Here is a 57,671-nt window from a genome sequence, read left to right as displayed (position 1 = left end):
GGCCGGGGTCGGACGAGGCCCGGGCGGCGTTCAGGGTGCTCCTGATTTCGTCGACGTACAGGGGCGCGCTGTGCGAGCAGGGCACGGGGTCGTCGGCGTGGCACGTGGCCTCGTAGTCGTGGAACATGACGGTCGTGACGTTGTCGCCACGCGTGGCGTTCCCGTCCAAGCCCGGGACGATGTCACCGGAGTTTTCGTAGGCGAGGACGGGCACGTCGCTCGGCGCGATTGTCGCGGTGGGTGAGCCGGCTGTCACCACGGAGACGACGTTGTAGCGGGCGCGCACGTCCGGGTCTGCAGCCATTTGGGCCGCCATGATTCCTCCCTGAGAATGCCCGGCAAATTCGACGGCCTCGCCCGGCGCGATGCCTGCCGCATCCATGGCCTCTTTGATGGCGTCGAGCTGGTCCGAGTTCATACCGGCGACGCCTTGCAGGTTGGTGGTCATGTCCTGGGGACCTGACTGCCCAATGGCGAAGGACTGGGTGCCTCGGATGTCGACGGTCCACGAGCGCGTCGTCGCCCCGTCCTCCCCCACCGTTACGTGTTCCTCGATGGCGATTTCTCCGTTGTCGGCGTCACCCCCGTGCATGTCGGTGATGTGCTCGATGGCATCCGCGCTGGTGGTGACGCCTTCGTAGTGGGTGTCGGGTGCGGCCTCGGGCATGGCCGCGAGCGCGGATCGGGTGCGCGCGTCGAGGGCGTTTGAAGGAATGCGGGATCCGAGGCCGTTGGTGCGCACGCGGGTGTCCCCGTCCGCGCCTCGGACGACGATCCCGCAGCTGAGGCCGTGGCCGAGACGGAGGTCGACGAATCCCAGGTATGCGAACAGGGGCGCGGCCAGCGCGGCGACGCCGGACGCGGATTGGGTGGACGTCGAGTTCAGGTCCTGGCTCACTCCCAGTCCGGCCAGTGACTGCGCGACGCCTCGGAACGCAGGAAGGGAGTTGACGTCCAGGGTGAACCTGCCGAGGTCGCGTTGGAAGCGCACGCCCGACGCCTCGTCCGCGTGGTACTTGAAGAGCAGCCCGTCGATCACGGTGTCACACAGGTCTTTTTCCGCGACTAACGATGAGAGACCGGGCATGAGGAGGGTGGAGAGCCAGGGAGCGCCGGCGCGCGCGGAGGCGTCTTGCGTGCCGTGAACGAGCGCCGAGGCTCCGGTGAGCGCGAGACCGGCGGGCCCCATGACCATCGTGCCAAGGCCCCGCGGGTCCAGCTGCGGTCCCATCGGGCTGCCGGGCACGAGCTCCCACAGCGAGGAGCCGTTCTCGGCGTTGGCGTATGTGAGGGCGGTGTCCTGCAGCTTCCACCGCAGGGAGTCGATCTCGGTCTCGAGCGAGTTCAGGGCGGCCAGGGCGCCCGTGATCGCGGACGCGAGGGGCGCGGAGGCCTCGGGGATGAGCCCGGATACCGCGTCTGCTTCGCCGAGGGCGGCGTCGAGCGCGAGCCTGGCGGGCACGATCGAGAGCGCCTCCTCGCCGCTGATGAGGGTGTGTGCGGCGCATAGTTCGTCGACGTCGACGCGAAATGCTCCCGAGTTGACGGTGACGTCGCGGCGCGGGTCGAATGCCATGGTCACCACGCTCCCAGCATGACGAGTTCGGGCTGGTAGGTTGAGGCGTCGGCGAGCGCGCTGGCGAGGGCTCGGTTGCGTTCCTCGTCGAAGGAGGGGACGAGGTCGAGGGCGGCCTGGATCTGGTCGAGGACTCCCTGAACACTCGCGATTACCTCGCTGTGCCGATTGCGATAGGAGTCGCCCGCGACGCCGACCCACTGTGGGCACGTGGCACCCGCGAGCGCCCCACGCAGGCTATCGACGAGGCCGTGGGCTGCGTGCAGGGACAGGCCGGGGCTGAGGGGATCGGGGATCATGGTCGGCTCCCATCGTTGGAAGAATCGTTGCTTGTCCTTGCACGCTACGCCTGCGAGTTCCCCCACCACCACTCGCACGGCGACCCCTGTGGATAACTTCCCGGCGCTGCCAACCCCTGTGGATGACACGCCCAGCCCCGGCCTCGTCGTTACCCATGCCACGAACCGCCGCGCGGACTGGGCGTCCCGATATCCCCTCGTTCTGGGAAGATAGGGGTATGAGCGACACGATGACACTGTTCTCCACTGCCCACGGCTATTCGGACCTGGCGGGCGGGGGTGAGCCGCTCAGTCCGCTGGATGGCCGCTACCGCGCGGTCGCCGCGCCCCTGGCGAACTACCTGTCCGAGGCGGGCCTGAACCGGGCGCGCGTCCACGTTGAGATCGAGTGGCTGATTTTCCTGCTCGACAATTCGGTCCTGCCGGGCGCCCCGACGCTGACGGACGCCGAGCGCGATTACCTGCGCGCGCTCCCCCGCGATTTCGGCGCCGAGCACATTAAGCGCCTGGGCGAGTTCGAGGCCGTCACCCGCCACGACGTCAAGGCCGTCGAGTACCTGATCGGCGAATACCTTCAGGCCGCGGCCGACACGCTGGGCGAGGGCACGACGCTGCCGTCCCTGCGCGAGGTCGTCCACATTTTCTGCACTTCCGAGGACATCAACAACCTGGCGTACGCGCTGACGATCAAGGCGGCGACCGAGCAGGTGTGGCTGCCCGCGATCCGCGCGCTCCTGGATCGTCTGCGCGGCCTCGCCGAGGCCGGGGCGGCCGTCCCGATGTTGGCGCACACGCACGGACAGCCGGCGACGCCGGTGACGATCGGCAAGGAGATGGCGGTGTTCGCGCACCGCCTGTCCCGCCAGATCAAGCGCGTCGAGGCCACGGAGTACCTGGGTAAGATCAACGGCGCGACGGGCACGTGGGCTGCGCACGTCGTGTCGGTGCCGGGCGCGGATTGGCCGACGCTGGCTCGCTCTTTCGTGGAGGGCCTGGGCCTGACGTGGAACCCGCTGACCACGCAGATCGAGTCGCACGACTGGCAGGCTGAGCTGTACTCGGACGTGGCGCGCGCGGGCCGCATCGCCCACAACTTGGCGACGGACGCGTGGACGTACATTTCGATGGATTACTTCCACCAGAATCTGGCGGCGCAGGGTTCGACGGGCTCGTCGACGATGCCGCACAAGGTCAACCCGATTCGCTTCGAGAACGCGGAGGCGAACCTGGAGGTGTCGAACGCGCTGCTGGATTCGCTGGCGTCGACGCTGGTGACCAGCCGCATGCAGCGTGACCTGACGGATTCGACGACGCAGCGCAACGTGGGCGTCGCGTTTGGTCACGCGGTGTTGGCTTACGACAACCTGGTGCGTGGCCTGGATGGCATCGAGATCAACGCGGCTCGTATGGCCCGCGATTTGGACGCGAATTGGGCGGTGCTGGGCGAGGCCGTCCAGCAGGCGATGCGCGCCGCCGCGATCGCGGGCGCGACCGGCATGGCGAACCCGTACGAGCGCCTCAAGGAGCTGACGCGCGGCCACGAGGTGGGCGCGGAAGACATGCGTGAGTTCATCGCGGGCCTGGGTCTGCCGGCCGAGGTGGAGGAGCGCCTCCTTGCGCTGACCCCCGCGACCTACATCGGCTTGTCCGAGCGCCTGGCGCGCTGGGAGGCCTGAGCCCTATCGGCTGGGGCGGCGGGTGCGCGGGTTTCGCGCCTCGCCGCCCTTTGTCGTTTCTCGGCTGCATCGACGAGGCCGGGGGCTCACAGCTCGGTCACGGCCTCCACGTGGGGTCGCACTCGGGCGCGCCGTAGCGGTCGTAGAGCTCGTCGGGGCGCGCGATCTCGTCGGCGAAGCCGAGGGCGCTCATGTCGACGACCGTGTCGGTCTGCGCACCGGGGGCCTCGAGGTCGTCGGCCTCCTCGTGGGCGAGAAGGACGCGTGCGCGCACGCTGACGGGCGCCATTTCGTCGTTGTTCCAGGTCACGCGGGTGATCGCGTCGAGGGCGCGCGTGGCGGCCTCGCGCTCCGACAGAACATCGGCAGCAGACACGACGACGTCGATGGACACGAGGGAGGGGCGCCCAAAGCCCTCGCCGACCTCGACGTGGACGACCCGACGCGGCGCGCGGGCCCCGCCCTCGCCGGCCACGCCCTCAGCACCCGACCCCCCACCAGCCCCGGCCTCGTTCGTGCGCAGCGGGAAACCCGACTCAAGAGCGGCGGTCGCGAGGTCGACGAAGCGCTGGGTGCGCCCGGTGCCGCGCGTGGAGGACAGGGCGCGCCACGCGATGCCCGCACCCAGGGCGCCCACGCCGAGCGCGCCGATCATGAGCGGCCCGGCGATCTGCGGGAGCCGACCGCGCAGGCCCGCGGAGGCCGCCTTGTTGACGGGGGTCGAGACGCGCATCCATCGGCGCACCTCGCGCAGGGGGGCGTTGGGGTCGGTCATGACCTGTCCTTTCTGAGGGAGGGGAGGGCGGAGGAGAGGCGCGCGGAAATACTCGCGCGGCGCCTGGCTCGGGCGATGCGCGGCAGGCGGGGGGCCGTGGCCGCGTAGTCGATGTGGTAGGTGGCGGGTTCGTAGGAGCTGGCTCGTTCGAGCGCGGCGACCGTGTCCCACGTGCCTTCGGCGGTGGGGGTGAGGATGTCCTGCCAGATTTCGTAGTGCATGACGCGCGTGGCTTCGCCCGGGGTGGGCATGAAGTCCTGTAGGGCAGCCATCGCCGAGGCGAGCCGACCCCACGGGGTGACGCGGACCTTGCGCTCGAGGAGGCGCACGGTCTCCGTGTACGTCGAGGAGGAGTGCGCGTAGTAGAGGGGTCGGGTACGAGGCCGCACGAGGCTGCGCCCGACGGTGACGCGCCGGTCGGGGGCGCGGTCGGGCGAGCCGTCGAGGCTCGGCATGACGTCCTGGTCGTGCGTGACGGCGACGGTCACCACGTCGGGGCGCACGCGGATGCGCCGGTTCGGGCCGCCCGTGGAGAGGATTCCGGCGACGTTGACTCCGGCCTCGTCGGCGGGCACGGAGGCGAGGGCGGCGGCGACGATCCCGCCCTGGGAGTGGCCGCAGATGAGGACGGGCTCGCGCGTCCACCGCTCGGCGGGCACGCCGTCGCGTTCCATGGCGGCGTGGAGCGCGCTCACGACGCCGACGCTCATCGCGCTTTCGAGGCCGAGCATGAGGCGGATGTTTGTTTCGACGTCGGCGGGGTTGTTTGTGGAGCGCCAGGTCATAGATTCGGTGCCGACCAGGGAGAGGAGCCAGCGGCGCGCCTCGTCTTCGCCGACGCGGGTGATTTTGACGGCGGGGCCGATGGTGCGCGACCAGTAGAGTTCGTCGATGTCGGCGCACATGTCGGAGAGCTGTTCGGGCGCGTCGACGCGGCGGATTTGGGCTTCGGGGTGGCCGGGGAGCGGGTCCTGGAACGCGGGGTCGGCCGCGGAGTCACGCAGGAGTGCGACGTGGACCGCGCCGCCGCGCAGGGCACCCACGGCGGTGCCGATGGTGAGCATGCCGGTCATGAGGGCGTCGTATCCGCGCCTGGGGATGAGGGGCAGCATGCGGGCCATGCGCCCGTCCTTGTCCGCGCCGACGGCGACAACCGTTCGCGCCCAGGCGCGCCCCACGGTCGCGGTGCGCCGGGCGACGTGGGAGAGGGAGCGGATGAGGAGGGTGTCGAGGCCGGGGGTATCGAAGAAGATTCGCTGCGACTTTTCGCTGATCGCGGTACCCATGTCGTCGGAGAGGGAACGCGCGCGGGCGCGCACGTCCTGCGGCAGCGCGGAGATGTCGGCGAGGGCGCCGACCGCGACCGTGGCCGCGAGGGCGGGGACGATGGGGGCGACTTTGAGGCGCAGGTAGAGGCCGGGGTAGGCCTGGGGGACGCGGCGGATTGCGCGGTAGCGTCGACGCGGGCGTCGCTTCATGTCCCCTCCTTGCGTTCAGTGTTGGCTCCACCCTACGAGGGTTTTTGCGTGTGGCGCGAGGGGAGGTGATCCGATGAACGAGGTGCACCCCTTGACACCCATACCCCCTAGGGGTACTATCACTTCCATGAGCAACGAGCACGGCTACCACGGCAACACCGAGAATCATCTCGCACGCCTGCGCCGCATCGAAGGCCAGGTCCGCGGCCTGCAGCGCATGATCTCGCAGGGCGAGTACTGCATCGACATCCTCACGCAGGTTTCGGCCGTCCAGTCCGCGCTCGATTCCGTCGCGGTCAACCTGCTCAAAGACCACATGAACCACTGCGTCGTCACGGCGGCGCGCGAATCCGACGAGGCCGCACAGGCCAAAGTCGACGAGGCGGCCGCGGCTATCGCACGCCTCATCAAGTCCTAATAACAAGGAGAAATCATGACTACCGAGATCGATCGCACCATTGAGCTGTCCGTCGACGGCATGACCTGCGGCCACTGCGTGATGAGCGTCAGCGAAGAGCTGAGCGAGATCCCCGGCGTGAAGAACGTCGACGTGATCCTCAACTCGGGCGCCACCTCCAAGGTGACGGTCCTGACCGACACCCCCCTGGACGATGCGGCGCTGAGCGACGCAGTGTCCGAGGCCGGCTTCACGCTGGTCGGCATCTCGCGCGACTTCTGAGGTTTTCCACGCCTCACCGACGAGGCCGGGGCACGTTCCCGGCCTCGTTTCCTTTCACCCGATACATACCCCCGGAGGGTACCCATGTCCACCGACTCCGTGACGACCACTCCCGCAGCCGCCCCTTCTTCCCCTGAAGCCACCCCGGCCTCGGCCCCCACCCCCCAGGTCGGCGAGGGCACCCGCGCCCACGCCGCCGACCTGCGCCGACGCCTCATCGTCTCCGCGCCACTCGGCATCCTCGCGATGCTCCTGTCGATGGTGCCCGCGTGGCAGTTCACGGGGTGGCAGTGGGTCGTCGCTGCGGCCTCGATCCCGGTCGTCACGTGGGGCGCGTGGCCCTTCCACCGGGCGGCCTTCGCGGCGGGCCGCCACGGGTCGACGACGATGGACACCCTGGTCTCGCTCGGCGTCATCTCGTCCACGCTGTGGAGCTGGTGGGCCCTGCTGTGGGGCGGCGCCGGCATGCTCGGCATGCGCATGCACATGAGCCTGATCCCGCGCGCGGCGCACGGCGGCCACGCCGAGATTTACTTCGAGGGCGCGTGCATGATCGTCGTGTTCCTGCTGACGGGCCGCTACTTGGAGGCGCGCGCACGCTACCGCGCGGGCGACGCGCTACGCTCGCTGCTGCGCATGGGCGCCAAGGAGGCGACGCTCGTGCGCATCGACCCCGCCACGGGCGAGCGCAGCGAACAGGTCGTGCCCGCCTCGTCCCTGCAGGTCGGCGACCTCTTTGCGGTGCGCCCGGGCGAGAAGGTCGCGACCGACGGCATCATCGTCGAGGGCTCCTCCGCCCTGGACACCTCGCTCCTGACGGGCGAGTCCGTGCCCGTGGACGCCGCCCCCGGTGACACGGTGACGGGCGCGACCGTCAACACGTGGGGGTCCCTGCTGGTGCGCGCCACCCGAGTCGGCTCGGACACGACGCTCGCGCAGATTGGGCGCATGGTCGCCGAGGCCCAGGCCGGCAAGGCCCCCGTCCAGCGCCTCGCGGACCAGATCTCGGGCGTGTTCGTGCCCATCGTCATCCTTGTTTCCCTGCTGACCCTCGTCGGCTGGCTGCTCGCGGGCGGCAGTGTGCAGGCCGCGTTCACGGCGGCCGTCGCCGTCCTGGTCGTGGCGTGCCCGTGCGCGCTCGGCCTGGCCACCCCCACCGCGATCCTCGTCGGATCGGGACGCGCCTCGCAGCTGGGCATCCTCATCAAGAACGCGGAAATCCTCGAGCAGACGCGCTCGATCGACACGATGCTCCTCGACAAGACGGGCACGGTCACCACGGGCGTCATGTCTCTTGAGTCTGTTGCAGCTGCCTCCGCGGGCGACTCCCCTGAGGTGGACGAGGCCTCGGCCCTGTCCCTCGCCGCCTCCGTCGAGTCCCTCTCCGAGCACCCGGTCGCCCGCGCGATCACGTCGGGTGCCGCGGATCGCGGCCTGTCGCTGGAGCCCGTGACGGCATTCGCGAACCAGCCCGGACTCGGCGTCGTCGGCCTCACCGCCCGCGGCGGCGTGCTCGTCGGCCGCCCGTCGTGGCTCGCCTCCCTGGGCGTCGACGTGCCCGCTTCTCTCCTCGACGCCGTGCGCGAGGCCGAGGCATCGGGCGCCTCCGCCGTCGTCGCTGCCCTCGCGCCGAACCTGGGTTCCGCAGCATCCTCCACCCCGAAGGCAGCCGCCACGCCCGAGGCACCCGCGTCCGTCGCGCTTCCGGGCCCGGACGCCGAGCTGCCCCTCGCGACGCTCACGATGAGCGTGGGGGGCATGACCTGCGCGTCCTGCGTGCGCCGCGTCGAGCGCAAGCTCGGCAAACTCGACGGCGTGAAGGCCGAGGTCAACCTGGCGACGGAATCCGCGCGCATCACGCTCACCGCCCCTCACAGCGACGAGGAGCTTGAGGCCGTCGTGAACGCGGCCGGCTACTCCGGCACCGTCACCTCCCGTTCAGAGGCCGCGACCGCCGATGGCGCACCCGCGGCTGGCGGCAGCGCGACTGGGGATACCGGTACCCCCACCCAGGCGGGCACCACCCCGGCTGTGGGCGAGGGCGAGGGGGCCCAGGCCTCGGCGCTCGTGATCCCCGAGCGCGTCGAGGGCCACGCGATCGCCGCGCTGGTCGTGCGCGACACGGTCAAGGAGTCGTCGGCTGATGCGATCGCTCAGTTGCGCGAGCTCGGCATCGAGCCGATCCTGCTGACGGGCGATAACGAGGCGGCGGCACGCCACGTCGCCGATCAGGTCGGGATCGACCGCGTCATCGCGGGCGTCCTGCCCGACGGCAAGCGCGACACCGTCGCCGACCTGCAGGCCGAGGGGCGCACGGTCGCGATGGTGGGCGACGGTGTGAACGACGCGGCCGCCCTCGCGCAGGCGAGCGCGAAGGGCCTGGGCATCGCGATGGGCTCGGGCACGGACGTGGCGATCGAGGTCGCGGACATGACGCTCATGAACTCGTCGCTGACCTCGGCGGCAACCGCGATCCGCGTGTCGCGCCGGACGCTGCGCATCATCAAGGAGAACCTGTTCTGGGCGTTCTTCTACAACGTGTTGATGGTGCCGCTGGCGATCGCGGGCCTGCTCTCCCCCATGCTGGCGAGCGCCGCCATGGCGTGCTCGTCCGTGTTCGTGGTCCTCAACTCGCTGCGCCTGCGCACGGCGAAGTAGCAGTTCACACGGCGTCAGTGCCGCATCAACTCACGCGCGCCGCGCCCCGCCCTCCCCACGAACGAGAAGGGAGAACGGGGCGCGGGGTGCGCGGTGGTTCGCGCGAGTGTCATGGTCACTTCCGGTGGTAGCGGGGGCTGGTTCCCAGGTGGACGGCGATGGTTCTGTCTTGGTCGAAGAGAATTCCTTCATCTGCTCCGCGATAAACGTAGGACGCGGGGAAGGATTGCGCATCCGTGGAGTTCGCAACCCCGTCAGCGTAGTCACGAATATCTTGGGGAGAAAGAGACGTTCCTGTCCCTTGTTTCTCGATGATGGGATTCTCGTCGGGGTACTGCGAGGGATCTTGATTCACGAGAGATCCCAGGGCAGCCGCGCCGTAGCCTGTGTACTTGTTCCAGTCGTGGTTGGGGTTCAGGCCGGTGTGGACCAGGAGTTGGAGGATCTGGTTGGTGGTGGCGTCGGGCCACTTCTGGCGCGCCAAAGCCAACATGCCAGCCACGAGCGGAGTTGCATACGAGGTGCCACTAACCGTTGTGGGTGCATTGGTTGTGGGGTCCACTGAGTTGATTGGGCCACCAAACGCGGCAGTGACGACGCCGTCGCCCCAGGAGGAATAGGAGGCGAAGGTACCGTCACCGTTGATAGCGGACACGCCGACGACACCAGGCCAAAAGCTCAAATGTGTGTCGTTTTGATCCCGTGCCTCGTTACCGACAGATGCGGTGACGATGACGCCGTGCGTAATGGCATTGGCAATGGCCCACTTGATCTCGTCCGAGCGGTCAGGCAGACCACCTTGTGAGATCGAAATGATCTGTGCGCCGTCCTCGATGGCTTGGTTGATCAGTTTGCCGAAACTGTCGAGAGACTCACCAGAGGAAGCGCATGTGCCTCCCGAAATCGACTGGCTAGTTGCAGCTTGGTAACTATACAAGGTAGCGTCGGGTGCCACACCCGAGATGGGGGAGACCAGGATGCTTGCAACTTCGGTGGCATGGCGCTTTTCGTCAGCTGATGCCTCAATAGTGCAGCGACTCTTATCGGTGATGTTCGCGCCTTTCAGCGCAGGGTCACTGGTATCAATCGGACCATCAATCATGGCGATAGTCACCCCTTTGCCCGTGTACCCCTTTTGGCGTGCTGCGTCGAGGTGGTAGTAGGAGAAGTACTCCTGTGAGGGCACCGCGCCATCCGCGCGGGCCGGGGCCGGCACCAGGGTAAGGACGCCAACGGCTAGGGCCAGGGCGGAGGCGACGGTGGTCAGGGCGCGCGCGGCGCGCCCCGCCCTCCCCACGAAAGAGAAGGGAGAACGGGGCGCGGCGTGAGAAGACAGGCTCACCATTGGCGCGGATCCCATCCGTCGTCCGCGCTCTTGGCCGGGGTGATGGTCGTGTCAGACCCGTAGGTCTGGGACATGGGGTTGACGTAGCCGACGGGCAGATCGTCCTCGTCGTCCTCGAACTTGAAGGCGACGTACTGACGCTTGCGACCCTTCTTATCCTGCTTACCCGCGCCCGCACCCGCACCAGCGCCCGCACCCATAAAGCCCGAACCCGAGCCACCCTTGCCCGCGGTGCCGGCAGCGCCAGCCGCGCCACCGTTCGCCCCGGTGGAACCGGCAACACCCGTCGCGCCCGACGCGCCCGCCCCGGAACCGGCCAGGCCGTTCGCACCCGCGGGGGGATTGTACGAGCCAAAACCCGACCCCGAGTAGGAGCCGACCTTCAAAGCGGAGGCACCCGCGCCACCCAGGCCACCGGTCATACCACGCATGCCCGCGCCAAGACCGCCGGAACCCATACGGGCCGCGCCACGCATACCGAGGGCACCCGCACCGAGCACACCAGCACCACCGAGCCGCCCCGCGGTGCTCGCGTCGGACGCCGCGCCGCCGTTCAAGCGCCACAAGGGGTGATCCATATCCGCGGGCGGTGCCGGGGTATGCCCGCCGACGACGCCATTGCGGTAGGCCGTGCCGTTCACGCGCGTATGCAGCAGATCCCTGCCCATGAGGTCCTGGGGATCGGTGATGGGGTTCGTACGCGATCCGGCCTCGCCGTAGGCGGGCTCCTGCGTGGGAACCGCACCCGAAGAAATGATGCGGTTGCGGGCCGCGGCAGCGTCGGCCTCACTCCACCACGGCTGGTCGAAACCACCGGGGTAGTTGGGAGAAGAAGGGCTACGATCCGCTGCGCGACCAAAGTCATCACCCTTACCGTATCCCCAGTCGCCGCCGCCAGCACCACCACCGCTGGTGCCGCCACCGCTGGTGCCACCACCGCTGGTGCCACCACCACCGCGACTGTTGTCAGTCTTTCCTTTTTCAGGATCCACTAAACCTTTGTCCGGGTCTGGCGGTGTGCCCGTGATGCGGATACCGGTACTGACAGCCTCGGTAGTATGATTCATCATCTCGATGATGCGCTTCGCCGCGGCCTCGCGCTGCTCGTTCGCCTGCTCTTCGACGGCGGCGACGTAGGCGGCACCAGTCGTGTAGAGCTTGCCCATGAAGCGGATGCCCGTACCGGGCTCGCTGGAGGGAACCGACACGAGCAGGTCATCGCGCATGGCCGCCGTGTTCGCATCGAGGAGGTCCGGCGAGAGCTTCTCCGCTTCGCTCAGTGCCGTGGCCATAAGTTGACGACCGGTCTCGTATCCCTTGTAACTGTATGCGTACTTTTCTCTGTACCACTCGATTCGACGAATCGAAGCGTCAACCCACTGGTTCATTGCGTCACCAGTCGCACCCGTAAAACCGTGGTTGTTCCGATACACGCGCAGATGATCAATCGCATCGCTAATACCCTTCAAAGCCTTGTCGTGATCCTTGTCCCATGCATCAAGATCCTTATTGGCCCGTGCCGCTTCCATAAAGACCTTAAGGCGTTCATAGTGAGGTGATGCAACCATAATGAAAATCCTTTCGCTTAGCTACACATTTGCTCAGACTTCGGGCTGCGCACCTTGGGTGGCGGGCGCAGTGTTTGACGTGGCTCCTGTATTGCTGCTGTCTAGCGCAGACGGCCCAATCAGTGGCTCGGATGAGCCGTCCGCACGAGAAGTCATATCTTCAATCGGTGAGAGAATCGAATGAAGCAAAGCGCTGAACTGCGTTTGGTGCTCGGCCCGTATTGCCTGTACCTGCTCATCAGCCTTCACAGACTTGAACTTGAGTTGGTTTTCGTATTCCGTACCCGTGAAGCGAGTCATCGCCTCATGCATCTTCGCCTCAAAATCCTTCAAAGACTGCGATTCGAGTTCAAGGAGCTGTGAGACTTTGTCGAACATTGCCGTAGACTCTCGTTGCACGGCAGACGGCCCCCGCTCACGCCCCCAGAAGACGTTCTGCTGTGCAGCCCCGAGTGCAGATGTTCTCTTTCGGGAACCGGTCATGGCGTCCCAGGTTTCGGTCACTTTCGGGGCGACTGCTTGCTGCTGGTCGTCGTCGTAACTGACGTCTGCATTTCCGGCCATTGTTGACTCCTAAATGGTTGATGAGAAAAGAAGAGAGTATGTCGATGCGCAGGGCCGCTTACTTACCGACCTTGAAGCGGCGGACCAGCGGCTCCTTAGGCTGATCGTCACCATCGACCTTCAGGGTCCACACGTACGTCAGGTCAGCGCCCGAGCCCTCCACGTCTACCGTCCACGACGAGTAGTACTCGCAGTCCTGCTCCACGCACAGGTCGTAGGTGTCCTGGCCCAGACGCCAGTAATCGGTGGCCGACATCATCAGGTAGATCTTGTCGTCCTTGTTCACCACGGTCTTACCCTTGGGATCCAACTTGAAGGTCTGGTCGATGATCGACGGGGGATCCACCGCGACCAGCTCCGTTCCCACCATCTTGCTCAGGGCCGTCGCCTTCGCGGCGATCTCCTGCTTCTCCGAGCCAGACGCAGACTGCATCTGGCTGACCAGCTGCTGCTTTTGCCCCTCGGGAATGTTGGGCAACTTCGAAATATCGCTGGAATTTCGCGCACCACCCAAGATGCTGCAACCGGACAGGGCGACGGAAGCAAGCAGCAGGGAAGCGGTGGCTGCGCGAGCGCGATGGGACACGAGAGAGGACATGTTTTTCTCCTGCTTTCAGACTGGTCAATCATATGCGACAAACGGGCCACCGTGGTGCCATACGCACACCATCCTCACTCAGCGCGAATTTCACCATGGCTCATTGCCGGATCCAGCCGAATTGAGTGAACCGCGCCCTCCGGCGAAAACATTTCATCACACTGCTTGCGAGCAACTCGCTACGACTCCACGTTGCAACAATAAGCAGACCACACGGTGTGCATACCACGCGGTCAGCATCGCTGCCACATGACGCTTGTCGTCTTACGAGGTTCGTCGCGCGACGCGGAAGCCCTGCTTGGCGTAGATGGTCTCGTAGGAGTGACCCGGGTGGGCTGCGCTCCCCCATGACTCAGCGTCAACCTGCTGATCGCCCCATGCGTAGGAGCGCGCGTCGATGACGACATACTCCGGAGGGGTATCCATCTTCCCCGTCGTGCCCACCCAGTAGACCTCGCGCCCAGGCACGAGGCGCGCGAGCAAAGTCGTGTCCGTCTCGACACTCACCCCCTCGGGCACCGCGTCGAGCGCTCCTTGGGCGGCCGCCATGCGCGGGTCCTCCGTGAGAGTGGGCAGCTGCCATAGGGGCAGCGACGAGGCCGTGAGCGCCAGCGACACAGCGGGCACGCACGCGACCACCCACGCGACAACGCGCCACCCCCGCCTCGGCGAAGCAGAAGCCCCCTGGCCGGCGCGGAGGTCACGCAGCGCGTCCTCTCCCACCGCCTCCGCGAGCGCCGACGCAGCCGCCGACCGCGAGGTGCGCTCCGGCGCGAGCCACCGGGAGATGACGTCGAGCAGGGAGCAGGCCGCGATGGGGACGAGCACGGCGTTGTAGTGCCAGGAGTCCCACACGTAGTAGGTCTCGACGGAGCCCGCGAAGCGCCACGCGAGCGTCGGGAGCACGAGCGCGAACCAGGGCGAGGCGCTGCCCACGAAGCCGGCCCCCGCGAGAAGAACGAGGAGCGTCGCAAGCTTGACAGAGGGGGTCGTCAGGATGTCCCACAGGGACGGAATTGCACGCGCGGTAGTGGTCCCAGCGGTAGGTGTCCCCGCCCCGGTTGCAGCCCCGTCGAGAGAATAGGCCCACGTACCCGCGGGATTCATAGCGGGCAGCAACACCTTCACCGTCACCACAAACGCAACGATACCGAACAGCGCGTAAGCCAGGCCCCGGAGGACCGCGGACCGTCCCTCGCCTCGGCGACGCCACGCGATCACCAGGCCAGCCATAAAGACCGTCAGCCCCAGGTCTTCCTTGACAAGGACGAGGGGCGCCAGCCACGCCATGCACGCGCCCCACCGCCGCTCCACGAAGGCGACGCCTCCGAACGCCAGCAGCGGGACGGCCAGGCAGACCTCGTGAAACTGAGCGGCGACCGCGCCCTGCAACCCCCACCCGAGCCCGTAGGCGAGCCCCACGAGGAGCGCGCCCCCTCGCCCGAGGAGACGCTGCGCGAGGCGCGCAATCGGCAGCACCGACACGGCGATCAACACGTCCTGGACGACCAGGAGCGTCAGCGCGGAAGGAAAAAGACGAAAGATCGGCCCCAGCAGCGCCAGCAGCGGGTGAAAATGGTCGCCCAGCAGGTTATAGCCCGGACCCTTAATGGGAACGATCGGTGCCTCGAAGCGCGAGTACGCCTGAGCGGCCTCGGTGAAGATGCCCAGATCCCACGAGGGGGCGACGAGCGCGCGCCACTGCGCCACCGAGTAGCAGACGTAGAGCGCGCCGACCGCGCAGGCGATGACGGAGGGCAGCCACCAGGTCGCGACCAGGCACGTGGCAGTTAATCGATCCGGGCGCTTCACCCGACCATCTCCGCAGGCCGCGCTCCGGGAGAGTCGGCTGCTTCCGCCTCATCGCGAGCCGAGGCCGGCGCCGGGTAGGGCACGCCGATCCCCTGCTCGTGGTCGGCGCGGCGCTTCGATCGAGCGTCGGAGTGGAAGACCTGGCTGACGGTGGCTCGCACCGCGTCGAACATGCGCGCCGGGCGGTTGAGCGAGCCCAGCGATCGGTCCGCGCCCGAGTGCGTGAAGTTGCAGGGGACCTCCATGACGGACAGCCCCGCGCGCAGGACGCTGATCGTCATAGCGGCCTCGAGCGCGTAGCGGCCCGCGAAGGGCATGGCGGCGTCGATGGCCTCGCGCGTCAGGCAGCGCTGATAGCTGAGGGGGTAGTGGCAGTACCAGCCGGTCTTGCGGCGGATGAGGCGGCGCACCATGCCCGGCCCATAGCCGGAGTATTCGCGCCCGGTCGCGGGGACGGCGATTGCCATGTCGGCCTGGCGGGCGAACACGGCCTCGACGAGGGCGGTGGCCTCGACCGCGGACTCCCCCAGATCGGGGGAAAGAAGCAGGATGTGGCGGGGCGGGCCGTCGGGGCGGTCACGCATGGCGGCGACCTTCACGCCGGTTTCAATCGCCGAGGCGCGCCCGCGCTCGACGGAGTGGCGCACGACGACGGCGCCCGCGGCTCGGGCGGCGCGCCCGGTGTCGTCCGTGGACCCATCATCGACGACAATGAGGAGGTCAACGCTGGGTATGGCGCGGCACGCGCGCACGGTGGCCGCGACGGCGCGGCCGACGTTGTGGGCTGCGATGACCGCGGCGACGCGCTGCGGGTGGGAACCTCTTGATCCTGCGGGATAGTTCACGACTAATAGTCTACGAGCGGCGGGGCGCACGCGCGCTCCGCCGCTCGTAATGTGAGCGACAAATCTATCTAAACGATAGGTAAACTCAGGCTCAGCGGATCGTCACAGCACGCGAGACGAGGCCCTGACGCGCGCGGCGCTCCTTGTCGTCCAGGCGCTCGGTGACCGTCAGGGCCTCGGCGAGGGCCTTGGCGAGTGCCTGCGTGCCGGGCGCAACGTCGGAGGCGCTGGCCCCCTCGGGCAGCTCGAAGACGGGGACGATCAGGCCGCACGCGCGGAAGGAACCCACGTAGCGCGAGCCCTCACCGACGTTGGCCTCGCCGCGCGCAGCCAGGCGGGCGAGCGCGTCGAAGAGCTTGGCCTCGTCGTTATCCGTCAGGAAACGCACGAAGTTACGGTTCATCTCGCACCAGTACGCGCCGGGGACGCCGGGCACGGGCTCGGTCGGGATGATCTCGTCGCGGTTCTGCTCGAGCGCGCGGCGCGTCTGATCGTCGATCTCCTCGGCCGGGTCGAACCAGAAGGAGAAGTCCTCCTCGAGCTTCATGTCCGTGAAGCTGTCGAGGTCGAGGATGTCCTGGAGGCGCTCGGACGGCTCGCGCACGTCGATGGAGATGACGCCCTCGTCGCCCGCTTCCTTCGCGGCGATGGCCGCGAGCAGCGCGGCGCCCGCGTCGTGGCTGAGGTCCGCGGAGTTCGAGCGGGTCTGCAGCGCAACGAGGATGCGGCTGTCGGGGCGCACCATCGCGGGGTGGCCCTCGGGCAGGAGGGTGACGAAGTCGAATTCGACGGCGCCATGGTCGGCGTCGGTGCGTGCGGTCAGCGTGGCCGCCGGGATGAGCTCGCGCATGGCGACCAGCTCGATCTCCTTCGGCAAACCCTCGTAGGGGCGCGCGACGAAGGGGATCGGCGGGCGATACGCCTTGAGCTTGGCGGGATCGGTGACCTTCTTACGGCGGCTAGCTTTACCCATAGGAGTAATCGTAGCGGGTTTCCCACAAACGACGAGGTGCGGGCTGGGCGAGCCGGTCCGCTCACCCCGGTCCATCCGCCCCAGACCCCAGCCCCAGCACCGCCCCCGGTCCCCACATTCCGTCCCGCCCTCTCCTGACCCCAGCCCATTCTCCCCCAATGTCGCATGCAATTTGGCTCCCCTACCTTTTATTAGGTATCGTGAATTGCCCGGAATTTCAACGATCTGATTTCAATGTTTGAAATAGGTCGCGGGGAATTGCATGCGACATTTTTGGGTAAACATGTGGTGAGGCAGAGGCTGGGCAGCGCGGGCAAGGGAACTCGGGCGCGGGCAAGGGAACTCGGGCGCGTGCAGCGCTGAGGACGGGAGCGCGGGGCGCCTCGTCAGCGCGCTGGGCGAGCCGGCCCACCCGAGCCCCGAGCCGCGTCAGCGGCCCCGGGCGATGACCTCGACGCCGGGCAGGGACGCGCGGTAGGCCTCGAGGAAACGCTCGTACCCGGCCACGCCCTCGGCGGTGGGCTCGAGGGTGGAGACAGACGCGCCCGCGAAGACCCGTTCGGAGAGGAAGTCCGGCAGGGCGAGGCCAGCCTCGCCACCCGCGACGATGGCGCGGTAGCGCGCGAGCACCGCGATACCCCACGCGCCGCCCTCGCCCGCGGTGTCACCCACGGACACGGGAATGTTCAGCGAATCGGCGAGGATCTGCTGTGCGACGCCGGGCGTCTTGAAAAGGCCGCCGTGCGCGAACAGCGAGTCGAGGCGCACGCCCTCCTCGCGGAGGATGTCGACGCCGATACGCACGGCCGCGAAGATGCTCATGAGCTGGGCGCGCACCGCGTTCGCCAGGGTCACGCGCGCGTCGGCCGTGTGCGTGAACACCGGCTGCGCGGCCTCCTGGCCGACGAGCGGTTCGGCCGACAGCGTGTTGTAGGCGATGACTCCGCCCGCGTCCGCCTCGCCCGTGAGCGCGTGGACATAGAGCGCGTCGTAGATCGCCGGGACACTCACGTCGGCGCCGACGAGGCGCGCGAAGTCCGCGAACCAACCGACCCACGCGTCAATCTCGGATGCGCCGTTGTTCGAATGCACCATCGCGACGGGCGAGCCGTCGGGCGTCGTCACCATGTCGATCTCGGTGTGCAGCTCGGCGAGGGAGCGCTCGAGCACCGCCATGAGGAAGACCGAGGTGCCGCACGAGATGTTGCCGGTGCGCTGCGCGATCGCGTTCGTGGCGATCATGCCGGTGCCCGCGTCGCCCTCGGGCGGGCACAGCGCGATCCCGGGCTGGAGGGCACCGGTCGGGTCAATGAGCGCGGCACCCTCGGGGGTCAGCGTCCCCGCGTCCTGGCCGGCGCTCAGCACGGTCGGGAGCACGTCGCGCAGGCGCCACGGGACCCGGGTCGCCACCAGGGCCTCGTACTGATCGAGGTAGGCCTCCACGTACGTGCCCGTCGTCGAGTCAATCGGGAACATGCCCGAGGCATCGCCGACACCCAGGACGTGAAGGCCCGTCAGCCGCTCGTGAACCCATCCCGCCAGCGTCGTCAGGCGGGCGACACGCGGCGCATGCTCCTCGGCATCGAGAACCGCCTGGTGCAGGTGCGCGATCGACCAGCGCAGCGGAATGTTGAAGCCGAAGATGCGGGTGAGCTCGTCGGCCGCGCGGCCAGTGTTCGTGTTGCGCCACGTGCGGAAGGGCGCGAGCAGGTTGTCGTCGGCGTCGAAAGCGAGGTAGCCGTGCATCATCGCGGAGATGCCGAGCGAGCCGTAGGACGTGGGGGTGACGTCGTAACGTTCGCGCACGTCGGCGACCAGGGACGTGTAGGCGCTTTGCAGGCCGGCGACGACCTCGTCGAGGCTGTAGGACCACAGGCCGCCCTCCAGGTGATTCTCCCAGCCGTGGCCGCCGGTGGCGAGCACCTCATGGTCGGGACCGATGAGGACGGCCTTGATGCGGGTCGAACCGAATTCGATGCCGAGCGCAGTGTCGGCGGCGGCGATGGCGGCGCGGGAGTCGGTGCTCATGCGTGCTCCTTGTGTCTTCATTGACGAGGCAGTGGCCTGGAATGCGCTAACGGTAACACTTTCGCGCATGTAGCGACAGGGACGTACGCCCGTTTATCGGACACTCCGTCCGGTATATGCAGATGCACTCTGCCATAACGTGTCATTCCCCCCGACATGCCAAACGCTCGCATCGACGCTCCTGCATCTCCAACGACCTCTTCCACCTACCGGCTGAGGAGAGTAGACTACGCGTAGTCACATTTGAGGAGGACACATGTCAACCGCACGGGTCGCACGCTCCGTCAAGCTCGATCCTGAGATCGACGCCCGCCTCACGGCCCTCGCCCAGCGGACGGGACGAACGAAGTCGTTCTACATGAATCGCGCCATCGAGTCAGCGCTTGAAGAGATCGAGCTGGCCTACTCACTGCAGGCCGAACTCGAGGATATCCGCAGCGGCCGCGCAGCATCGGTGAGCCTCGACGAGGCGGTGAAGACCCTTGGCCTGGAGGGCTGAGCTGTCACCGCGCGCACTGAAACAGCTCAGCAAGCTCGACAAGCCGACCGCGAGACGCATCGTCGACTATCTCCGCGAAACCGCGAGCGGCGAAGATCCCCGCTCACGCGGGAAGGGACTGACCGGCAATCTTTCAGGCTTTTGGCGCTACCGTGTCGGCAACTATCGAATCATTGCGTCCATCGAAGATGATGAGCTATTGATCCTCGCCATCAACATCGATCACCGGTCAGGCATCTACCGCTGACCTACTGAGCGCCGAAACCCTCGATGAAGAGCTCGCGGGCGCGGTCGATGGCGGCGAGTTCCTTGTCCGTCAGGGGCTTCGCGGCGCTGCGCTCGATGAAGGTGAGGACCACCGAGGCGTAGACGTCGGCGGCGAGCGGCAGCACCTCGTCATCCACGCGGCCGCGCGCCCAATCGGTAAATACCGAACAGCACGTGCGATAAAGCTGCTCGTGCAGGTCGCCGTCACCGCCCACTCGAATGGCCAGCAGAGTCTTGAGGGCGCGACCGTTGCGCGCGTACACGTCGGCGAGGTGGCGGGCGACAGCGCGGGCGTCGCGTCCCTCGCCGAACCACAGGCCTTCGAGCGCCGGGGTGATCTCGTCGAGGAGGAAGGACACCACCTCTGCGAGCAGCGCATCCTTGTCGGTGTAGTGGTCGTAGAAGGTCGTGCGCGACACCATCGACGCGGCACAGATATCGGTGACGCTCACGTGCGCGTAGGGCTTGGCCTGGCATGCCTTGACGAGGCCGGAGCGGATCGCCCGGCGCGTCTTTCGGATGCGCAGATCCAGGTTCTTCTCCGCCTCGCGCCCATGCTTATCCTCGCCACGCAGGAACATGTCTCTCCGATCAATTTTCCACTATCAATGGGCCTATCCTACGCATAGCGGTCGCATCGTTCGGTAACCAACACTCCGTTTGTTATTGTGCGGTCCACCCAATCGGAGTAGGCGATACGGTCGTGTCATGTTCACCGAGTACACCGGCAATCGCCAATTCGACCTGCAGCTCAACCGGACCTTCGCGCCGATCCTCGACCGCGCGGGCATGGAGACTATCGCGGCCACCACGCTCCCCCGACTTCGCTCGGCGGCGCAGATCACGGCGTTGGCCCAGCACCTCGCCGATCGCTTCGAGTCGGAAGGGGATGCGGATGCCGCGTGGCGCCTCTACGAGCTCGCGGCCTTCTACCTCGGGGCCAACGACCCCCGCAAGCATCGCTTCATCGACGCCATGTCGGCCTCCTTCGACCAGGCCCACCGAGGCCTCGCCCTCACCCGTCACGCGATCCCCTACCGCGGCAGGGAACTGACCGCGATGCGATGGGAGGCCGACCCAACCGACCGCGCGCAGGCCCCCGCGGGCACACCGACCACGCTCGTCATGATGAACGGCTTCGACGGATACGCGGAGGAGATCATCGACTTCGCATCCCACTTCCCCACCCGCCCCTTCGACGTCATCGCCTTCGATGGGCCGGGCCAGGGGCACACGGTGCTGGCGGGCATGCCGCTCGAGCCGCAGTGGGAGCGTCCGACGAACGCGGTGATGGACTACTTCGGCATCGAGAGCGCGGCGGCGCTCGGTGTGTCTTTCGGCGGATATCTCGTCATGCGCGCGGCCGCCCACTGCCCGCGCATCAGCCACGTCATCGCCTTCGACATGATGTACCGGCTCCTGGACGGCCTGACGCTGCCACTGCCTCGTGCCCTGCGCCCCATCGCGGACGCGATCGTGGGGAACCCGAGGCCCGCATGGCTTATCGATGCCGCGATGCGCATTGCGCCGAGATTCAACGCGGACCTGTCATGGAAACTGCAGCAGGCCTCGCACCTGACGGGACTACACCGGCCCAGCCAGGTATTGCGAGCGTTCGGCGACTACACGATGGAACTCCTCGAGGGGCGCATCACCCAGCCGTGCCTGGTCCTGGCCGGGGACGCGGACCAGTACGTGCCCTTCGAGCGCCTGGGCGACGTGCGCAGAGCGTTGCGGAACGCGGAGTCCCTGGACGTGCGCACGTTCCGTCGCGCGCAGGACCCGGACATGGCGCAGCACTGCCAGATCGGAGACCTTGACCGTGCCTTCGCGATGATGGGTGGCTGGCTCCAAGCACCAATGAAATCACTGCATCAATTCAGTTAGAGCGCGAGCGCTTCATTTTCGATAAATTTTATCGAATTGGGATCGATCATGTAGCATATCCTTATGCATCTCCTACGATTCACGTTTGAGAACCACCGGTCCTTCCGCGATGAGGCAACCCTCGACCTGACACGGCCCACACTCAAGACACTTCGCCCCTCCAAGGGCACTACTTGGGCTGATCACATCCACCACGTTGACGGGATCTACGGGGCGAACGCTTCAGGCAAGACTAACGTTCTCGACGCACTCCATTACATGCTTGGAGCCATCGGATCCTCGGCAACATCATGGCTCGATGAGCCACAGTTCCCTCGAGCTCCGTTTGCACTCAAACCAGAAGAGCTTTCAGCTCACGCCGCATTTGAACTCGAATTTATTGTCGACGGACAACGGTACGACTATCGCTTTGCAACGGACAGTGACGGCATCACCGAAGAGTCACTGCATGTCGTGAGCACTCGATGGAAAGAAGTGTACTCCCGCATTACTGACGGGCGTGTGAAGGGCCTGAAGGGGATCACTCGAGTCGCGAGACGTGAACTCGCACTCTCCCGCGCCGCCCAATTCAACCATGCATCAGTTACGCCAATCTGGGAAGCTCTCATGCGTGGATTCGACCTTTATCACGTCGGAGACGGGGAAGTTAACGCACGCATTGATCGCATCGCTCGACAGCTGAAGGAACAGAGATTAAACCTCAGCACACTCGTTACCCTCGCGCAAATAGCAGACACAGGCATCACGCATGTCGAGGTGGAGGAACGCGCGATTCCCCCGCGGTTTGCCCAGCTAGTTGCCCAGATGCTGGCGCCTGCCTCCGACGACAGTCAGGAACAGGCTAGTGATAGCTCGTCAGACGAAGCAGAAGAGATCAGCAACTACATTGCACGCAACCTCCTATTTCGGCACGGAGAAAGCAGCGGAAGACTCAGAAGCTCCGATGAATCAACCGGCACCATGGCATGGCTCGCACTCGGGACAGCTGTCGTTAATGCCCTACGAAAAGGCTGTGTACTTGTTGTTGACGAACTTGGTTCAAGCCTTCATCCTCAACTTTCCCGCCTCATCATCGACTGGTTCGATGACCCTGAGGTAAACACAACAGGCGCACAGCTCATCTTCACCAGCCACGATATGACCCTGCTCGATGCGGGCCGTGGCAGCAGAGCCAAGCGCGAGCAAGTGTGGTTCGTTGAGAAGGGCAGCAACGGAGCAAGCGAGCTCTTTAACCTTGATGACTTCACACTCCAGAAGGGCAGCAATATCGTCAAGCAATACCTGGAGGGGCAGTTCGGAGGCGTGCCCTACACCGCACCCTCCCTGATTCACAACCTGCTGAACAGAAACACCGAGGAAATACGGTGAGACCTCATGGGACGGCCCAGTACACGCAAAACACGTAATCCTAAGAATGTGAAGATCCGCTACGCAGTATTTACCGAAGGTCTCGTCACCGAACGGCAGTACCTGGAGCTTCTATACCAACAGATTCGCCCTAAGCACGCGACAATCAAAATCCACGCCATCGGCGGAGAACCGTCACGAGTACTCAAGGAATGCAATAAAGCACTGCGAAAAGACGATTTCGACCATGCAATCCTTATCGTCGATGTTGACCAACACCAGCGACTCGATGAAGTATTGACTAGTTGCAGAAATTCGTCTGAAGTTGACACCATCGTCTCCAACCCTTGCTTCGAGCTCTGGCTCCTCTGGCACACACAAAATCAAACGGGGTACATCGAATCACGGGGTTGCGTCAATCTTGCTCACCGCGCCAAAGTGACGGATGAGAAGGCTCTCACTACCCGGTTCCCCCACGCCAACTACGAAGCAGCCATAGAACGGGCACGCAAAGCGTGGCCAGGCCTTACCCCCAACGAAAAAGGACCCAATCCTTCCTCTGCTATGCCATGGCTCATCGATCTGCTGGTATCTCCTCCGAAGGAGAAGTAGCTCAGCGGCCAGCGACCCCGCAGCGGCGCATGATCGCGTGCATGACGGCGGCCGCACCGTCGTTTTCGACGGCGGCCGTCACGTGATTGGCGTGGGCGCGCACCTCGTCGGAGGCACCGCCCATGGCGACGCCGAACGCCGCCCATTCGATCATCGCGATGTCGTTGGTGCCATCCCCGACAGCGACGGTCCCGGCCGCGGGAACGCCCAGGCGCGCCCGCAGCGACTCCAGCCCGGTCGCCTTGGTCACGCCGAGCGGCTCAATGTCCGCCCAGGACGTCCAGCCGACGAACACCTCGTGCGTGCGCGACACCTCCAGGGAGGACAGGATCCGGTCGAACTCCTCGCGGTCCATGTCGGCGGCGCGCACGACGATCTTCGGGGTCGGCGTGGAGGCGAGCTCCTCCATCGACACGATGCGGTGATCGCTGCCCTCGATCTCGTCGTTCGGGAAGGGTGCGGAGAGCAGGATGTTGGGGTGCGGCATCGACGCGAACACAGCGCCGGGCACTGCCGAGGCGATCTCCTCCAGGCACGCCCCCGGAACGAAGGTGCGCTCCTCGACAATCTCGCACTGCCCGCCGCTCACGTGCACGAGCGTCGCACCGTTATTACACAGCGCCCAGCCGTCCGTGAAGTCGAGGGCCCCCAGGACCGGGATCACGCCCTCGAGCGCACGCCCCGACGCGATGAGCACGTGGGCGCCTGCGGCGGCGAGGCCGTGGATCCCCTCGAGCACACGCGGCGTCGCCCCCGCGGGGGTCAGGATCGTGCCGTCGATGTCGAGCGCGACCAAGACCTGGCCCGCCGACGTCGGAAAGTCGGCGGGCAGGGCGGCCGAGGCCTCGTCGAGGAGAACCTCGAAGGGGCGAGCAGCTTCCCCGGTGGAGGGGACCGTCAGGAAGCGCTCTTGGCTCATCGAGCGACGGGGGTCAGGACCTCGAGTCCACCCAGGTAGGGGCGCAGGGCCTCGGGCACGTAGATCGAGCCGTCCGCCTGCTGATGGTTTTCCAGGAAGGCGACGATCCAGCGGGTCGTGGCCAGCGTGCCGTTGAGCGTGGCGACTGCGGCCATGCCGTCCTCGCGGCGCTCACGAATGCCGAGGCGGCGCGCCTGGAACGTCGTACAGTTCGAGGTCGAGGTGACCTCCATGTAGCGCTCCTGGGTGGGCAGCCAGGCCTCGCAGTCGAACTTGCGGGCGGCCGAGGTGCCCAGGTCGCCGGCGGCCGTGTCGATGACGCGGTAGGGCAGCTCGACCTTGGCCAGCATCTCCTCTTCCCACGCGAGGAAGCGCTGGTGCTCCTCGGCGGCGTCCTCGGGGCGGCAGTAGCTGAACATCTCAGCCTTGTTGAACTGGTGGACGCGGATGATGCCGCGCGTGTCCTTGCCCGCGGAGCCGGCCTCGCGGCGGTAGCAGGTGGACCAGCCCATGTAGCGCTTGGGGCCGCCCGACAGGTCGAGGATCTCGTCGGCGTGGTAGCCGGCGAGGGCCACCTCGGACGTGCCCGTCAGGTACAGGTCGTCGGCGGGCAGGTAGTAGATCTCGTCGGAGTGCTCGTTGAGGAAGCCGGTGCCGCCCATGATCTGCGGGGTGACCAGCGTCGGGGTCATCATCGGCACGAAGCCGTTGGCCAGCGCCTGATCCATCGCCATCGTCATGATGGCCAGCTCGAGGCGGGCGCCGATGCCCTTGAGGTAGTAGAAGCGGGCGCCGGAGACCTTCGCGCCGCGCTTGGTGTCGATCGCGTCCAGGCCCTCGCCGAGCGCGAGGTGATCCTGGGGCTCGAAGCCCTCGGCCGCGAAGTCGCGGGGGGCGGGGCCCTCGTGGCGCAGGACCACGAAGTCGTCCTCACCGCCGACGGGCACGCCGTCGAGAACGAGGTTCGGCAGGAGGCGGGCGAGGCGGTCGGCCTCGGCGTCGGCGGCGTTCGCGGCGGCCTCGGCGGTCTTCACCTGCTCGGCGAGCTCCTTCGCCTTCGCCAGGATCGCCGGGCGCTCCTCCTTGGAGGCGCGACCCACGGACTTGGAGACCTCTTTCTGGGTGGCTCGCAGCGTCTCGAAGGCCTGGAGGGCCTCGCGACGGGCGGCGTCGGCCTCGATGATTTCATCGACGAGGCCGGGGTTGGCTCCGCGGGCGCGCTGGGAGGCGCGGGCGGGTTCGGGGTTTTCACGCAGGGCACGCACATCAATCATGCGTCCCATCCTATGCCAGGTGGCATCCCGTGTCCCATATCGGGCCGCGTGTGAATTCAACACAGCAGGTCAGGGTTATGCACAAACTACACTCCGAGAGTTCTCAAAAGACTGAAAGTTATCCACCTTTGGTGCATAACCGTGTGGATAAGATGACGCCGAGCCTACACCAGGCAGACGCTTATGACACGAAGTACAACGAAAAGCCACTGAACACCTCATCCACAGGCCGACCGCAGGCTAGGCTTGTGCACATGGACGGAATATACTGGGCACTCGCGGCCTCCGCCGTAGCCGGAACGATCGGAGTCGCGCGTCTGGCAACCTGCTTCACCCGCCGGCATCGCCGCCGCCGTGCCCTCGAGGTCCCCGCCTCGGTGGACGACCCGACGCGAGGACGGCCGCGCCCCTGGATCATCATGAACCCCTCCAAGCACCAGGACCCCCAGGCCTTCAAGGAGCGCATCAACCGCAAAGCCAAGGAACTGGGCATCGACCACGTGCACTGGCGCGAAACCACCCGCGAGGACCCGGGCACCGGACAGGCCGTGCGCGCCCTTCAGGAGGGTGCATCCGTCGTCATCGCCGCTGGCGGAGACGGAACCGTCCGCGCCGTCGCGGCCGGCATGGCCGGATCCGGCGTACGCATGGGCATCATCCCCGTGGGCACGGGCAACGTCCTAGCCGGCAACCTGTCCATCCCCGAAGACCCCGCACAGGCCCTCGCCGTCGCACTCGACCGCAACCACCGCGCCGTCGACCTGGCCTGGGTGCGCATCGAAGACGCCACGCAACAGTCCGATCAGCCCGCCGAGGGCGGCCTCCGCCTCGCCGCGCACGCCGCGCAGCACCCCGAGGACACCCGTCAGAGCGAGGAGGCCCCGGCCTCGTCGAACGAGCCGCGCGCAGACGAGTACGCGTGCCTCGTCGTCGCGGGAATGGGCTACGACGGCGAGACCATGGCCGACACGGATCCCGAGCTGAAGAAGCGCATCGGGTGGATCGCCTACGTGTGGGCGGGCCTGGGGGCGATGGGCGCCCCGCGCATGAAGGCCCGCCTGACCCTGCGTTCCCCCGCCGCAGCCGCGCCGGACCCCCTCGGGATCGGCGACCAGATCTCCGGTTCCGTCATCCACGAGGCCGGGGACGTCGCGGACGAGGTCACCGAGGTCGAGGCGCGATCCGTCATGTTCGCCAACGCCGGCGAGATGAAGATGCTCATCCTGGCGTCCGACGCGGATCTGTCGGACGGCCTCATCGACGTGATCGCCGTCGACGCGCAGGCTGGTCTGCTCGGATGGGCGGACGTGACATGGAAGATGCTCGGCCAGCTGATCGGGCTTCGCCCCGTGAACCTGCCCGTCGCGACGGGCACGGTCGCCTTCCGCCAAGCGAAGGGCGCATCAGTGACAAGCAAGGAAGCCCAGGTGTGCCAGGTGGACGGGGACGCAATCGGCGTCGCCCGCACCATGCACGTTCGCATGCAGGCGGGTGCCCTCGACATCGCCGTTCCCGCTGAGCGCACGTGGATGGAGCTGCTGCCCGGCTGATCGGCGTCCTCCTGCGGCGCGCGACGTATCGGGCATTGGTGAATGATGAGGCAATCCGAGTCATATCTGCGGTGACCCAAAGGGTTGCCCGCATCTGGGCTTGTTTCTAAGTGGTGTTACACCACTGAGCGGGGTGTTACACCAGCTCGGACGTAGTGCAATGCTCCCTAACTGGTGCAATGCTCCCTAACTGGTGCAGACCTGCCCGATCTAGCTTGCTAGAGCAGCGCATGCCGCGCACAAGCTTGTTGCCAAGTAGCAGTGCACTACTTAGCGGAGCATTGCACTACTTGGCGTGGCATTCCACTAGATAGGAAGCAGTGCATTACCCCCGTAACCAGTGCATTGCTGCTGCATCTAGTGCAGTGCTGCGGGGTCTGCGCCCTTTTGCGCCAACAGGGACGTTGTCGGCACCAAGTTCCGCGACGACGCTTGTGACCGATGAGGTGTTACACCCGATCTGGTTGAATCTTCCCGATCAGGTTGAATCCCGACGATGGGACGCTAGATTTCTCATTGCACCTCGACCAGGTTTCTCATTACGCCTCGATGCGGAGCCTCGAGGCGAAGGCTCGCACATCTCCAACACCAACCCACTGCACATCTCCACGATCTGCCTTGTTTCTAAGTGGCGTTACACCACTGAGCGGGGTATTACACCAGCTCGGAGGTGGTGTAACACCCCCTAACTGGTGTAATGCTCCCTAACTGGTGCAGACCTGCCCGATACAGCTCGGTTGACAGTTCGTTGGAGCAGCGGATGCCGTGACCCGGCTTATCCCTCAGCGCTGCAGACCTGCCGGGGCGACACCTATTGGATCAGCTCGGCGGCGCGCGTCAGGCCAGCGGCCACGACGGCGCGCTGCCAACAGCCTCGCCCGTGCCATCCCCGCCGTGCAGCAGATCCGCGACCCACGCGCGACCCGCGCGGAAGGCCTCGTCCGTGGTGCCCGGAGTAACCGCCGCGCGCACGCCGTCGACGCGCGGGTAGGAGCCCATGAAACGCACCTCCGGCGAATAGCGGTGCAGGCCCACGAGGGCCGCCTGGACGCGCTCCTCGCGAATGTGGCCGACGATGTCGATGCTGAACGTGTAGTTGCCGAGGCCGTCCCCGCTCGGGCGCGACTCAATGCGCGACAGGTCGACGCCGCGCGCCGAGAACTGCTCAAGGAGGGTCAGCAGCGCACCCGACTCGTTGACGGGCAGGGCCACCTGGATGGTCGTCTTATCCGCGCCGGTCGGCGGGGGCACCACGCCGGGGCGGGCCACCAGGACGAAGCGGGTGATCGCGCCCGGATTGTCGGCAACATCGGTGAACAGGGCCTCGAGGCCGTAGGTGTTGACGGAGACCGCGTTGCACAGGGCAGCATCGAAGGAGGCGTCGCCGTCGGAGAGCAGCTCGGCGGCGGCAGCCGTCGACGTCGCGGGCACGTGAATCGCGCCCGGGAAGGTCTCTTCGACCCATCCGCGGCACTGCGCCCACGCGTGCGGGTGAGTGCCGATGCGGCGGATATCCTCGGGGCGCGTGCCCGGCAGGACGGCCAGCTGGAAGACGACGTGCACGTGCATCTCGGCGACGATGACGAGGGGGTCGCCGTGCGAGAGGGAATCCAGCGTCGCGTTGACACCGCCCTCGATGGAGTTTTCGATCGGGACGACGGCCCGGTCGGCCTCGCCGCGGCGCACCGCCGCGAGCGCCTGGGGGGCGCTCGTCATGGGCATGAGGACGGCTCCGGCGGGGGCGACCTGGTGGACGGCCTGTTCGGTAAAGGTGCCGAAGGGGCCGAGGAAGGCGATACGAAGCTTGTCACCGAGGGGCGCGGGGCCGGGAATGTTCGTCGTCATGGTGTCAAGGGTAACGAGAGCATCGCGCGCGGTGCGCCCTCGTTTCAGCGCCGGGGGCGCATTGTGGCCAATCGCGCGGGATTCGAGGGGCGCGCGGACCTCGTGCGAGCACGCCCGGGAATAGGCACGCCCGGGAATAGGCACGCCCCCGGGAGGCAGGTCACGCACACCCCCAGGCAAGCGGTTCGGGCCTCAGCTACCGCCCCCGGGGACGCCGGTCGCGAAGGCGTCGCGTCCGCCGCCGGGGGTGATGTCGCCGCACGCGGTGATCTTCCACAGTTTCGCGGTGCCGCCCGCGTCGACGAGCTCGAACCCGGTGGACGTGTCGACGCCGTAGAGACCCGGGTTACGGGCGGAGCGCATGAAGTTGTAGTAGGCGCCGTCTTCTTCCTCGTAGAAGTGCGTGATGCCGAGCTTGCGCACGACCTCGCACACCTCGGGGTCGGTCGCGATGTCGTGGAAGTGCTGGGTGAGGACCTTCTGCGAGGCGCTGTCCGCGTTGACTGTGCTGAGCTGCGGGAAGACGGCCTTGCGCCCGCCGAGCATCTCGGAGTAGGCGGCACCCGCGATCGGGTCGCCGAGGATGAGAGCGTTGGGCGCGGTCGTGTACTTCATGCGGCGCGCCATGGCGAGTTCGCCGGTGGTGGCCATGCCGGGCTTGCCCAGGTGCGCGGGGTCGTACACGTAGGCGACCGCGGTATTGCGGGCGTCGATCGCTCCGAAGCCGGATAGGACGAGGATGAGGAGGCCGACGCCCACCTGGATCGGCCAGCGCGGTGCTTCGATCTCGTCGTCGACGCCGCGTTCGGCGAGGATGCGCTGCAGGGATCTGGTCCACGCGGCGTGCAGAGCGTGGATGATCGCGGCGGTGCCGACCGCCATGAGGATCGTCAACGCGATGTCTTCGACGCCCATGATGCGTCGGGCGTCCTTGTACCAGGGGGCCAGCAGGTACGTGCGCAGCGCCGAGTTGGGCGCGTACGCGAGGCCGGTCAGGCCCGCGAGGATCAGGTAGGAGACGAGCGGCCAGCACGGCAGGGGCAGCGCCTCTTCCTCGTCGGACGAGGCCGGGGCCCCCTCGTCCTCGTCCGCTTCCTGCGTGAGTCCGGCCTGTTCGGCGGCGCGCTCGAGGGGGTCGGGCCGACGCCAGAGCGCGTGCAGGCGCGCGGTCGCGGCGATGCCCGCAACAAGGAGCAGCAGCTGAATGAGGGTCCAGTAGGTGCTGCTCGGCGTGCTCGTGAAGGGCGGGTAGGGCAGGAATGCGTGGGCGAAGGCCTCGCCCCAGTTGCTGCCGTCGCGCCGGTAGGCACCCATCGCCTGGATCTTCGACGACGACAGCGCGAGGAGGGGTGCCGCGACGATGCCGAGCGCGAGGGCACCCCACGCGAGGGCGGCGAGCTGGCCTCGTCCATCGCGCTCGTAGGCCCGGCGCGCGAAGGATGCGAGAGAGGCCAGGAGGGGCGCGATCAGCAACGCGAGGATCGAGAACGCGGCGCTCGGGTGCGCGCCGACGAGGCCGAGGGTGCCGATCAGCAGGAAGACGGCCTGCGGGATGCGGCGCATGAACGCGCGCACTCCGTCTCCGGCTCGCAGATCCGTGGTCAAGCGCCGGCCGACGACGATCGCGGCGGCGGCGAGCCCCGGGACCAGCGCGGTGCCGGTCGAGTTGGGCCACTGGTTGTACATGGTGAGTGCGTCGGCCGGCATGTTGAGCAGCATGCCGCCGATGACCGGCGCGGCGAGGAGGGCGCTGCGCGACGCGGTGAGCACCGAGACGAGGGCGGCCAGGCCGATCACCCACACGGCCATGAGGGCCAGGGAGGAGACGTTGGCGGTCTGGACGACCGAGTCGTAGCGCGCGAAAAGCGCGACGAACGCGTGCCAGCCCGTGGGGTAGTAGACGCTGCGGCCGCCGTAGAGCTCGTGGAGGCCACCGAAGGGGCTCGCATCCTTTCCGTACAGGATCGCGTGCACGCCGTTCTGGTGAAACGTCGGGTCCCACTGCTGGACGGGGTTAGCCGGGTCTGCGCCCGTGAGGAGAGGCCACGCGGCCACGAGGAAGCCAACGAGGATCGCTCCCCACGTGGACGAGCGGACCGCCGCCTGCGCGCCGCCGATGGGCACGCGCACGCCGATGGCCTCGCGCAGGGGAACTCCCCGCAGCGAGAAACCGCCGTTGCTGCGGTGGAAGAAGCTCAGCGCCCACGCGGTCGCGCCGCCGATGGCGCTCAGGCCGAGGACCGGCAAGGCGGTGGAGGGTTCCCACTCGATGTCGAGGGCCGGGTAGGCCACCGACAGGGCCGTGACGAGGCCAAACGTGAACGCGGGTGCTGCACCGATCGCAACGAGCGACGAGCGCCCCCCGGCCCGCAGCCACATGAAGCCCGGCAGCACCAGGGCGACCATCATGGCCAGCAGGGTCGGAACCAGCATCCACCAGGCCAGCACGGATTACTCCTCCTCGGATGCGGCGCGGCGCTTGCCGATCATCTCGATGATGACGGGCAGGACCGACGCGAGGATGATGACGCCGAGGATGAGCGTCAGGTTGTCGTGCACGAAGGGAACGTTGCCCAGGAGCGCACCCACGAGGATGAAGCCCGCGCCCCAGATGACAGACCCGAGCGTGTTGAAGACCAGGAACTTCGGGTAGGGGTAGCGGGCCATGCCCGCGGCGATCGGGATGAACGTGCGCACGAAGGGAATAAAACGGCCGATGACCAGCGAGCGGCCTCCGTAGTTCGTGAAGTAGTGCTCCGCCTTCTCCAGGTGCTCCGTCTTGAGGATGCGGGCGTCCGGCTTGAAGAAGCGCCGCCCCCACTTGGCACCCAGGAAGTAGCCGATTTGCGCGCCGATGAACGCGGCGACGACGACGAGGAGGATCAGGGTCGGCAGGTGCAGGCCGAGGCGGTCGTGGAGCAGGCCCGCAGTGAACAGGAGGGACTCGCCGGGCAGAACCGGGAACAGGACACCTGACTCGATGAGGACGATGAGCATCGTGCCCCACAGCACCCACGGCCCCATGGCGACGAGCAGGGACTCGGGATTTTTGAACCACTCGATAACGGTGTGCAGCATCGACGGATCTGATGCGGTCACGAGTGTCGACCAGGTCACGATAGGGCCCTTTTCTGCCGGGAATGTATCACCCTAACCCTACCTTTGTTGACCACGAATATAGGATAGGCGGCATGAGGAAGCGCAAGGATTCACACGACGGCTCGCCGGTCGCTGACACAAACCTCCTCTTCGTCCCATCATCATCTGACGATTCCGCTGAGAACGGGGTCGACGCCCTCATGGGAATGATCGACGAGGCAGGGGCACAGCCCGCGCCACCGCCACCCCCCGAGGTGCCCGCATCGGAGGCCCGCACGGAGGTCATGGCGCCCGTCGTCGTGCCCGACGCGACCACCGCCCCGGTCGCCATGCCCCCCAGCATTCCTCCCAGCATTCCTCCCAGCCACGCGGACGCCGACCAGGGTGCCCCGGCCTCGTCGACGGTCGGCCACAGCGGCGTCGCGGTGCCTCCTCCACCAAGCCTTCCCACCGATTCCGATAGCGCCACCAATGCGGATGAGCCCGCCCCGGCCTCGTCCACGCCCGTGGCCACCGACAGCACCGAGGACGCGCACAGCGACGAGGAGGCGGCCCCCGCGAGCGCATCCGAGGAGGCGGAGAAGACCCCCTCCCCCGCCACCGGCGAGATCGCCGCGACCCTGCCCGTGCGTCGCATGCGCCTGCCCCGCCCCGTCTACATCGCCGACCGCATCACGAGCGTGCGACGCCGCCGCGAGGACGCCGTTGACGTCGTCATCTCCCTCATCGCGATTTTCTTCATCTGGACGATCGGCGCGCTCGCCAGCGCCACCACGCGCGGCGTCACCATGGACGTCCTCAGCTTCCAGCTGGTCCGCAAGATCCTCATCCTGCCGGTGAGTATCACCGAGGGCCTCATCATTTTGACTACGCCGATCCTCGTGATCGTCACGCTCGCGCTGCGCAGACGCCTCCAGGCGATCATCCAGGTCCTGGTCACGAGCCTCGTGGCCGCAGTCGGCGGCTGGATCATCATCCTGCTGACGGGCCTGCTGCCCTCCGACCTGACCGCGCCGCTGAGCGTGGACCGGGCGCTCGCCACCCAGGGTTCCCAAACCGGTATCGCGATTGCGATCAACCTGGTCATCGTCACCCTGTGCGCCCTGTTCACCTCCGCGGGTGAGGCCCAGTCGATGAAGGCCATTAAGTGGGGCTGGACCGGCCTGTGGATCATCCTCATCCTGGGCGTGCTGCGCTCCTCCATGACGCTGCCCGTCGCCTTCATCTCCGTCTTCCTGGGCCGCGCGTTCGGCTCGGGCTCGCGGTGGATCATGGGCTATGACGACCAGAGGGCCAAGGGCGCGAAACTCGTCGAGGCGCTCCTCGGCATCGGCATCACACCCTCGCGGATCGTGCGCACTGACCTCGACACCACCGAGGAACCCCTGGCGACCTGGGCCGTCGCTGAAGACTCGCGCGGCCGCCTGACGCAGATGCCCGCCGACCTGGGCGACATGGGCGTCACGGTCACGCGCCACCCGGGCCAGGATCACTACCGCCACTACCAGGCGTGGAGCGACACGGGCCTCGCCTACGAGCTCATCGCCATGGATCCCGGCCAGGAGCTGACCGGCACTCTCCTCGAAATGTGGAATAACCTGCGGCTGCGCGGAATCAGCCGGTGGGTGTCCCCCTCGCTCAAGGCGCAGGCCGAGCGCTCCTCGTTCACGACCCTGCAGGCGCTGCGTGCGGGCGTGTTCACGCAGGAGCCGATCGGGATCGCCTCGGCCTCGGACTCGATCATTCTGGTCATGTCCGCCCTGCCCCCGACGACGCCGCTGACGGAACTCGGCGAGGCCGCGACGGACGAGGTCTTGGACCGCGCGTGGGAGCAGCTGCACTTCGCGCACGCGCGCGGCATTTCGCACCGCGCCCTCACTCCCGAGGCCGTGGTCGTCGACTCGTCCTCGGACGTGTGGCTCCTCGACTGGGATTCCGGCGAGGTCGCAACGACCGAGCTGAATCAGTCGATCGACATCGCGCAGATGCTGGTTCTCACGGCACTGGCCGTGGGACCCGAGCGTGCGCTCGAGGCCGGACGGCGCTGCGTCGGGGAGGAGACGCTGATCGCGTGCGCCCCCGTCATCCAGAAGCCCGTTCTTCCCGCATCCATCAACCAGCGCCTGCGCCGTTCCGACCTGCTCAGCGAGCTGCGCGCGGCCCTCGTGGGCGACTCCGAGGCGGAAACCGCGCCGACGGCTGACCTGCAGCGCTTCCGCCCGCGCACAATCTTCACGATCGCGGTGGCGTTCATCGCCGTGTTCATCGTCGTGGGTTCGCTGAACTTCAGCGACATCGTGACCACGGTCAAGAGCGCGAATCCATGGTGGATGCTCGCTTCTGCCGTGCTCGCCTGCCTCATCTGGGTCGGTTCCGCGGTCCCGCTTGTTGCCCTGTCGCCTGAGAAGCTGAGCCTGCGGGAAACCCTCATTGCCCAGGTCGCGGCCTCGATCATTACGATCGTGGCGCCCGCCGGCGTGGGACCCGCGGCCCTCAACCTGCGCTACCTGCGCAAGCGTCGCGTACCCACGGCGATGGCGGTGACGACCGTGACCCTCATGCAGATCTCGCAGGCGCTCATCACGATCATCCTGCTGCTGCTCGTCATGGTGATCGCCGGATCGTCGCTGTCTGTGTCGGTCCCCTACGGCACCATCCTGGGTGTCGTCGCGGTCGTCATGGTCGCGGTCGGCGTCATCGTCGCGGTGCCGAAGGTGCGCCGCTGGATCTGGTCGAAGATTCAGCCGACCTGGCAGCAGGTCTACCCGCGCCTCCTGTGGATCATCGGCCAGCCGCGTCGCCTCGCAGCGGTCGTGGGCGGCAACCTGCTGATGAACATCGGCTACGTGGGCGCGTTCTGGACGGCGCTGCTCGCCATGGGCGGTTCGCTGAACTTCTCCACGGTGTCGATCACCTACCTGACGGCGAACGCGGCCGGCTCCTTCATCCCCTCGCCGGGCGGTATCGGTACCGTCGAAACGGCGCTGACCTCGGGCCTGACGGTCGCGGGCATCTCCTCGTCGGTCGCCATCGCGACGGCCCTGCTCTACCGCCTCGTCACCTTCTACGGTCGCATCCCGCTGGGCTGGCTGGCGATGAAGTACATGGAAAAGAAGGACATGATCTAGGGCGCGGACTAACGCGCGCGGATCCGTCACACTATCCATTTACTTCAAATTAAGGCTAAATTTGAAGTAAATGGAAGCAATGCCTTCTCGACGAACATATCCACAGTCGCACCCTGACGACTGCCACCGCATCGCGGCAACCCTCGAACCCCTCCCTTCTTGTCAGTCACCGTCCCCTTCAAGGACACAGTCAACCCGACGCTGAAGATCTGACACCGGATACCACTCGAAACTCCGGCCGCGCCGAACACGTCTCAAATAGCCCTCATCCTCGAGTCCACGCAGGTCGGCGTGCGCAGTCTGAGGAGTGACCCTGTATTTGTTGGCATGCGCCGCCGCTGTCACTGTCATCATGGGATCACGCAAGGCTTCTTCGATGACGCCGATCTGACGGTTTGTGAGCGTCGTGGCACGCAGGCGATGCTTCACCTGATCCAGCTCCTTGGATTTCTTTGCCAGATAATCGTGCAGCTCGCGGATTCCACGCAGAATTATCCGCGCATGCCAGATCAGGAAGTAGGTAAGGTCGCCCTCATCCTGCTCAACTTCAAGGAATGAGCGAGCGTACTGTGCGGGCGCTCTATGCAGCAGTCGGGACACCGGAACGAAGTCCATCAGAAAGAAGCCCTCACGCAGCATCACCCACTGCGCAATGACGCGGGCCGTGCGACCGCTACCATCAACGAAGTAGTGGTCGTATCCCATCATGAAGTGAACAATGAGCGCCCTGACGAGGGGCGGCACATATTGCGTCGCATACTCACCTTCGCCATTCACGAAGGAACACAGATGCTCCAGGCGCTCGGGCAGCTCCGATGCGGACGGCGGAACATGGAGCGGTTGCTCCTCATTTTCTGTCCCGTAGATGCGAACCCTGCCCTCCCCCTCCCGCTGGAGGCGGCCAGCATCGCCCGGATCATCGAGCGTCCCCTCAGTCACGATCCGATGAACCTCACAGATAAACTCTGGAGTGAGCTTATCCATGAGACGCCCCCGCACAAATTCGAGGGCGAGAAAATTGTTTCGGATCATCCGCTCCGACCGCGTCTGCGGACGCCTCCCCTCCCGGAGCATCTTTTTCGCATCGCGCCTCGACGTGGAGGCTCCCTCCATCTGGGAGGATGTGATCGCCTCCTCGTACAGGGAGTTGATGAGGTACCTGTCTCGCGCAGCCTCCGTTGCAACCTCCCCGGGGAGCTCAACCTGACCTCGCGCCTGAGCGGTAATATCCTCATTCAGGCTCAAAAGGACATCGGGCAGATTAAAGGTCAAGGGTGTTGCGTCCTTCATCGTGAAGGGCGTCGGTCTAGCAGTGGTCGCTCGAGCACTGCGAACCGCGCACCACCAGGCCTCGCGGGTGAGCCCCTCGGGCACCGGCTCGGCCCGGAAGTAATACTCCCACGGCCGATACTCCGGATCATCAAGTCCACCAGCTAGCGCGCGAATAACAGACGAACGATGATCCTCATCCATATCCCTGAGGCTATTGAGAATACGGTCATAGAGTTCAGCCAGGCGACAGGGCGGAGGGGTCGGCTTCTTCATGACTGCTCCGTTCACGCTTATTTCAAATTACTTCTAATATTATCTTAATTTGAAGTAATTAGAAATACCCTCACCCCAAGTCCTGGATCCCATCTATGCGCAAAAGAGCGCACCCCACCTGCCTCGTACCGGCGCGAGGCAGCCGGATGCTCGCCTACTGGAGGCTGTTGTTGCCGTCTGGGTATGCCGCCTGGACGCCGCTGACCGCGCGGATCGCCTCCAGCGAACCGGCGGGCACACGCAGGGCATAGCCGCGCAGCGCGTTACGGTACTCGCGCTCCACGGTCACGGACGCACCCGGGAAGGACGCGGCCACGGCCTCGTTAATCGAGGCGAGGGTCGCCTCCCCGTCGACGCCTTCCGCGAGCTGGACGATCACGACGACGGTGGCGTCGGCGCTCTCGCTGCCGGATTGCGCGCTCGGGCCGCTTTGCCCGTTCTTCGAGGTCAGCGCGGTGTCGGGGTTGACCGTCGACGAGGCCGTGGCCCCCGGAGCGGACTGGGCGGAGTCCGCGGGAGTGCCGGACTGCGACGCGGGTGTCGGCGACGCCGCGGTGGAACAGCTCGCGACCGCGAGCGCGCACGTGCCCACTCCGGCCAGGAAAACGGCTGGTTTCTTCATGGTTATCTGCTCCTTGCTGCGGGCGTGCGCTGTCGTGCTGACGCCTCCAACATACCGCAGCGACCATCGACGTTGCGGCGTTAGTACATGCATGCGAACACCCGTGGGCGCGCATGCGACGGGGCCCGGGAGCGCTCGCAGTGAGCGTTCCCGGGCCCCGGCCTCGTGAATCGAGAATCAGCGATTCAGCGATTCAGCGATTCAGAGCAGCGCGCACATCAGTGCACCCAGACTCCGTTCGCGTCGAACACGTAGGTGCGTCCGTTGATGACCTGCGTACCGGTGAGCATGGCGCCGGAGGGTGCCAGGTAGTACCAGGAGCCACCCACGTTGACCCAGCCGGTCGCCATCTTTCCGGAGGCGTTCAGGAAGTACCAGGTACCACCGTCGTTCACCCAGCCGATGGCCATCGCACCGTTGCCGGTGAGGTAGTACCAGGAGCCGCCGTCGGCGACCCAACCGGTGGCCATGACCTTCGTGGTGGGGTCGAGGTAGTACCAGGAGCCGCCATCCTTCACCCAGCCGCCCACGAGGGCACCGGATTCGTTCGCGTAGACCCACTGGCCGTCGGCGCGCTTGAGGAAGCCGGTCGCCATGTAACCGGAGGGGCCGAACAGGTAGTCCGAACCGTTGATCGTGAACCAGCCGTCCTTCAGGTAGCTCACGCCATCGGCGCAGGCGTACCACCAGCCGGCGCCATCCTTCACCCAGTGGCCGCCGTCGGTGCTCGTGCAGGCGTCGGTCGTGCCGGTGTTGTCGCTGGGCAGGTTGAGGGTCGCGGCCTCGGAGTGGTTGAGGCCGTAGTCCCATGCCAGCAGGTACGGGTGGGCGATGACGTTGCCGGAGCCGCCCTGGTCGGTCCACGCGGAGTTGATGTCCTTGAAGGGGATCTCAACGTGGTAGGCGCGCGAGCCATCAGCCGCAATGGTTGCCTCATTGTCGGTGAAGATGTGGCGGTAGAACCACAGACCGTCGGCCGGGTCGTGCAGGTCGATCGCAGCCAGCGGCGACGCATCCGTCACGTCGAAGGACAGGACGGTGTCGGCACCCTCACCCTTGTACTCCAGGTTGGAGACGACGGGCGCGACCGTGTCGATGCGGAACTCGTAGGAGATCGACTGCTCGGCCTGCGAGGGGCCATCGTTGTGCGCGGAGAGCGTCAGCTTGTACTCGCCATCGGGCAGGTTCTTGTATGCGTCGGCGCGCGCATCCAGGGACATCGGATCGTGTCCCTGCTCGAGCCACGTCATCTTGCCGGTGGAGGGATCCACGGCGGACTTCCAGTTCATGAATCGCGTGAAGGACGCGACCTTCTCCCCGGCGGCGTTCGTGTACGCGGCGTTGACCGTGTGGACGCTGCGCAGCGTGCCGGTGCGGGGCTGGAGAACCGTGGGAGCGCCCGAGGCGTCCGAGCGGGAGATGATGTTCTGGCTCGGGTTGGGAAGTCCGATACGATCGGCGTCCTTGACCAGGGGGTTGTATCCCAGCTGCTGGCCCGTGGTGCCGTTGTAGACCCAGGAGGCGAGCGTGTGAGCGCCGTCCTGCGAGGCGAGCGCGTCGAAGATGGGCGCCTTACCCCAGTCGCCGTAGAAGCCCAGGTAGGGCACGGTCAAGTCGGGCTGTCCGTCTGTCTTCGAGGTGAAGCGCACGAAACCGTCGAGGAAGGTGCCGTTGGGCGTGTTCTGCGCGACGTAGGAGTCGAACGCGGCGCGAGGCGTGACGTCCACGCCCACGGTCGCCTCGCCGTTCGCGGGAACGGTGATGGTCGCACCCTCGCCGGTGCCGCTCACGGCAGCGCCGGAGTAGGCGATGTCAACACCCTTGCCGCGCCAGTCGGAGGTGTGTCCGGTGAAGAACCCGCCGTCAACGATCTCGGAGAGCGCCTGCGTGTTCAGGGCGTAGGTGGCCTCGGCGCCGGAGAGATTGTGCAGCGTGACGTCGAAGTGCCATCCCTTGGTGCCGTCGCCCAGGTCGGCCTTGGGTCGGGACTGCTCGGGGGCGCCCACCACGGTCGGGTACACGGACGAGGTCGTGGCAGCCAGGACGTTCGTCAGACCCGAGCCCTGCTTGCGCGGGGAGTACGGGGCGCCGGAGTCCTCGAGCGGGTCGGCGATGGGGGCCGCCGTGCCCATGATGAGGTTCTGGACGACGTCAACCTTTTGGCTCGCGCTCATGGACGCGAACAGCGGATCGTTCTGGACGCGCTCCAGGACAACGGCGCTGACGCCCGCCATCTGCGGGGTGGCCATGGACGTGCCGGACATGAACTCGTAGTTGCCGCCGGGCACGGACGAGTAGATGTTGCCGCCGGGCGCACTGACCTCGGGCTTGAGGCGCAGGTCGGGGGTGACGCCCCAGGAGGAGAAGCTCGACATGGAGTACTTCGCGCTGGGGGGCACCACCTTGCCGGGGGCGACGCTCAGGTGGTGGTCGGCGGCGGCCAGCATGGCCTCGCCGTCCGCCTGCGAGATGAACGCGGCAGGCACGCCGTCGGTCGCCAGGCTCATGACGACGAGCGAATCACCGGGCACGTTGTTGTAGACGATGAAACCGGCGGGCTTGGAGCCTGCGATGTTGTTGAACTTGTCCTGGAACGTGAGGGAGCCGCGCTTGACCAGCACGATCTTTCCGGCGAGGCCCTCGGGGTACTTGGCCTTGAGCGCGGCGCCGTCCTCGGCCGAACCGATGCCGCCGTCAACGTACTCGAAGGGGCCGCCGGTCAGGTCGGACAGGTCGGGCATCTTCTGACCGTCGGCGCCGCCGGCGCGCTGGTAGGGGATGTCGCGGTCGCCGACGGTGAAGGCGCTGTGTGCCAGCGAGTTATCGACCGAGGCCACGGACACGACGGAAGAGTAGGACGCCGGCTCGCACAGGACCGAGGAGTCGGGGTCCGAGGCGTAGGGCAGGTTCTTGCCGGACAGGTTGCCGTATCCGGCGGTGTACTCGTTGCCGGCGGCCGCATTCACGGTCACGCCCGCGGCCTGCAGGTTCTTGAAGACGGTGGCGTACATGGAGTCGGCTTCGTTGTCCATGCCGCCGGTCTGTCCGAGGGACAGGTTCACGACGTCGGGGTGCAGGATCACCATGTCGTCGAGGGCGGCGAGCAGCGCCGAGTCCGGGATGCCGCCGTTGCTGCTGCGGGCGACCTTGGCGACGATGATCTGCGCGTCGGGCGCGATACCGACGATTTCGCCCGCGTTGCCAGCGGTGATGCCGGCGACGTGAGTGCCGTGCGATCCGGCTTCGCCGGTCGGCGAGGGGTCGGGGTCGTTATCCGCGTAGTCGTAGGCGAAGGGGAACTTTTCCGACACGTAGGTGCCGGTCTTTCCATCACCCAGCTGGGGGGTCAGGGATGCGACCTTGTCCGCTGAGAGCGCGGGGGTTCCGTGCAGCGCGCCCGCGAACGCCGGGTGCGTCATGTCCACGCCCGTGTCGATGACGGCGACGACCTTGCCCTCACCCTTCTGGGTGATCTGGTCGGCGTGCATCATCAGCTGGGGGCTGAGGTTGGCGGGGTCCTGGGCGGCGGTGCGGGCGGAGTTCGTCGCACCCTCGCCAGCGACCTGGTCGTCGGCGCCTTCAACGTGGGTCTCGCGGTCGAGGAACGCGGCCTTGATGCCGCTCACCGCGCGGATCGCGTCGAGGGAGCCGGCGGGGGCGTTGAGCGCGAAGCCCTTCAGGGCGTTGTCGTACTCGCGCTCCACCTGGGCGGAGGCGCCAGGGAATGCGCCGGCGACGGCCTCGTTGATGGAGGCGAGAGCGGCCGCGCGGTCGGCGCCGTCGTCGAGCTGGACGACGATGCTCACGACGGAGGCGGGGTCCACCTCGTCGGTCGACTGGGCCTGATCGGTCTGGGTGGTCTGCCCGCTCTTCGAGGTGAGCGCGGTATCGACGTTACCGACGGGCAAGGACGAGGCCGTGGCACCCGCGTCGGGTTGGCTGTCCGCGCCGGTGGGCGGGGATGCGAGGGTCGCGGGGCCAGCAACCACGAGTGCCGCGGTGCCGGCCAGCGCGAGGAGCGTCGCTGGTTTCTTCGTTGTCATCTACCTACTCCAATGTGTTGACAGGCGGTCGCGTAAGAACGAGGAGAGGACCGCGTCTATTGGCCGCCATGATCAAGATACCGCAGACAAGTCTTGTGACAAGCTTTGTTTCACGTAGAGAAACACCTGACGATTATTTTACCCAGTAACGGATTCCGGGCCCGAGAACGCTTATACAGCAACGTTCTCGGGCCCGGAAGGCAGTATTGACAGATTCAGGACATTCGGCGCTTATCGCACCCAGGCGCCCGAATCGTCAAACACGTAGGTACGCCCGTTGATCACATGCGTGCCCGTCAGCATCGCGCCGGAGGGTGCCAGGTAGTACCAGGTTCCCCGATCCTTGATCCAGCCGGTCGCCATCTTTCCGGAGGCGTTCAGGAAGTACCAGGTACCGCCGTCTTTCACCCACCCGATGGCCATCGCACCGTTGCCGGTGAGGTAGTACCAGGAGCCGCCGTCGGCCACCCATCCGGTCGCCATGACGTGAGAGGCGGGGTCGAGGTAGTACCACTGGCCGCCATCCTTCACCCACCCGCTCACGAGGGCTCCATCGGAGTCGGCGTAGACCCACTCGCCGTTGGTGCGCTTGAGGAAGCCGGTCGCCATGTAGCCCGACGGCCCGAACTGGTAGTCGCGGCCGTTGATGGTGAACCAACCACTCTTGAGGTAGCTCGCCCCATCGGCGCAGGCGTACCACCAGCCGACGCTATCCTTCACCCAGTGACCGCCCTCGGGGTTCACGCACGGGCTGGGTGTGCCCGGGTTGGCGCTGGGCAGGTTGATCGGGAAGATCTCGGAGGGGTTGAGGCCGTAGTCCCACGCGAGGATGTAGGGGTTGGCGATGACGTCGCCGGTGCCGCCCTGGTCGGTCCACGCCTGCTTGATGACGCTGAGCGGGATCTCGACGTGGTACGTGTACCGGCCGTCGGCACCGACGCTGCCCTCATCTTCGGTGAAGACGTGGCGGTAGAACCACAGGCCGTCGGCCGGGTCGTGCAGGTCGACAGCTGCCAGCGGCGAGTCGTCGGTGACATCGAAGGTGACGACGAAGCCCTCATCCTTGCCGGAGTACACCAGATCGGAGATGACCGGGGCCTTCGTGTCGAGGCGGAAGTTGTAGGAGATCGACTGCCGGGCAGACGACGGACCGTCGTTGGATGCCGCGATTTGCAGCGTGTAGGCACCGTCGGGCAGCTGCGCGAATTTCTCCGCGTTCGCGTCGAAGGCGGTGGACTCGTGGTAGGCCTCGACCCAGGTGTTCTCCTCGGTGCTGGTCAGGTAGACGGACTTCCAGTTCTGGTGGTTGGTCACGGAGAAGACCGTCTCCCCGGCCTCGTTCGTGTAGGTGCTGGTCAGCGAGTGGACGCTGCGCAGCGTGCCCGTGCGCGGTTCGAGGATCGTCGGGGCGCCCGAGGCCGTGGACCGCGAGATCACGTAGCGCTGCGGGTTCGGGTCGCCGGTGCGGTCGGCCGCCTTGACGAGCGGGTTGTAGCCGAGGGAGGCGCCGGTCTGGCCGTTGACGATGTCCGAGGCCCGGGTGTGCGCCCCGCCCACAGAGGCGAGCGCGTCGAAGATGGGGGCCTTGCCCCAGTCGCCGTAGAAGCCCAGGTAGGGCACGGCCAGGTCGGGCTGGCCGTCGGTCTTCGAGGTGAAGCGCACGAAACCATCCAGGAACGTGCCGTTGGGCGTGTTGTCCGCGACGTAGGAGGCGAACTCGCTGCCGGGCGTGATGTCGATGCCAACCGTGGCCTCGCCGCTCGCGGGAACGGTGACGGTCGCGCCCTCAGCCGACGCAGACGCAGCGCCCGAGTACGCGATCTCCACGCCATGGCCTCGCCAATCCGAGGAATGCTCCGTGAAGAACCCACCGTCCACGATCTCCGACAGAGCCTGCGAGCTCAGCTCATAGGTCGCCGCCGTGCCGGACAGGTTATGCAGCGTGACATCAAAGTGCCAGCCCTTCGTCCCGTCCCCCAGATCCGCCTTGGGACGAGACTGCTCAGGCGCACCCACCACCGTCGGGTACACCGACGAGGTCGTCGCCGCCAGCGCGTCCACCAGGCCCGCACCCTGCTTACGCGGGGAATAGAGCGCGCCCGTCGTCTGAGCCGCATCCGTCAGAGGACGAGCCGTGCCCATGATGAGGTTCTGCACCACATCGGCCTGCTGGCGCGCACTCATCGACGCAAACAACGGATCGGACTGGACGCGCTGGAGGACGATCGCGCTGATGCCGGCCATCTGGGGCGTGGCCATCGAGGTGCCCGAGGTCTGCTCGTACGCACCGTTCGGTATCGACGAGAAAACGTTGCCACCGGGCGCAGCGATCTCCGGCTTGAGACGCAGATCCGGGGACACGCCCCACGAGGAGAACTCCGAGGCCTCGTAGATGGAGGACTGCGGCAGGACCTGACCCTCGGCGATGGAGAGCGTGTGTTCGGGGGCGTCCAGCATGGCTTGGCCGTCGGCCTGGGAGATGAACGCGGCGGGCAAGTCCTGCGTCGTCAGGTTCATGATGATGAGCGAGCCGACGGACACGTTGTTGTAGACGAGGATGCCCGCGGGGTGCAGGTCGTAGAGGTTCTCGACCTTCTTCTGGTAGGTCATCTTGCCGCGCGAGACCAGGGCGATCTTGCCGGCGAGGCCGTCCGGGTACTTCTCCTTGAGGGCGGCGACGTCCTCCTCGGAGGCGAACCCGGCGTCCACGTACTCGTAGGTGCCTGCGGGCAGGTCGGAGAAGTAGGCGACCTTCTCGCCGTTCATGCCGCGCGAACGCTGGTAGCCAATATCCTTCCCGTTCACGGTGAAGGCGTTGCGGATGAGCGCGTTCTCGACGGAGGCGACGGCGACCACCGAGGAGTAGGTCGCGGGCTCGTCGATGACCGAGGAGTCGGGGTCCGAGGCGTAGGGCAGGCCCTTGCCGGAGTTGTTGCCATACCCGGTGGAGAAGGCGTTGCCCGCGGCCGCGTTCACGGTAATACCCGCGTCCTGGAGCTTCTTATACACGGTCGCGTAGACCGTGTCGGCCTCGTTATCCATGCCGGCCGTCCAGCCGAGCGACAGGTTGATGACGTCGGGGTGCAGGACCAGCATGTCGTCGAGGGAGGCGAGCAGCGCCGAATCCAGCAGCGCGTCGTCCTCACTGCGCGTCACCTTCGCGACGATCACCTGAGCATCCGGAGCGGTACCGATGATCTTGTCGGCGTTGCCCGCCGCGATGCCGGCGACGTGCGTGCCATGGAAGCCGGAGCCGCCCTCGCGCGGCGACGCATCGTTGTCACCATCCGCATAGTCATAGGCGAAGGGGAACTTCTGCGAGATGTAGACGCCGGTCTTGCCCTCACCCAGCTGGGACGAGAGCGCAGCGACCTTCTGCGGGGTGAGCGCGGGCGTTCCCGCGAGCGCGCCCGTGAACGCCTGGTGGGTCGTGTCGACACCCGTGTCGATGACGGCGATGACCTTGCCTTCGCCCTTTTGCGCGACCTGGTCGGTGCGCATCATCAGCTGGGCACTCAGGTTGGCGGGGTCCTGCCCGCCGTTTTGCGAGGCCTCGAGGCCTCCCTCGGCATCGAGGGTCGCGCCGTCGTTCACGTGTCCCTCACGCTCGAGGAACGCTGCGCGCACGCCCGGGGCACGACGGATCGCGTCGAGCGCACCGGCGGGAGCCTTGAGAGCAAAACCCGTCAGGACGTTATCATACTCGTGCTCCACCTGGGCCGAGGCACCGGGGAACTGAGCAGCCACAGCCCGGTTGATCTCGCTGATCGCGCCCTCGCGGGATGCGCCATCCTCGAGCTGGACGATGACGCCGACGACGCGCGCCGGATCCTCATCGTCGGCACTCGAGGCGGGCGCGGACTGCCCGGTCTTCGAGGTGAGTGCAGTGTCGATATCGCCCGCAGGCAGGGACGCCGCTGCGCCATCGCGGGCGCCGGACGGGCCCGCGGACAGGGGCGAGGCCAGGGTGGCCGGCCCGGTGACCGCGAGCGCGCACGCGCCGACGAAGGCGAGGAGGGCAGCCGGTTTCTTCGTTGACATAAGCCTTCTCCAAATGTGTTGGGGGACGGCGTGCCGGTGGCATCCGGTACATCGGTGTACCAGCCGTCTCCTCACAAAATACCGCACATAGCACGAGTGACAATCACGGTATTGCTTATTGATACGTGAAGCGGAGCTGAAGCGTCTAACGAGAAGCCGGGCCCGGGAGCGCGTTGCTGCGTTCCCGGGCCCGGACTGTTACCTGTCGGCGAGGCCTCGATCAGATCACGGGATCCACACGCCCGAGGCGTTGAAGGTGTAGCTGCGGCCGTTGATGGCCTGCGTGCCGGTCACCATGGCTCCCGAGGGGGACAGGTAGTACCAGGCGCCGCCCAGGTTGATCCAACCGGTGGCCATCGCACCGGAGCCGCGCAGGTAGTACCAGGTGCCATCGACGATGACCCAACCGATACGCATCGCACCGTTGTCACCCAGGTAGTACCAGGAGCCGCCGATCGCCTGCCAGCCGGTGAGCATCGCGCCCGAGCCGTGCAGGTAGTACCAGGTGCCGCCCAGGTTGATCCAACCGGTGGCCATCGCACCGGAACCGTGCAGGTAGTACCAGGTGCCACCGTCCATGACCCAACCAGTGCGCATCGCGCCGTTGTCACCCAGGTAGTACCAGGTACCGCCGATCGCCTGCCAGCCGGTGAGCTGAGCGCCGGAGGCATCGTGGTAGTACCAGGTGCCGCCGTCCATGACCCAACCAGTGCGCATGTAGCCACGTCCATCGAAGCGGTAGGTGCGGCCGTCGATCACCGCGGAGGTGTTGGCCGGGTAGGTGCCGTCAGCGTTGCGGTACCACCAGCCGATCGAGTCCAGCATCCAGGCGCCCGAGGGGGCAGGCTGGGGCTGGGGCTGCGGATCGGGAGCAGGCTGCGGATCGGGCTGCGGCTGAGGCTGTGGCTGTGGCTGGGGATCGGGCTGAGGCTGTGGCTGGGGCTGCGGATCGGGCTGTGGCTGTGGCTGGGGATCGGGCTGAGGCTGAGGCTGTGGCTGGGGCTGCGGATCGGGCTGCGGCGCGGGCTGCGGCGCGGGGTCGACCCAGGGAGCGGGCGCTGTCACATCGTGCTTCACAGACTTGACGACAGCGATCGTCGTCGCGCTTGCCTCGGTTCCGTCGGGCAGAGTAGCGGTCAGGTTCACCTGATCCCAATCAACGACGTTACCGCCGGTGATCGTCGCGCTCTTGCCGTCCTCGGCCACCTTCAGGATGACCACGCCGTCATACTCGAGGCTCCAGGACAGGGTGGCATCCTTGAACTTCTCGGGCAGCAGCGGCTTGAGGGTGACAGTCTCGCCCTCCTCGATGTCCGCGCGAAGGTAATTGACCGCAATCTCATCCTTGCCCAGCTCGCTGGCGCAGACCTGGACGGTAGCCATCACCGGGTCGAAGGCCGTGGGATCCATGTAGTCAGCGACGGCTCGGACGTCCGAGCAGCCCTCCTTCAGGGCAGTCACGCGGCCCGAGCGATCATCGACATTCAGGACGTCGATATCGTCACCAGTCCAGTTGACTTTCGTCATGTTGGCGTTGTCCGGCTTGTGCGTGACGCCGATGTACGTCTGCTGACCGACAGTCATGTTCAGCTGACCGGACTCGATACCGAAGTCGAGGGAGCTCATGGCGATGGGTTCGATCGCGACATCGGCGCGCTTAGACGGCAGACCGTCACTGCCCCAGGCGACGAGCCTGACGGTCGCGGGGAGGGCATCGGTGTGGCCGGCCTGGGACCAGGCCGCCTGAATGTCGGAGAACTTGATGGTGAAGAGGTAGTGGTGAAGGCCATCGTCGGTGACATTGCCGGGGAAGTCGACGACACGATGGTAGAAGATCGCGTCGGTCGCGGGGTCACGCAGGTCAATGCTGGACAGCCCGGGATTGTCAGTGACGGAGAAGGTGACCTGACCGCCGATGCCCTCGCTCGTGGTGGCGAGGTTGGAGATCATTGGCCCATACGCGTCGGGTGCGGGGGTTGCTGCCAGGGCAGGAGCGCCGAAGGCGACACCAGACGCTGCCATTGCGCCGGTCGCCAGGGCTGCGATCAACGCCCTGTGAAATGTGTATGACATGCTCACTCCAATGTTGATTCATGCGAGCCATACCGACCGGTTAGGTTCATCGGCTCACAATCCGCACGATACTGCGCAACCAGATACCTAGCAACGGCTTACTGGCTTACCATTCAGTAGCTACAAGGCATTCTGAGGGGAAATTAGGCACCTCGCAGCGCTCCGGTCAGCATAGTTTCAACACAGTCTCTGACCAATGCACATATGTTCAATGACAAAAGCACATATGTTCACCGAAATGCGCCCGAAAAAGCAAACTTCTCGGTCATAGAGATTTCATTTGACACGGTAAATTCCGCGTAGAACCGACTGCAAGTAGCACGTCATAGGCCACGCGCTTGACAAACAGATCAGGACGCGCTGCGCACACCTACTGGCGGTCAGACAGCTCCAGGTTCGCCCGCACGACGATGCCGATACGACGGACCATCGCCTCGTCCACCCAGGACCCGTCGAGGGCCGCCAAGCGCGGGTGGGACGGCGCCTCGTCGAAGAGCCGATCAAAGCCGAGGATCGCCCTCCACAGGGGGATCAGTTCCTCGTTATAGGTATGGCCGTGGCCGCCGGGGGCGGTGCCCGCGACGGGCAGGTCGGCGAGCACCTGAATGAAGGTGACGAAGCGCGTGAACTCGACGAAGCGGGACACATCGCGCCCCGCCCGCTCGCGCAGCCAATCCGGCTGATTCCACAAGAGCTTTCGGTTCCACCACACGACCGGGTCGGAGGGGTGCTGAGCATAGACGAGGCGCGGGAATCTCCACGGACCCAGCTCGCGTCCGTACAGGTCGGTGCGCAGGTCGGAGGGTTCGTTCACGAAGCGCACGCGCCGCCCGTTGTAGACGACGGGCGCCACCTCGGGGCTGCCCTTGTGGCGCTCAGCCGTCAGCTCGGCATGCATCGGCGTGAACGCCGGGGTGCCCACCCACAGGGCGCCGTCCACCTGCTCCAGCGCCTCCTCGACCGAGGAGAACACCGACTGCGAGGCGAAGGCCCCCAGGGACTCGCCGCACACGAAGAGCGCGGGACGGTCGGCCTCGTCCATCGTGTCGAGCTCGGCGCGCACCGCGCGGAAGAGAGCGGCCGACGCCTCCTGCGCGGGCTCGAGGCCGGTCAGCCAGTTGAGCGCCGACGGCACGTAGGAGTATTGCAGCGAGGCGGTCGCGCAGTTGCCGCGCGTGAGGAACTCGAGGGGTTGGACCTGCCACTCGTCGACCCAGCCGGAGCCGGTCGACGCAGCGATCAGGATGACCGCGCGATCGAATGCGCCCGTGCGCCGCAGCTCGGCGACGACGGTCGCCGCGGCCACCTCAATGCCCGCCCCGCCCGTGGGCATGCCGGAGTAAACGCGGATGGGTTCCATGGCCTCGCCGCCGCTGACCTGGGCGATGTCCAGGCGCGAGGGGCCTCGGCCGAGGAAGACGCGCCCCTGCCCTCCGACCGACTCCCAGGTGACGGGCGAGGCCGGGGAGGCGGAGCGCTCGGGGACGAAGGGCTTGTAGATGCCGCGCGCGGTGCGCGTGTTCATCTGCTCGGCGTGATGACGGAAGAAGCCGATGCCGCCGCGCAGGATCACGTTCGAGGTCAGGAAGAAGACGATGACGGTCAGGATCGCGACGCCGGCGACGACGGCGATCGGGTGCGGCATGTAGTCACCGAGCGCCGCGATAAGCATGCGTCCGAGACTGTTCAGGGCACCCACGATCGCGATGAGGCACCATGCGACGACGACGGTTCCGGCGGTTCCCAGGAGGTACTCGCCGAAGGTCTCGCCCGGCATGTTGACAAGTCTGGCGGCGACGCGGGCCCGGCGATACGACTGGATGACGGCGTAGAGCCACCACATCGCGAAGAGTACTGCGGCGCAGGCGCGGAAGCCGATCTCGACGGGCTCGGATGCGCGGATGGTCAGGCCCGTCATGGCGATGATGCGGGCGCCCACGTTCTGGACGATGACGCCCGCGACGTACCCGCAGGAGACGAGGACGCCCGAGGCGACCGCGTGCCACGCCCAGGAGCGCGCCATCAGCGACGGTGCCACGCTCACCGCATACATGGCGAGGGCAGCGATCACTCCCAGAAACGACAGACCCATGGTCCCCATTGTGCCAGGGGTGGCCTCGCGCTTCAGGAGGGGCACGAGGCCGACGGTCCCACGCGCGATCGTATTGTCCACGAGCTGGGCGAGTGCGCGTGCCACCACTTCCCGATCGCGCATTCCACGTTCCAGCTCGAATACCCGCAGCATGCGAGCCACGAGCACATCGAGCACTAGCTCGGCAACCCCTGTCGCTTGACAGGCGGTCAGTGTGTTTGTAGGTTGATGGAATGAGCGCAGATGTTGGGTTTACTCCGGGCAGGCTGGTTGAGGCTGCCCGGGGTATTGAAGCTAACGCTGAGCCTTTTTCTCAGGCGGTGTCGATGATCGGCGAGGATGTGACGTCCGCGTCGGAGGGGATCAACGGTCCGTTCATGGAGCCGTTGGGCAATGCGCTGACTATGTGGGGTGATTCCCTGAGTGCGTTGTTTGATGACTTAGAGCGTTTGGCCGAGGCTTTGGTGGGCGTCGAGCGGTCTTTTGGTGCGTGCGAAGAAGAAATTATGCAGTCGTTGGTTCAGGCGACTTCCGGGTCGGAGCCGGGCGGGGATTCGTCGGGTGGCGGCTTGTACGACGAGCTGATGCGGCTGTCCCAGCCGGTATCGTGATGGGGGGTTGTCAATGAGTAGCGATTCGATGCTGGTCTTTGAGGAGGCCTGTGCCACTGAGATGGCTCAGGCTTTCCGTCAGAGAGTCCTGGTGGTTAAGGATTTCATTCCTGATGTCAGTGCTGACATTAGGGCTGCTGTGGGCGATTGGACGGGTGAGTCTCGTCAGGCGTGCGATGGCGCGCTTAAGCGCCTGGAAAAGCGCGGTGAGGAATTGGCGGATGTGTTGACGGCGGCAGCTGAGGCGATGGAGAAGATCCTGGCGGAGGGTCAGCATGCTGAGTCTAAAGCGTTTGCGTGCATCGACGGTTAAGGATTGGCGATCGTGAGTGATTTTAAGGTCGATGTGGAGGCCATGTCCTCGTTCGTACAGTCGTTGTCTTCTTTTGAGGAGGCGGCCAAGGAGTACGACGTGGAGGATTGGGTGCCTAACTCGGGGATGCTGGAGAATCCTGAGGTGTGGGAGCGCACGAACGCGTTCCAGGACACGTGGGAAAAAGGCACGAACGACTTGCGTGATGAGATCAAGGCTGCCTCCAGTGCGGTCAGTGGCGCTCTAGGTGCTTATAGCGAGTACATGGATAAGGCTAAGGAGTACATGACGACTGTTCAGACGGCTGCTGAGGCGCTCGGCCAGTCGCCCGTCGTTGGTTCGGGGGCGTGATCTGACGTGGGTGTTGTTGCCCGTGGTGCGCCAGTTTTTTCGATCGGTGGGGATCCTGGTGGTATTTCGACGCGCGCCGCGGTGATGATGGCTCGCGCCGACGAGTTCGGGAATATCCATTCTGGTTTGTCCTCCCTCAACGCTGATGGGTGGGAGGGCCGGGCGGCGGATCATTTCCGTTCGAAGTTCAAGGTGCAGGTCCAGGGCTGGGTGGACGCCCAGGAAGCGTTCTCGTCGGCGTCCGAGGCCTACTCGTCGTATGCGTCGACGCTGGCGTCGGCGTAGTCCCAGTGTGATGGGATTCGCGTCCGTTGGGAGCAGGGCCGCGACGCGGTCCAGCAGGCGCAGAACAATCAGGCTGATGCGCGCAGCGAGGCCGCCGCATATGGTGTTTTGCCCGTGTTTGGTGCCTCTTGTAATGAGGGTCCGGGCCGCTCGGCCATGGCGGCCGCAGAAGCTGATTTCCAGACGCTGGTCGATCAGGTCAACGAGGCCGGTGACCTGCTGATTACCGCATTGAATGCGGGTATTACGAAGCTGCCCGAGCGCACGTGGTGGGATGCGGTGACCCGCACGGCTGGTTCGATCCTGGGCGGCGCCTTCGAGGCCGTTGTCGAAATCGTGAAGCTGGTATGGAAGCTGAGCGGCGGCGAGGGCATGTGGGACTTCGGCCGCGTACTCATGGGCGACATGACCCTGGAAGAGTACGACATCAAGCATAGAGAGATACCCACCGAGACGTTGGCGGCCATGGCGAAGGCGCTGTGGAACGATCCCGTGGGCTTTATGAAGGCTGTCGGCAAGTCGCTGATCGACTGGGATACGTGGACCGACGATCCCGGGCGCGCCATCGGTCACCTCCTGCCCGACGTGGTCCTCGCGATTGCGACGATGGGTGGCAGCGCCGGCGTGTCCGCCGGCGAGAAGGCCCTGACCGGCGGAGCTCGTGCTCTTCGCATCGGTAAAGAGGTCATCAAGGCTATTTTGCCTATTAGCCCCGACGATATTCGTTCCCTGGCTAAGCTCGGCAAGAACCTGGTCGGCAAGCTGAGCGCCCACGGTTTGAATACCGCGGCGGATGTCGTGGATCTGGCGAACACCGCAAAGCACCTGGCCGGAGCAGCCGACCACGCTCACGACGCCGCTCAAGCCGTCAACGGCATGGCTGGCGCCCTGGACGGGGTCGGTGACGTGGGCCGCGCAGCGAGGTCTGGTGGGGCCCTCGGGGATACCAGCCACGCGACACACGCAGTCGGCGGGGCCGCCGATGCTGCTGGTAGCGCCAGCCACGCGACGCACGCCGCTTCTGGCGGTGGCGGTATCGCCAGCGGTGCGAGCAGTGCAGGCCATGCAGCTTCTGGTGGCGGTGGCTTCGCCAGTGGCGCGAGCCATGCCGCAAACGGTGCCGGTAGCGCCAGCCACGCCGCTCACGCTGGCGGCAACGCCGCAGACGCTGCAGGCAACGCCAGCCACGCCGCTCACGCTGGCGGCAACGCCGCAGACGCTGCAGGCAACGCCAGCCACGCCTCGCACGGTGGTGCGGATGTCAAGGATTCTGCTCTTCCGCCCACGGATCCGGGCCACCGCTCCAACGGTGTGTCGAGTGCGGCTCAGCCCGCCGCGACGCCTCATGCGTCCGCAGCCGGCGATGCTGGCACCGCCGGGCATGCGGCTCCCGCGAACACTGCCCCCAGCGCGTCTAACAGCGCTCACAACAACGCGTTCATGAATGCGGATACCGGCGGTGCCACCCACGGCGCTGGCAGCACCGCCAACGGCGCAACCGGTGCTCCTGCGCCCGGCGCAGGGACACATGGCGCTCCCGCGACCGGCGCACCCGCAACTGGCACCCACGGCGCACCCACTACCGGCGCACCCGCCGCTGGCTCGCACGGCGGGGCGTCTGGCCACGGTACTGCTGGCGGCTCGCCCGCTGCTCCCGTGCGTAACGACGGTGTGGGTGAGCGCGTCGCAACTGCTGAGGCTATTCCGCAGAAGAAGCCCGTTGACCCTGACAAGATAGCTACCGGTTCGCGCACCGATTTGGGTGCCCCGGCGAACAAGATCGATACGCACGCTGGTGGCAACCAGAAGAACTTGGATCATGTGGATGTCACGCCCGGTGATTCCGACAAGGTTCCCAACGGCCAGTACCATCCTGTCGAAACCGCAGGTGGTGCCCGCCGCGGCGGCACCGACGGAGCTCCGTCGTCTGCCGCGGTCGGGCCTGACGCTGCTGCTGCAGCTGGCGGGAATCCTCCGCGGAAGCCTGATGATTCTTACCGTGTTGGCCCTGATCGTTCCATGACACCTGACGAGGTCGGGTCTCAGGCTCCCGCTGCAGTTGGCGGGAAGTCTCCGCGGAAGCCCGACAATTCGTGGGACTCCGACGGCTTCTCGACGAACCGGGACGATTTCGATCTTTTTGGCTCTGAGAACAGGAAGGACTCTTCCTACCTGGATTACAGCTTGACCCACGCTAACGGTGAGACGCGCGGTGCCGATGAGCTTGTCGGCGCGGGCGTTGGTCGTAGCGAGGCCAGCGTGGGCGCTCAGGGATCCTACGAGCGCGCTGGCGCCTTCGGTGGCAGCGATCCGAGCCGTGTGAGCCACGGAGCGGACGGCTTCGGTAGCACCGCAGATTTCGGTGCGACCGCAGGACATACGGGTCACGGCGCACACGGCGTCAGCAATTCTGCTGATGTCGGTGGCGGCGTAGGCGATGCGTTGCGTGGAACGCACGCTGCTGGCGCCCCCACGGGCCAGGGCGGTGGCCATGTTGGTGCTGATACTGGCACCCACGGTGGTTCATCGGCCCCTGCACAGGGGCCGCACCGTGCCGATCCGGGCATGCCCACCGGTGATACGCAGGGCGTTTCACGCGCTGATTCCACCCCCGGCCACGGCGACACCCCCCGGGCAGGGCAGGGTGGAGACGGCGCCCCCGACGCGCTCACCACCCCCAAGAAGGAAACTCCTGTCGGCGACGCCCTGGGCGGCGACAAGCAGCCGCATAGCGGAAAGCATGCAGCCGACACGCCTGCCACCCACGCGGACGAGGCCGCCGACACCACGAAGGCTGGCCACAGCTCCGGCGACGCACATGGCTCCGGTAAGGCCGATGCCGACGCCAAGCAGGGGCACGACGCCGCCGAGCACACGGACGCCGACCCGACGACGAAGGACCACTCCGCCAACGGCAAGGCCAACGACGCCGCTGATTCGACACGCCACGGCGACAAAACCGAAGCCGACAAACCCGGCCCTGATGCACCCGAAAAGTTACCCTACAACGAGATCGCCGAAGACCTTAGAGGCGAACCCACCCGGCCTGCTAAGACCACCCCCGAAGACCCTCAAACAGTCGACGACTACGCCAAGGTCCTCGACAACAACTACGAGGCCAACCGCGCAGCCACGGCCGCCCCAGATGCACTCGAAAAGTCGCCCAACGACGACATGATCGAAGAGCTCAGTGGTGACACGCAGCCACATGGCGGAAAGCATGCAGCCGACACGCCCGCCACCCACGTGGACGAGGCCGCAGACACCACGAAGGCTGGCCACGGCTCCGGCGACGCAAATGGCTCCGGCAAGGTCGATGCCGACGCTAAGCAGGGGCACGACTCCGTCGAGCGCGCGGACGCCGACCCGACGACGAAGGACCACTCCACCAACGACAAGGCCGACGACGCTGCTGATTCGACGCGCCACGGCGCCAAGACCGAGGCCGACAAGCCCGAGGCCGACAAGCCCACGTCGGACAAGTCCCACAAGGAAGACGACACCGCACACCACGACGACGCCGAACACCCCAAGGACACCGACGACAAGCACACCACCAAGACCGACGACGCCGACACGCACAAGTCCGACAAGGACTCCGACGGCAAGACCACCAAGGATTCCGGTGGGCACGCGGACGCTGACCCCAAGGCGAAGGACCACTCCGCCAACGGCAAGGCCGACGACGCCGCTGACTCAACGCACCACGGTGACAAGACGGAGGCCGACAAGCCCACGTCGGACAAGTCCAACAAGGATGCTGACGGCACGTCCGACAAGGACGCCGACGGCAAATCCGACAAGGACGCCGACGGCAGCACCCGCAAACACAACGGTTCCACCGACGGGCAAGGCTCCGGCGGGGGTGACGGCAACGGCTCCGGCGGAGGTAACGGCTCCGGCGGGGGTGACGGCAACGGCTCCGGCGGGGGTGACGGCAACGGCTCCGGCGGGGGTAACGGCTCCGGCGGGGGTGACGGTAACGGCTCCGGCGGGGGTGACGGTAACGGCTCCGGCGGGGGTGACGGTAACGGCTCCGGCGGCGGGAAGCGTCCCCTCACCGTGGAGGAAATTGAATCGCTCCCGCAAGCTCCGAATCACAAAGTGGCGACCCCGGAAGCGGTCAAAGCGTGGGTGGACGCATGCATCGAGCAGATTCCGGATCTGTCGCATGAAGAGCTAATGGCTGTCTACAACTACTCGGGTCCGCAATATAAGCTGATCAACGGCTGGCTTCGCGACCCATCAATGGCTGTCCCGGCCGATATCCCCAAGACAGTTGAGACCCTCAATGAATTCCTCGACAGGTTGCCGCCACATAACAAGGCAGTATTCCGGGGAACGAAGGTGCCCCAGCATATTCTTGACGAGGCATTCCGTACCGGTGTCTACCGTGACCCTGCGTTCTTCTCAACTAGTACGAAGGCTGAAGTGGCAGAGAGGTTCATGAATAGGCTCAAACCCGAACCTGGGGAAACACGAGTCCTGTTTGAGATTGAAGAGGCGTCGGGTTCAAATATCCGCCCGATGTCCATGTATGCCACGCAAGATGAAATCCTTTTCAAGTCCGGAGTTGATTTTGAAGTCCTAGATAAGACAAGACACGATAACGGAAGTTGGACCATCAAACTCAGGCAGAGAGAGTAGGATGCAGCTATGCCCGTCGCTGTGAATGGAAACGTTAACGGAGCACAGTTGTGGATTGCCGACCATCATTGGTGGGATTACCCAGAGATCTGGAAGCTCCCTAAGCGCCCTGAAGACGGCCAGCTCGACTGGGAGCGACTCTTCCCCCACCAACGCGACGTCATCCGTCGTTTTTCAGCCACGCTCCGCACGTTATCGGGTCTGCCTGAGGCGCTGCCACGGGTGCCCTACCAGCCTTTCGGGACCCCGAGCCCACAGGGCTGGGTGATGCCTATCAGTTCCGGTACGCGCAGTGAGCTTCGGCACGGCATACGCAACTCTGGAGGCTCTATTGTCTCCCATCACCCCATTCGCGGGACTGACACGTTCGCTCTCCTCGTGGATCTAGGCTGGGGCAATCCCTGGTTTGTCGTCCGTGCAGACGGACACCCTTGGCACGCTAATCCTTGGGCAGACAATACGCGAGTAGGGTCCATCTGGGTGCGAGTTCTTGCCTGGGAGCATAGTTCTCCTGACATTCCGCCATTCACCGAGATCGCCGTGCCGCCGCGGACCGTGCCTGGGCAGCTGCGCACGATCTACGTGGATCGATACCCCGACGATCCTGACCTGTACGGCTCACTCACACAGCTACCAACCCCGGCAGAAGAACGCATCGAGGTTCGAGATGTCCCCGTGTGGTGGAAAGAACCAGAATATCTTTGGTGGAAGCACTTTCTTCAGCCAGAGCCAGGCAACCCAGATAGTTTTTGGAACGGTCCTAACACTCTCGACGAGCGCAACGCTTATACGTGCATCGTCCAATACACAGGCCTGCTCCGCGATTGGACATCACCGTACGTCCTGCCCGACTACCTTGCACGCTTTGACTAGAAACCACAGGAGGAATCATGAACGAAGACAACATCAAAAGTCTCTTGACTCTTCTCGAGTCACTACCCCCGACCCCGTCGGTGACCTTCCGCGGATACGTCGACACATCCATCACGGAGCCGCGTGCGATTGCTTCTCCCGTGCTCACGGCAACATCGCATAACATTTCGATTGCGACAAACAACCTGGCGGTTCCGCAGGTCGCTATTTTTATCGGCAAGAACGGACGAGACCTCAGCACACTCATGATGGGCGCCCCCTCTTTCAATCTCGAAGAGGTCACCTACATGCCCGGCTCCTACTTCTACGTGCATGCACCTCAGGAGCTCCTCGGAGTGACCATCCAGCTGTACGAGGAAATGCGTCTGACCGAAGGAGGAAAGAGCCTTACCCCCACCCGTGTTCTCGACTCCTGGACGCCCATTCTCATTGAGTTTGAGCCCGCACTCCGTGCTGCTCGCAGCCAGCGCGTCGACCTGCCCGAAGGCGCATCAGAACGTTTCCTCGTTCCCGTGGGCTAACGCTTCAACACGAAGAGAGTCGGCACTGCCGGACCGCAAGCTGATGGGCAACGATGACATCATCGATTTCCTCACCCACAAAACCGACAATACACTGAGCGCAAAATGCGACTATTTTACATACGCGCGCGCAATTGCAGTCGCCGCTTCAGCACGCCGCGTGTAGGTAGGATGAGGCTAGCCTGCCTCGATGGCATAATCGGAGCAGGCCCCGACCTAGCGAAGGGAGCCAGTCATGTGGGAAGAGTTTCGTAGCCTCGCGCTCCCCTGGGCCTGTGCTGGAAGAGTTCGACGATCTCATATCCATGCTCTGTGCGAACTCTTCAATCGTGCGCAAGGAACAAGACGGCAGG

The 57,671-nt window shown here is 66.0% G+C and carries 41 protein-coding genes and 1 pseudogene (1 of these 42 running past the window's edge); 18 read left to right on the top strand and 24 right to left on the bottom strand.

Features of this window, described 5'->3' with window-relative positions; all coding sequences use genetic code 11:
- Both O3656_RS05280 and O3656_RS05275 read right to left on the bottom strand, forming a co-directional pair.
- Window positions 1-1,576, bottom strand: partial view of an alpha/beta hydrolase gene (locus O3656_RS05280; protein WP_500062970.1) — the 5' portion only. Its footprint begins 110 nt before the window's first position; the window shows 1,576 of its 1,686 coding nt (coding positions 1-1,576); the start codon lies at window positions 1,574-1,576; the stop codon falls past the left edge of the window.
- A gap of 2 nt (window positions 1,577-1,578) precedes the next feature.
- The gene (locus O3656_RS05275; protein ID WP_500062949.1) at window positions 1,579-1,875 is read right to left on the bottom strand and encodes a hypothetical protein; all 297 of its coding nucleotides are present in this window, start codon (window positions 1,873-1,875) and stop codon (window positions 1,579-1,581) included.
- A 218-nt stretch (window positions 1,876-2,093) separates the two neighbouring features.
- On the opposite strand from O3656_RS05275, the gene purB reads away from it, so the two are divergent.
- The gene (purB, locus tag O3656_RS05270; protein WP_500062948.1) at window positions 2,094-3,551 is read left to right on the top strand and encodes an adenylosuccinate lyase; all 1,458 of its coding nucleotides are present in this window, start codon (window positions 2,094-2,096) and stop codon (window positions 3,549-3,551) included.
- A gap of 97 nt (window positions 3,552-3,648) precedes the next feature.
- Here purB and O3656_RS05265 read toward each other — a convergent pair whose 3' ends face one another.
- A complete protein-coding gene (locus tag O3656_RS05265; RefSeq protein ID WP_500062947.1) occupies window positions 3,649-4,326 on the bottom strand; it encodes a pyridine nucleotide-disulfide oxidoreductase in 678 nt (225 codons plus the stop codon).
- The gene (locus O3656_RS05260; RefSeq protein WP_500062946.1) at window positions 4,323-5,804 is read right to left on the bottom strand and encodes an alpha/beta hydrolase; all 1,482 of its coding nucleotides are present in this window, start codon (window positions 5,802-5,804) and stop codon (window positions 4,323-4,325) included. The genes O3656_RS05265 and O3656_RS05260 overlap by 4 nt, the downstream gene beginning before the upstream one ends.
- Before the next feature lie 127 nt (window positions 5,805-5,931).
- Between O3656_RS05260 and O3656_RS05255 the strand changes: the two genes are divergently transcribed.
- The 3 genes from O3656_RS05255 (at window position 5,932) to O3656_RS05245 (ending at window position 9,141) form a co-directional block, all read left to right on the top strand.
- Window positions 5,932-6,222: a metal-sensitive transcriptional regulator gene (locus O3656_RS05255; protein WP_016460585.1), complete on the top strand. Its 291-nt coding sequence runs from the start codon at window positions 5,932-5,934 to the stop codon at window positions 6,220-6,222.
- Between the two features lie 15 nt (window positions 6,223-6,237).
- Window positions 6,238-6,483 (top strand): heavy-metal-associated domain-containing protein, encoded by a 246-nt coding sequence (locus O3656_RS05250; RefSeq protein WP_291453178.1) that lies wholly within the window; start codon window positions 6,238-6,240, stop codon window positions 6,481-6,483.
- Window positions 6,484-6,567: 84 nt separating this feature from the next.
- The gene (locus O3656_RS05245; RefSeq protein WP_500062945.1) at window positions 6,568-9,141 is read left to right on the top strand and encodes a heavy metal translocating P-type ATPase; all 2,574 of its coding nucleotides are present in this window, start codon (window positions 6,568-6,570) and stop codon (window positions 9,139-9,141) included.
- A gap of 115 nt (window positions 9,142-9,256) precedes the next feature.
- On the opposite strand, the gene O3656_RS05240 is transcribed toward O3656_RS05245, so the two are convergent.
- From O3656_RS05240 to O3656_RS05205, 8 genes are all read right to left on the bottom strand, one after another.
- Entirely contained in the window at window positions 9,257-10,501 is a 1,245-nt protein-coding gene (locus O3656_RS05240) for a S8 family peptidase (RefSeq protein WP_500062944.1), read from the bottom strand.
- Window positions 10,480-12,054 (bottom strand): hypothetical protein, encoded by a 1,575-nt coding sequence (locus O3656_RS05235; RefSeq protein ID WP_500062943.1) that lies wholly within the window; start codon window positions 12,052-12,054, stop codon window positions 10,480-10,482. The genes O3656_RS05240 and O3656_RS05235 overlap by 22 nt, the downstream gene beginning before the upstream one ends.
- A 33-nt stretch (window positions 12,055-12,087) precedes the next feature.
- Window positions 12,088-12,618: a hypothetical protein gene (locus O3656_RS05230; RefSeq protein ID WP_500062942.1), complete on the bottom strand. Its 531-nt coding sequence runs from the start codon at window positions 12,616-12,618 to the stop codon at window positions 12,088-12,090.
- A 58-nt stretch (window positions 12,619-12,676) separates the two neighbouring features.
- The gene (locus O3656_RS05225) at window positions 12,677-13,216 is read right to left on the bottom strand and encodes a hypothetical protein (RefSeq protein ID WP_500062835.1); all 540 of its coding nucleotides are present in this window, start codon (window positions 13,214-13,216) and stop codon (window positions 12,677-12,679) included.
- A 264-nt stretch (window positions 13,217-13,480) separates the two neighbouring features.
- Window positions 13,481-15,028, bottom strand: a complete 1,548-nt coding sequence (locus O3656_RS05220; RefSeq protein ID WP_500062941.1) for a DUF2079 domain-containing protein — start codon at window positions 15,026-15,028, stop codon at window positions 13,481-13,483.
- Complete coding sequence (locus O3656_RS05215; protein ID WP_500062940.1) at window positions 15,025-15,873, bottom strand: glycosyltransferase family 2 protein; 849 nt, start codon at window positions 15,871-15,873, stop codon at window positions 15,025-15,027. The genes O3656_RS05220 and O3656_RS05215 overlap by 4 nt, the downstream gene beginning before the upstream one ends.
- 91 nt (window positions 15,874-15,964) lie before the next feature.
- Window positions 15,965-16,846, bottom strand: coding sequence for a DUF5926 family protein (locus O3656_RS05210; RefSeq protein WP_500062939.1), 882 nt, complete (start codon window positions 16,844-16,846; stop codon window positions 15,965-15,967).
- A 429-nt stretch (window positions 16,847-17,275) separates the two neighbouring features.
- The gene (locus O3656_RS05205; protein ID WP_500062938.1) at window positions 17,276-18,874 is read right to left on the bottom strand and encodes a xylulokinase; all 1,599 of its coding nucleotides are present in this window, start codon (window positions 18,872-18,874) and stop codon (window positions 17,276-17,278) included.
- A 256-nt stretch (window positions 18,875-19,130) separates the two neighbouring features.
- Here O3656_RS05205 and relB point away from each other — a divergent pair, with 256 nt between their 5' ends.
- Window positions 19,131-19,373 carry a type II toxin-antitoxin system RelB family antitoxin gene (relB, locus tag O3656_RS05200; RefSeq protein ID WP_500062937.1) on the top strand — a complete coding sequence of 81 codons (243 nt, stop codon included), beginning with the start codon at window positions 19,131-19,133 and terminating at the stop codon, window positions 19,371-19,373.
- Window positions 19,357-19,620 (top strand): type II toxin-antitoxin system RelE family toxin, encoded by a 264-nt coding sequence (locus O3656_RS05195; RefSeq protein ID WP_500062936.1) that lies wholly within the window; start codon window positions 19,357-19,359, stop codon window positions 19,618-19,620. Before relB ends, O3656_RS05195 begins: the two co-directional genes overlap by 17 nt.
- Window position 19,621: 1 nt before the next feature.
- Here the strand turns inward: O3656_RS05195 and O3656_RS05190 are convergent, their stop codons facing one another.
- Entirely contained in the window at window positions 19,622-20,221 is a 600-nt protein-coding gene (locus O3656_RS05190; RefSeq protein ID WP_500062935.1) for a TetR/AcrR family transcriptional regulator, read from the bottom strand.
- 127 nt (window positions 20,222-20,348) lie between these two features.
- On the opposite strand from O3656_RS05190, the gene O3656_RS05185 reads away from it, so the two are divergent.
- From O3656_RS05185 to O3656_RS05175, 3 genes are all read left to right on the top strand, one after another.
- Entirely contained in the window at window positions 20,349-21,527 is a 1,179-nt protein-coding gene (locus tag O3656_RS05185; RefSeq protein ID WP_500062934.1) for an alpha/beta fold hydrolase, read from the top strand.
- 63 nt (window positions 21,528-21,590) lie between these two features.
- The gene (locus O3656_RS05180; RefSeq protein ID WP_500062933.1) at window positions 21,591-22,895 is read left to right on the top strand and encodes an AAA family ATPase; all 1,305 of its coding nucleotides are present in this window, start codon (window positions 21,591-21,593) and stop codon (window positions 22,893-22,895) included.
- A 48-nt stretch (window positions 22,896-22,943) separates the two neighbouring features.
- Window positions 22,944-23,486 (top strand): RloB family protein, encoded by a 543-nt coding sequence (locus O3656_RS05175; RefSeq protein WP_500062932.1) that lies wholly within the window; start codon window positions 22,944-22,946, stop codon window positions 23,484-23,486.
- A 1-nt stretch (window position 23,487) separates the two neighbouring features.
- Here the strand turns inward: O3656_RS05175 and O3656_RS05170 are convergent, their stop codons facing one another.
- Together O3656_RS05170 and serS are read right to left on the bottom strand one after the other, a co-directional pair.
- On the bottom strand, window positions 23,488-24,405 hold the full coding sequence (locus O3656_RS05170; RefSeq protein WP_500062931.1) for an HAD-IIB family hydrolase: 918 nt from the start codon (window positions 24,403-24,405) through the stop codon (window positions 23,488-23,490).
- Entirely contained in the window at window positions 24,402-25,679 is a 1,278-nt protein-coding gene (gene serS, locus O3656_RS05165) for a serine--tRNA ligase (protein WP_500062930.1), read from the bottom strand. The genes O3656_RS05170 and serS overlap by 4 nt, the downstream gene beginning before the upstream one ends.
- Window positions 25,680-25,933: 254 nt before the next feature.
- On the opposite strand from serS, the gene O3656_RS05160 reads away from it, so the two are divergent.
- Window positions 25,934-27,229, top strand: a complete 1,296-nt coding sequence (locus tag O3656_RS05160) for a diacylglycerol/lipid kinase family protein (RefSeq protein WP_500062929.1) — start codon at window positions 25,934-25,936, stop codon at window positions 27,227-27,229.
- Between the two features lie 837 nt (window positions 27,230-28,066).
- Here O3656_RS05160 and pheA read toward each other — a convergent pair.
- From pheA to O3656_RS05145, 3 genes are all read right to left on the bottom strand, one after another.
- Complete coding sequence (pheA, locus tag O3656_RS05155; protein WP_034474867.1) at window positions 28,067-29,074, bottom strand: prephenate dehydratase; 1,008 nt, start codon at window positions 29,072-29,074, stop codon at window positions 28,067-28,069.
- Window positions 29,075-29,266: 192 nt separating this feature from the next.
- Window positions 29,267-31,522 carry a DUF6541 family protein gene (locus O3656_RS05150; protein WP_500062928.1) on the bottom strand — a complete coding sequence of 752 codons (2,256 nt, stop codon included), beginning with the start codon at window positions 31,520-31,522 and terminating at the stop codon, window positions 29,267-29,269.
- Window positions 31,523-31,525: 3 nt separating this feature from the next.
- Window positions 31,526-32,152, bottom strand: a complete 627-nt coding sequence (locus O3656_RS05145) for a DedA family protein (protein ID WP_500062969.1) — start codon at window positions 32,150-32,152, stop codon at window positions 31,526-31,528.
- Window positions 32,153-32,265: 113 nt separating this feature from the next.
- Here O3656_RS05145 and O3656_RS05140 point away from each other — a divergent pair, with 113 nt between their 5' ends.
- The gene (locus tag O3656_RS05140) at window positions 32,266-35,301 is read left to right on the top strand and encodes a flippase-like domain-containing protein (RefSeq protein WP_500062927.1); all 3,036 of its coding nucleotides are present in this window, start codon (window positions 32,266-32,268) and stop codon (window positions 35,299-35,301) included.
- Window positions 35,302-35,463: 162 nt separating this feature from the next.
- Here the strand turns inward: O3656_RS05140 and O3656_RS05135 are convergent, their stop codons facing one another.
- The 6 genes from O3656_RS05135 to O3656_RS05110 form a co-directional block, all read right to left on the bottom strand.
- Window positions 35,464-36,846 carry a Fic family protein gene (locus tag O3656_RS05135; RefSeq protein ID WP_500062926.1) on the bottom strand — a complete coding sequence of 461 codons (1,383 nt, stop codon included), beginning with the start codon at window positions 36,844-36,846 and terminating at the stop codon, window positions 35,464-35,466.
- Between the two features lie 154 nt (window positions 36,847-37,000).
- The gene (locus tag O3656_RS05130) at window positions 37,001-37,468 is read right to left on the bottom strand and encodes a protease inhibitor I9 family protein (protein WP_500062925.1); all 468 of its coding nucleotides are present in this window, start codon (window positions 37,466-37,468) and stop codon (window positions 37,001-37,003) included.
- 218 nt (window positions 37,469-37,686) lie between these two features.
- Entirely contained in the window at window positions 37,687-41,511 is a 3,825-nt protein-coding gene (locus O3656_RS05125; RefSeq protein ID WP_500062924.1) for a S8 family serine peptidase, read from the bottom strand.
- A gap of 231 nt (window positions 41,512-41,742) precedes the next feature.
- The gene (locus tag O3656_RS05120) at window positions 41,743-45,552 is read right to left on the bottom strand and encodes a S8 family serine peptidase (protein ID WP_500062923.1); all 3,810 of its coding nucleotides are present in this window, start codon (window positions 45,550-45,552) and stop codon (window positions 41,743-41,745) included.
- Between the two features lie 225 nt (window positions 45,553-45,777).
- Window positions 45,778-47,625 carry a hypothetical protein gene (locus O3656_RS05115; RefSeq protein WP_500062922.1) on the bottom strand — a complete coding sequence of 616 codons (1,848 nt, stop codon included), beginning with the start codon at window positions 47,623-47,625 and terminating at the stop codon, window positions 45,778-45,780.
- 370 nt (window positions 47,626-47,995) lie between these two features.
- Entirely contained in the window at window positions 47,996-49,726 is a 1,731-nt protein-coding gene (locus tag O3656_RS05110; protein ID WP_500062921.1) for an alpha/beta hydrolase, read from the bottom strand.
- Window positions 49,727-49,762: 36 nt separating this feature from the next.
- Between O3656_RS05110 and O3656_RS05105 the strand changes: the two are divergent.
- From O3656_RS05105 to O3656_RS05075, 7 genes and pseudogenes are all read left to right on the top strand, one after another.
- Window positions 49,763-49,897, top strand: a pseudogene (locus O3656_RS05105) (cation diffusion facilitator family transporter); the annotation flags it as partial.
- Window positions 49,898-49,950: 53 nt separating this feature from the next.
- Complete coding sequence (locus O3656_RS05100) at window positions 49,951-50,328, top strand: hypothetical protein (RefSeq protein WP_500062920.1); 378 nt, start codon at window positions 49,951-49,953, stop codon at window positions 50,326-50,328.
- A gap of 13 nt (window positions 50,329-50,341) precedes the next feature.
- Complete coding sequence (locus O3656_RS05095) at window positions 50,342-50,641, top strand: 1-deoxy-D-xylulose-5-phosphate synthase (protein WP_500062919.1); 300 nt, start codon at window positions 50,342-50,344, stop codon at window positions 50,639-50,641.
- 12 nt (window positions 50,642-50,653) lie between these two features.
- Window positions 50,654-50,992: a hypothetical protein gene (locus tag O3656_RS05090; RefSeq protein ID WP_500062918.1), complete on the top strand. Its 339-nt coding sequence runs from the start codon at window positions 50,654-50,656 to the stop codon at window positions 50,990-50,992.
- 6 nt (window positions 50,993-50,998) lie between these two features.
- A complete protein-coding gene (locus tag O3656_RS05085) occupies window positions 50,999-51,277 on the top strand; it encodes a putative T7SS-secreted protein (protein WP_500062917.1) in 279 nt (92 codons plus the stop codon).
- 156 nt (window positions 51,278-51,433) lie between these two features.
- Window positions 51,434-55,924 (top strand): ADP-ribosyltransferase, encoded by a 4,491-nt coding sequence (locus O3656_RS05080; protein WP_500062916.1) that lies wholly within the window; start codon window positions 51,434-51,436, stop codon window positions 55,922-55,924.
- A gap of 890 nt (window positions 55,925-56,814) precedes the next feature.
- Window positions 56,815-57,318, top strand: a complete 504-nt coding sequence (locus O3656_RS05075) for a hypothetical protein (protein WP_314736653.1) — start codon at window positions 56,815-56,817, stop codon at window positions 57,316-57,318.
- Window positions 57,319-57,671: the final 353 nt, after the last annotated feature.

It is taken from the genome of Pauljensenia sp. 27098_8_83, assembly GCF_041432695.1.
Lineage (GTDB): Bacteria > Actinomycetota > Actinomycetes > Actinomycetales > Actinomycetaceae > Pauljensenia.
This window is presented reverse-complemented; position numbering and strand designations above follow the sequence as displayed.

Coding starts and splice junctions, on each gene's coding strand:
- O3656_RS05190 (WP_500062935.1), bottom strand. CDS start 20,221: ATGTTCCTGCGTGGCGAGGATAAGCATGGGCGCGAGGCGGAGAAGAAC.
- O3656_RS05170 (WP_500062931.1), bottom strand. CDS start 24,405: ATGAGCCAAGAGCGCTTCCTGACGGTCCCCTCCACCGGGGAAGCTGCT.
- O3656_RS05145 (WP_500062969.1), bottom strand. CDS start 32,152: ATGCTGCACACCGTTATCGAGTGGTTCAAAAATCCCGAGTCCCTGCTC.
- O3656_RS05100 (WP_500062920.1), top strand. CDS start 49,951: ATGAGCGCAGATGTTGGGTTTACTCCGGGCAGGCTGGTTGAGGCTGCC.
- O3656_RS05115 (WP_500062922.1), bottom strand. CDS start 47,625: ATGTCATACACATTTCACAGGGCGTTGATCGCAGCCCTGGCGACCGGC.
- O3656_RS05255 (WP_016460585.1), top strand. CDS start 5,932: ATGAGCAACGAGCACGGCTACCACGGCAACACCGAGAATCATCTCGCA.
- O3656_RS05210 (WP_500062939.1), bottom strand. CDS start 16,846: ATGGGTAAAGCTAGCCGCCGTAAGAAGGTCACCGATCCCGCCAAGCTC.
- O3656_RS05110 (WP_500062921.1), bottom strand. CDS start 49,726: ATGGGGACCATGGGTCTGTCGTTTCTGGGAGTGATCGCTGCCCTCGCC.
- O3656_RS05205 (WP_500062938.1), bottom strand. CDS start 18,874: ATGAGCACCGACTCCCGCGCCGCCATCGCCGCCGCCGACACTGCGCTC.
- O3656_RS05160 (WP_500062929.1), top strand. CDS start 25,934: ATGGACGGAATATACTGGGCACTCGCGGCCTCCGCCGTAGCCGGAACG.
- O3656_RS05265 (WP_500062947.1), bottom strand. CDS start 4,326: ATGACCGACCCCAACGCCCCCCTGCGCGAGGTGCGCCGATGGATGCGC.
- O3656_RS05120 (WP_500062923.1), bottom strand. CDS start 45,552: ATGTCAACGAAGAAACCGGCTGCCCTCCTCGCCTTCGTCGGCGCGTGC.
- relB (WP_500062937.1), top strand. CDS start 19,131: ATGTCAACCGCACGGGTCGCACGCTCCGTCAAGCTCGATCCTGAGATC.
- O3656_RS05140 (WP_500062927.1), top strand. CDS start 32,266: ATGAGGAAGCGCAAGGATTCACACGACGGCTCGCCGGTCGCTGACACA.
- O3656_RS05230 (WP_500062942.1), bottom strand. CDS start 12,618: ATGGCCGGAAATGCAGACGTCAGTTACGACGACGACCAGCAGCAAGCA.
- O3656_RS05080 (WP_500062916.1), top strand. CDS start 51,434: ATGGCGGCCGCAGAAGCTGATTTCCAGACGCTGGTCGATCAGGTCAAC.
- purB (WP_500062948.1), top strand. CDS start 2,094: ATGAGCGACACGATGACACTGTTCTCCACTGCCCACGGCTATTCGGAC.
- serS (WP_500062930.1), bottom strand. CDS start 25,679: ATGATTGATGTGCGTGCCCTGCGTGAAAACCCCGAACCCGCCCGCGCC.
- O3656_RS05135 (WP_500062926.1), bottom strand. CDS start 36,846: ATGAAGAAGCCGACCCCTCCGCCCTGTCGCCTGGCTGAACTCTATGAC.
- O3656_RS05275 (WP_500062949.1), bottom strand. CDS start 1,875: ATGATCCCCGATCCCCTCAGCCCCGGCCTGTCCCTGCACGCAGCCCAC.
- pheA (WP_034474867.1), bottom strand. CDS start 29,074: ATGACGACGAACATTCCCGGCCCCGCGCCCCTCGGTGACAAGCTTCGT.
- O3656_RS05225 (WP_500062835.1), bottom strand. CDS start 13,216: ATGTCCTCTCTCGTGTCCCATCGCGCTCGCGCAGCCACCGCTTCCCTG.
- O3656_RS05095 (WP_500062919.1), top strand. CDS start 50,342: ATGAGTAGCGATTCGATGCTGGTCTTTGAGGAGGCCTGTGCCACTGAG.
- O3656_RS05180 (WP_500062933.1), top strand. CDS start 21,591: ATGCATCTCCTACGATTCACGTTTGAGAACCACCGGTCCTTCCGCGAT.
- O3656_RS05240 (WP_500062944.1), bottom strand. CDS start 10,501: ATGGGATCCGCGCCAATGGTGAGCCTGTCTTCTCACGCCGCGCCCCGT.
- O3656_RS05125 (WP_500062924.1), bottom strand. CDS start 41,511: ATGACAACGAAGAAACCAGCGACGCTCCTCGCGCTGGCCGGCACCGCG.
- O3656_RS05260 (WP_500062946.1), bottom strand. CDS start 5,804: ATGAAGCGACGCCCGCGTCGACGCTACCGCGCAATCCGCCGCGTCCCC.
- O3656_RS05235 (WP_500062943.1), bottom strand. CDS start 12,054: ATGGTTGCATCACCTCACTATGAACGCCTTAAGGTCTTTATGGAAGCG.
- O3656_RS05130 (WP_500062925.1), bottom strand. CDS start 37,468: ATGAAGAAACCAGCCGTTTTCCTGGCCGGAGTGGGCACGTGCGCGCTC.
- O3656_RS05075 (WP_314736653.1), top strand. CDS start 56,815: ATGAACGAAGACAACATCAAAAGTCTCTTGACTCTTCTCGAGTCACTA.
- O3656_RS05185 (WP_500062934.1), top strand. CDS start 20,349: ATGTTCACCGAGTACACCGGCAATCGCCAATTCGACCTGCAGCTCAAC.
- O3656_RS05245 (WP_500062945.1), top strand. CDS start 6,568: ATGTCCACCGACTCCGTGACGACCACTCCCGCAGCCGCCCCTTCTTCC.
- O3656_RS05250 (WP_291453178.1), top strand. CDS start 6,238: ATGACTACCGAGATCGATCGCACCATTGAGCTGTCCGTCGACGGCATG.